Genomic DNA, 57,671 nt, shown 5'->3' with positions numbered 1-57,671 from the left:
GTGGGCAAGACCGTGAACATGATGGAACTGATCAACAACATCGCGAAGGAACACGGCGGCTACTCCGTGTTCGCCGGTGTGGGCGAGCGTACCCGCGAAGGGAACGACTTCTATCATGAAATGAAGGACTCGAACGTTCTCGACAAGGTCGCGCTGGTGTACGGCCAGATGAACGAGCCGCCGGGCAACCGTCTGCGCGTCGCGCTGACCGGCCTGACGATGGCCGAGCACTTCCGTGACGAAGGCCTCGACGTGCTGTTCTTCGTCGACAACATCTACCGTTTCACGCTGGCCGGTACCGAAGTGTCGGCACTGCTCGGCCGTATGCCGTCGGCAGTGGGCTATCAGCCGACGCTGGCTGAAGAAATGGGTAAGTTGCAGGAGCGTATTACGTCGACCAAGACTGGCTCGATCACATCGGTGCAGGCCGTGTACGTCCCTGCAGACGACTTGACCGACCCGTCGCCGGCTACGACCTTCGGCCACCTCGACGCAACCGTCGTGCTGTCGCGTGACATCGCTTCGCTCGGTATCTACCCCGCGGTGGACCCGCTCGATTCGACCTCGCGTCAGATCGACCCGCACGTGATCGGCGAAGAGCACTACTCGATCACGCGCGGCGTGCAGCAAACGCTGCAGCGCTACAAGGAACTGCGCGACATTATCGCGATTCTGGGCATGGACGAACTCGCGCCGGAAGACAAGCTTTCCGTCGCGCGCGCTCGCAAGATTCAGCGTTTCCTGTCGCAGCCGTTCCACGTCGCTGAAGTGTTCACGGGTTCGCCGGGCAAGTACGTGCCGCTGAAGGAAACGATCCGTGGCTTCAAGATGATCGTCGAAGGCGAGTGCGACCACCTGCCGGAGCAAGCGTTCTACATGGTCGGCACGATCGACGAAGCCTTCGAAAAAGCCAAGAAGATCCAGTAAAGGTCGGGTGTAACGAAGCGGGCGCCGACCTCGCGCATCACGGCTGCCAAAACGGTAGTGTTGCGCCAAGCCAGCGTCTCTGATTACGCTCAACCCGCCTTGCATGGGACGGGAGTCAGCACTCAAGCGCTAACTCTCGTCGACAGGAGTCGACACATATGGCAACCATTAAAGTAGACGTCGTCAGCGCGGAAGAGGAAATCTTCTCGGGCCAGGCGAAGTTCGTCGCGCTGCCAGGCGAAGCGGGTGAACTCGGCATTCTGCCGGGCCACACGCCGCTCATCACGCGGATCCGTCCGGGTGCGGTGCGCATCGAAGTTGAAAACGGCGAAGAAGAGTTTGTGTTCGTCGCCGGCGGCATCCTCGAAGTCCAACCGGGTGCAGTGACGGTTCTCGCCGACACCGCGATCCGCGGCAAGGATCTCGACGAAGCCAAGGCCGAAGACGCACGCAAGCGTGCGGAAGAGGCGCTGCAGAACACGGGCTCGAACCTCGAGTACGCGACCGCACAGGCGGAACTCGCGTACGCGACGGCGCAACTCGCGGCAATCCAGCGTTTGCGCAAGCTGCGCGGCCAGCACTAAAGCAGCACGTAGTGGAAGAAAGCAGCCTGCGCGGCTGCTTTTTTTTGATAGCCAGTTGACGTTTACGTAAAGGTCGGCAAAATCCACGAGGTTGGAGAAACGGACGGTCACCGCTCGCCGCGGTCGATGCGACGCGGTGCGGGTAAGACTTGATGCCGGCCGGATACGCGCCGGTGCACAATCGATTTCAAATTCATTTCAATCGAGCGCGCTTGCGCTCACGGAGACAACACCATGGCAACGCATAGCTCGGGAGAAGGTGCGCTCATCGAACCCGCGGATGGACTGTCGTATGTGCGCGGGTCGACTGAAAATCCGTTGAGCGAAGCGACCGTCGGCGAGCTTCTGCGCGACACCGCGGCGCGCTTTCCCGACCGGCCGGCCGTGGTGTTTCGGGAGCAGCGCATCCGCTGGACGTGGAGCGAATTCGCGCAGGAAGTGGATGTGCTTGCGTCCGGGCTGCTTGCACTCGGCATCGCGAAGGGCGATCGCGTCGGCATCTGGTCGCCGAACCGCGTCGAGTGGCTGCTGACGCAGTTCGCGACCGCGCGTATCGGCGCGATCCTCGTCAACATCAATCCTGCCTACCGGCTCGCGGAGCTCGAATACGCGCTGAACAAGGCCGGTTGCAAGACGATCATCACCGCCGAGCGCTTCAAGACGTCGATGTACCTCGAGATGCTGCAGGAACTCGCGCCCGAATTGGCGACGCAGCCGCCGGGTGAACTGCATGCCGCGCGGCTGCCGGAACTGCGCTACGTGATCCGCATGTGCGACACGGAGACGCCAGGCATGCTGAGCTTTTCCGACGTGATCGAGCGTGGCCGTGCGTCGTTCGACGCCACTCGGCTCGATGCGATCGGCGCGACGCTGTCGTGCCGGGAGCCGATCAACATCCAGTTCACGAGCGGCACGACGGGCAATCCGAAGGGCGCGACGCTGACGCATCGCAACGTCGTGAACAACGCGCGCTATATCGCGATGGCGATGCGGCTCAGCGAGCAGGACGGCCTGTGCATTCCAGTGCCGCTGTACCACTGCTTCGGGATGGTGCTGGCGGTGCTAGCGTGCGTGTCGGTCGGGGCGAACATGGTGTTTCCGGGCGAGGGCTTCGATCCGGCCGCGACACTCACCGCGACCGCGGAGGAAAAATGCACCGCGCTGCACGGCGTCCCGACGATGTTCATCGCAGAACTCGACCATCCGAGCTTCCCCTCGTACGACTTCTCGCGGCTGCGCACCGGCATCATGGCGGGCTCGCCGTGCCCGATCGAGACGATGAAGAAGGTCGTCTCGAAGATGCACCTGAGCGAGATCACGATCGCCTACGGCATGACGGAAACCAGCCCAGTCTCGTTCCAGAGCTCGACGACCGATCCGCTCGACAAGCGTACGACGACAGTCGGGCGCATCCAGCCGCATCTCGAAGTGAAAATTGTCGATCCGCTCGGCAATATCATGCCGGTCGGCGAAACGGGCGAGCTATGCACGCGCGGCTACTCGGTGATGCTCGGTTACTGGGGGGACGACGCGAAGACGCACGAGAGTATCGTCGACGGCTGGATGCATACGGGCGACCTGGCGACGCTCGACGCCGAAGGCTATTGCAACATCGTAGGCCGGCTGAAGGACATGCTGATTCGCGGCGGCGAAAACATCTATCCGCGCGAGATCGAGGAGTTTCTGTTCCGTCACCCGAAGATCCAGAGCGTGCAGGTGTTCGGCGTGCCCGATACCAGGTATGGCGAAGAAGTTTGCGCGTGGATCGTGCTGCGGACCGGCGAACAGGCGACGGCAGAAGAAATCCAGCAGTTCTGCCAGGGACAGATTGCGCATTACAAGGTGCCGCGATATATCCGCTTCGTCGATGAACTGCCGATGACCGTGACCGGCAAGGTGCAAAAATTCGTGATGCGCGAACGGATGATCGGCGAGTTGAAACTCAGAGAGGACAAGACGGCATGACGCCGCCGCAGCACGCTGCGCAGCCAAATATGCCAAATAGGTACGGTAGAACAGGAGTTGCGCGGCGAGGATTCGTCGCGCGCAAACGTTTGAGCAGGCGAAAAAAAAGCGGGCCTGGAGCCCGCTAAAAACCACACGCTACGGGGTTAGCGCGAGGAGACCAAAGATGGGACGGTTATCACGACGCCCCTGCGTCGATGACGGCCCCAGCAGGGATGCCCCTTTACAGGGCTTCGGCAAGCGCCGACCGGCAAGTGCATCGTATCCGCTCACACCACGCACACAGCCACATCCGTGTTGAAACCGTTGAGGGCATTGTGGGCGAATTACCCTAGGAACGCGGTAACAAAGTGTTTCAGGTTGTAACGCCCGCCAGATAAGGCGCTGCGGGATTTATTGCCAAAATGAAACCTTTAAAACGTAGTTATTACCGATGACTACGCCGCAATTTAATACGCATGATTGATGCCATTCATGACGCCTGGTGCAGCAGAAATTGGGTCACTCATCAGCGTGAAATGGTTGCGTCTGCAGCTTTCGAGCGACGAATTTCCTGCGGAACCAGCGCTGTGACCCTGCCCCGAAATACATCGCAATTCGATGAAAAACCTGTGATGCAATGCAGCAAAGCGAATCCGCTTGTGCGGCGTATTGGAAAGGGGCGCATCGCTGCACCTTGGACCTGACCCGGACAGTTATACGACCCGACGACGTCGCCCTTCGTTACATCATCGCCGGCACCCAAATCTCCAGGCGCGCGCAGGCCGCCCTCGCAATCAGTCAGCAGCTGACGCCCTCCAACGGACACGGTCGGCTTACTTCAACCACTTGTCCGAGATAGTCTGATACTCGCCGGTCGCTCGAGCGAGATGCAGCCACTGATCGACGTATTGCTGGAACGCGATATCCCCGCGCGGTAGCAACCAGGCCTTCTCGCCGTACTGGAACGGCTTGTCCGGATGCACCGAGCAGAGGCCGGGATTGAGTTTCTGCTGCAGCAGCGTTTCCGACGCATCCGTCACCATCACGTCCGCCTTGCCCGCGAGGATCTGCTTGAAGATCGTCACGTTGTCCGGATAAACGGTCACGTTTGCGTGCGTGAAGTATTGCTTCGCGAACTTCTCGTTGGTGCCCCCCGGATTGACGATCACACGTGTGGACGGTTGATCGATCTGCGCGACCGTCTGATATTTGTTGACGTCGTCGCAACGGACGATCGGCGTTTTGCCGTCGATCATGTAAGCCTGTGTGAAGAACGCATGCTTCTGGCGCTCGAGCGTCGGCGACACACCGCCAATGCCGATGTCGCACTTTGCGACGAAGTCGTTCATCAGGTTCGACCACGACGTCTTGACGAACTCGACCTTCACGCCGAGCGACTTCGCGAGCGATTCAGCCATGTCGATATCGATGCCCTCGAACTGGCCATCGCCCCTGTAGAACGAATACGGCTTGTAGTCGCCGGTAGTGCAAGCGCGCAGCGTGCCGCGGCTGATGATGTCGTCGAGCCTGGACGGCGCGGGCGCGGCGTTTTGCGCGCTGGCTACGCCGACGTGCATCAGGACGCCGGCGAGCGCGCCGAGCATTGCGAGTGCTGCCTTCTTCATCGAGTCTCCTGGTGGTGTGTAGTGTGCAATTCATCGGTAAAGCTGTCGGATAGTAGCTTGGCAGCGCGGGCTTGAACATCGGCCGTTCAGCCAGGGCGACCCGGGCAGCGGAAGACATCGACCCTGACCCGTGCGGGCAGTGGCGCGCGGTAGTTGATCGAGGTGCGTCCGAGCTGCTTTCCGCCCGCTTACCACGACGCGCCGCCGCAACATTCATTACCCCGCGACGCGCGATGTCCGGAGCCGCCTCCGGTAAAATGCTCATTTGCCCTCAGCTCTTCAGTCGCACGCAACGTGGCCCATCAACTCCTGAACGACACTTTTCTGCGCGCGCTGCTGCGCCAGCCCACCGACTACACGCCGATCTGGCTGATGCGGCAGGCTGGCCGCTATCTGCCGGAATACAACGCCACGCGCGGCCGCGCGGGCAGTTTCCTCGGTCTCGCGAAGAACCCGGCTTTCGCGACGGAAGTCACCTTGCAGCCCCTCGATCGCTATCCGCTCGACGCCGCAATCCTGTTCTCCGACATCCTGACCGTGCCCGACGCGATGGGCCTCGGTCTCGAGTTCGTCAACGGCGAAGGGCCGAGATTTGCCCGTCCGGTGCGCACCGAAGACGACGTCGTGCGCCTGGCGGTGCCCGACATCGACGCGACACTGCGCTATGTGACCGACGCCGTGCGTGAAATCCGCTCGGCGCTGAAGGACGCGCAAGGCCGCCAGCGCGTGCCTCTGATCGGCTTCTCAGGCAGCCCGTGGACGCTCGCGTGCTACATGGTGGAAGGCGGTGGCTCGGCGGACTTTCGCACCGTCAAATCAATGCTGTACGCGCGTCCCGATCTGCTGCAGCGGATTCTCGAGGTCAACGCGCGCTCGGTCGCGGCATATCTGAACGCGCAGATCGAAGCTGGCGCGCAAGCGGTGATGATTTTCGACACATGGGGCGGAGCGCTCGCCGATGGCATCTATCAGCGCTTTTCGCTGCGCTACATCGAGCAGGTGGTCAGCCAGCTGAAGCGCGAACACGACGGCGAAAAAGTGCCCGTCATCGCGTTCACGAAGGGGGGCGGCCTGTGGCTCGACGACATCGCCGCGAGCGGCGTCGACGCGGTGGGCCTCGACTGGACAGTGAACCTCGGCAAGGCGCGCGAACGTGTCGGTGGCAAGGTGGCGCTTCAGGGCAACATCGATCCGTCGGTGCTGTTTGCGCCGCCTGCCGCGATCCGCATGGAAGCGCGCGCGGTGCTCGACAGTTTCGGCAACCATCCCGGCCACGTTTTCAATCTGGGTCACGGCATTTCACAGTTCACGCCGCCAGAGCATGTTGCTGAACTGGTCGACGAAGTACATCGTCACAGCCGCGCTATTCGTAGTGGCGCACATACGCCCGCATGAGTGTGTAATCATTACCGTTTCTTGTTGCACCGCAGCGAATTGGGCTCTCGCCCTAAGGACCGCAGCTCCGCGAATAGGCCGCCAGATGGTGGTCTTACGAAAGTCAAGAGCTGACTTATGCACACTTCGCACGCTGCGGCGCGGTAGAGACTTTAATCGTGCCCCGACCCTTGCACATACTCGGCGCATTTGATCTGAGCCTTGTCCGGCAAGGGTTTGCGGGGCGCGTGACGAAATGTGCGGAATCCCACACAAGGCCGTCGCGGCGCCGTTTGCGGCCCATCGAAGCGAAGTTCTCAACAAAGTTATCCACAGGGCCGCGAGCCGAGCGCAATTGTTCAGTCGAATCCAAAACTTAGCGGTGAAATTAAGGTTTTACTTTAACTTCGACGGCTTCGCGTCCCATGCGACCCACCCCGCGCCGCGAGTTGGCCTCGTGCCGGCTCATCCTCAGCGCCACGCCGAGTGAACGAAATGTTCGTCCGCGTCGCGCTCGACCATCCGCTGCCGACCCTGTTCGACTACCGCTGCGACATCTCCGGGGCGGCTGTCGTAGGCACGCTCGTCAGCGTTCCGTTTGGCAAGCGGCACGTGGTGGGGCTCATTTGCGAAGTGACCGCTCACAGCGACGTGCCGGCCGAGCGCCTGCGTGATGTGGATCAGGTCTGCACGGCGTGTCCGCCGGTGTCGACACATTGGCTCGCGCTTGCCGCATTCGCCGCGGACTACTATCAGCGCGGTCTCGGCGAAGTGGCGCTGCCGGGGCTGCCGCAGGCGCTGCGCGACGCGTCGCGCTGGTCGCGGCTGTTCGCCCCGGAAGAGCGCTATCGGTTGACGGCCGAGGGCCGCACGGTATTGCCTGACGCCTTGCCGGCCCGCGCGACCGCGCTCCGAGCGCTCGCGCAAGCGCTCGCTCGAGCCGACTTCCTCCTCGCTGCCGACGCCCGCGCGCTGCATCCGAAGGCGCTGGCGACACTCGACACATGGCAGACGGCAGGCTGGGTCACGCTCGATGTGATCGACGCCGCCACGGTGCCCGCCGCCGCGTCGCTGCCGAACATGCCCGCGCCTGCCCTGCCAACCCTCACCGACGAACAGGCGAGTGCCGTCGAAGCGATCCGCGACGCCCACGGCTTCGCGCCGTTCCTGCTGCACGGGGTGACGGGCAGCGGCAAGACCGAGGTGTATCTGCGCGCGCTCGCCGCGATTCTGGCCGGCAAGCCCGACGCGCAAGCGCTCGTGCTGGTACCGGAAATCAACCTGACGCCGCAGTTCGAGGCGGCGTTCCGCGCCCGCTTCGCCGCGCTCGACGCCAGCGCGATCGTCACGCTGCATAGCGGCCTCGCCGAAGGCGAGCGCGCCCGCAACTGGTTCGCCGCGCACACCGGCCGCGCGCGCATCGTGCTCGGCACGCGGCTCGCGGTGCTCGCGTCGCTGCCGCGGCTGGCGATCATCGTCGTCGACGAGGAGCACGATCCGGCCTACAAGCAGCAGGAAGGCTTGCGCTATTCGGCGCGCGATCTCGCGATCTATCGGGCGAAGCAACTCGGCGTGCCGGTCGTGCTTGGCTCGGCGACGCCGTCGCTCGAGAGCTGGTGGCAGGCAGATCAGGGCCGCTACGAGCGGCTCACGCTGTCGCGCCGCGCCGTCGCCGAGGCCGCACTGCCGAGCGTGCGTCTCATCGATCTCGAAGACGAGCGCCGGCGCGGGCGGGCATCGATCGAAGGTTTGTCGGGCCCGTTGATCGCCGCGATAAAGGCGCGGCTCGAACGCGGCGAGCAGAGCCTCGTGTTCCTCAACCGCCGTGGCTACGCGCCGCAACTCGCCTGCGACGCGTGCGGCTGGGTGGCCGGTTGTCCGCGCTGCAGCGCCTACGTCGTGCTGCACAAGCCCGAGCGCGCGCTGCGCTGCCATCACTGCGGCTGGGAGTCTCGTATCCCGCGTTCGTGCCCGGAGTGTGGCAACGTCGATATCGCACCGCTCGGGCGCGGCACGCAGCGCGTCGAGGAAACGCTTGCGAGCGCGGTGCCGGGCGCCCGTGTGCTGCGTATCGATGCCGACAGCACGCGCCGCAAGGGCAGCGCGCAGGCGTTGTTCTCGGACGTGCACGCGGGCGAGGTCGATATTCTGGTCGGCACGCAGATGATCGCGAAGGGACACGATTTCCAGCGCGTGTCATTGGTTGGCGTGCTGAACGCCGATACCGCGCTGTTTTCGCATGATTTCCGCGCGAGCGAGCGCCTGTTCGCGCAGCTGATGCAGGTGAGCGGCCGCGCGGGCCGCGCCGGTCTGCCGGGCGAAGTGCTGGTGCAGACGCGCTATCCGCGTCACGCGCTGTATCACGCGCTGTGCCGTCATGACTACGTCGGCTTCGCCAATGCGACGCTCGCCGAGCGACGCGACGCGCACCTGCCGCCGTTCGTCTACCAGGCGCTGTTGCGCGCCGAAGGCCGCACGCTCGAAGCGGCGCTCGCGTTTCTGCAGCAGGCCGCCGCCGAACTTGCGCGGATTCCTGCCGCCGGGCGCGTCACCGTCTACGACGCAGTGCCGCTCACGATCGTCAAGGTGATGCACGTGCATCGCGCGCAACTGCTGATCGAAAGCGCATCGCGCGCGGCGCTGCAGGCTACGCTGCGCGCGTGGCAGCCACTGTTGCGCGCGCTCAAGGGCGTGCTGCGCTGGAACCTCGAAGTCGATCCGCTCGACATCTGACGCCACGGGCCAGATGACGCCCGCCATACTTCTTTGAGTCATATCCATAGAGCGAATGATCGTTTCGCTTTGCGATCCCGCTCGCCTATAGTCGCCAAATTGGCGCATTTTGGGGCTAAACGACAATAACTTCGCGCCGATGCCACTCAACTTTCGCGGGGCATGTGCAATGAGCGACACCCATCACACCGTGCCGGAGGGCGCCGCGCCGGGTCAGCGGCAAGGTACACAAGACGCGCAAACCGCACGAGGCAGCGGCTTTTCGCTGACCGAAGACTGGCTCGCCGCGGGCGTCGGCCTGCTCGTGATCGTGATCGCGTGGGCGCTGTTCGCGTCGGGCAGCAGCATCAAGTGGCTCGCGGTCGCGCCGGCCAAATGGTCGAGCGTCGCGCAGGCCGCGCAGGACATCGGCAAGCATCTACCCAACTACTTCGCGCTATTCGCGACATTCGCGGTGCTGTTCGGCGCGAGCGTCGCCCTGCTCCGGCAGCGCGTCGGCGCGTTTCTCGCCGCCTTCATCGTGGTGTTCGTCGCTTCCGCGCTGATTCTGACGCTCGGCGCATGGGTCGACGCGTCCAGGTACAACCTCGAGCCGCCGCTCGTCGCGCTCGCGCTCGGGCTGCTCGTGTCGAACCTGTTCACGCTGCCGGAGTGGCTCGCGGCCGGGCTGCGCGTCGAGTTTTACATCAAGGTCGGTATCGTGCTGCTCGGCGCGACGCTGCCGTTCACGCTGCTCGTGTGGGCCGGTCCGGTCGCGGTCGTCCAGGCGAGTATCGTGTCATTGGTGACGTTCTTCGTGATCTTTCTCGTCGCGCGAGCATTCGGACTCGATCGACGCTTTGCCGCCGTGCTCGGTGTCGGCGGCGCGGTGTGCGGCGTGTCGGCAGCGATCGCGATTGCCGGCGCGGTACGGGCGAAACGCGAGCAGGCGTCGGTCGCGATCACGCTGGTCGTGCTGTGGGCGATCGTGATGATCTTCGTGCTGCCGTTCGCGTCGCGCTCGCTCGGACTGCCGACGGCCGTCGCCGGCGCCTGGATCGGCACCTCCGAATTCGCCGACGCCGCGGGCATCGCCGCTGCCCAGGCCTACGGCGATTTCGCGCGCCACGCGGGCGGCGCGATCGCCGGCGCGCCGGAAGCGTCGTTGCAGGCCTTCACGCTGATGAAGGTGGTCGGCCGCGACATCTGGATCGGCATCTGGGCGTTCGTGCTCGCAATCGTCGCGACGACGCGCTGGGAAGCGCAGGACAGCGGCGTCGCCGCGCGCGCGAATGCCGGTGAGATCTGGGCGCGTTTCCCGAAGTTCGTGATCGGCTTCGTGATCGCGTCGGCGTTGGTCACGTGGATCGCGAGCCATTATTCACTCGCCGATTACCGTAAGGTCGTCACGCCGGAGTTCGTCGCGCCGATCACGGTGCTGCGCACGTGGGCGTTCACCTTCTGCTTCCTGAGCATCGGTCTGACGACGCGCTTCCGCTCGCTTGCCGCGACCGGTCTGAAGCCGTTCCTCGCGTTCACAGCGGGCGTGGTGGTCAATATCGCGATCGGTTACGCGCTGTCCGCACACGTGTTCGCGTCGTACTGGAACAGCCTCGGATAACGCCGTGAAGATTTCGATGGATCGTGGCGCCGGCGCTGCGCCATACATAGGCGCCGTAGAGCGCAGCAGCGCGGCGGACGCGCCCTGCTGCGCCGCATGCCGGCATCGCGTGAGCGAACGGGATGCGCTCGAGCGGCGTATCCCAGGGCTTGCCGTGTTCAGTTCAGGGTTCGGCGCGAGCGTCGCCGATAGCCGACTGTGTGGTCTGCATGACCAGTTGGTATCGCCCGGCGATGTCTGTGCGCGGTTCGAGCCGGTTGCGCCGTCGCTCGGGCCGCGCTGATCCAACAAGCAATCTTCAGGCGCAAATCCCCGCGCCAAGCCAGTCGCGAATCCCCACACTCGCGCGCATCCGGCTTCATGAGCCGTTGCGCGCCCTCTCCTGATCTCAGTCGTTCAGCGCGTTTCGCGTATTGCCCGCCGATCCACGCGAGGCCGCGCTCGCACGCTTGCGCTCCTCTTCGCGCCGATTCGAGCCCCTTGTCGCGCCTCGAATGAAAAACACCGCACAGGTCGCGCACATCGCCCAGATGCCCAGTATTACCAGCCACTTTTCCATTACACCAACCCTCGAGAACCCCGTTTATGTTTTCTGCGTGCCCTGAAACCGACGTTTCGGGCCGTCCGTCTTCGTGCTTCTGTATATCGGCGCGCGAAGTCGTTTGATAAGGCTTATTTCAAAAAGAATCACGCCAGGGAAAGTACCGATCGAAAACACCCCGGTTCGACTGTCGGTCACCGCCCGGAAACCCGTGTTCCATAAGGCTTCCGACGGGGTGCAACCAACCTGCCGATTTGGTTGCACCTTTTTATTTGGAGGCGTACGATTCGCCCAACTTTTAGTCTTTCGCCTGGCTCGCGCCCGGTATCAGAGAAGGAAACATGGCTAGCACCACTCTTGGCGTCAAGGTCGACGACCTCCTGCGTTCCCGGCTCAAAGATGCCGCCACCCGCCTCGAGCGCACCCCGCACTGGTTGATCAAGCAGGCGATTTTCGCCTACCTCGAAAAGATCGAGCACGGCCAGTTGCCGCCCGAACTGTCAGGCGCAACCGGCACGGCCGATCTCGCCGACGGCGCGGCGGTCGAGAACGAGGAAGACGGCGCGTCCCATCCGTTCCTCGATTTTGCGCAGAACGTGCAACCGCAGTCGGTGCTGCGCGCGGCGATCACCGCCGCGTATCGCCGCCCTGAACCCGAGTGCGTGCCGTTCCTGCTCGGCCAGGCGCGTCTGCCGGCCAACCTCGCCGGCGACGTGCAGGCGATGGCCGGCAAGCTCGTCGAAACGCTGCGCTCGAAGAGCAAGGGCGGCGGCGTGGAAGGGCTGATCCACGAATTTTCGCTGTCGAGCCAGGAAGGCGTCGCGCTGATGTGCCTCGCCGAGGCGCTGCTGCGCATTCCCGACCGCGCGACCCGCGACGCGCTGATCCGCGACAAGATCAGCAAGGGCGATTGGAAATCGCACGTCGGCCAGGCGCCGTCGCTGTTCGTCAACGCGGCGACCTGGGGTCTGATGATCACCGGCAAGCTGGTGACGACCAATAGCGAGACGAGCCTGTCGTCGGCGCTCACGCGCCTGATCGGCAAGGGCGGCGAGCCGCTGATCCGCAAGGGCGTCGACATGGCAATGCGCCTGATGGGCGAGCAGTTCGTGACCGGCGAGAACATTTCCGAAGCGCTCGCGAACAGCCGCAAGTACGAGGCGCGCGGTTTCCGCTATTCATACGACATGCTCGGCGAAGCGGCCACCACCGAGGCCGACGCGCAGCGCTACTACGCGTCGTACGAGCAGGCGATCCACGCGATCGGCAAGGCCGCGGGCGGCCGCGGCATCTACGAAGGCCCCGGCATCTCGATCAAGCTGTCGGCGCTGCATCCGCGCTACTCGCGCGCGCAGCAGGAACGCACGATGAGCGAGCTGCTGCCGCGCGTGCGTTCGCTCGCGATCCTTGCGCGCCGCTACGACATCGGCCTCAATATCGACGCCGAAGAAGCCGACCGCCTCGAACTCTCGCTCGACCTGCTCGAAGCGCTGTGCTTCGATCCGGAGCTGCAAGGCTGGAACGGCATCGGCTTCGTCGTGCAGGCGTATCAGAAGCGCTGCCCGTTCGTGATCGACTACCTGATCGATCTGGCGCGCCGCAGCCGTCACCGTGTCATGGTGCGGCTCGTGAAGGGCGCGTACTGGGATACGGAAATCAAGCGCGCGCAGGTTGACGGCCTCGAAGGCTATCCGGTCTACACGCGCAAGGTCTACACCGACGTGTCGTACCTCGCCTGCGCGAAGAAACTGCTCGGCGCGCCCGATGCCGTCTATCCGCAGTTCGCGACGCACAACGCGCACACGCTGTCGGCGATCTATCAGCTCGCAGGCAACAACTACTACCCCGGCCAGTACGAGTTCCAGTGCCTGCACGGCATGGGCGAGCAGCTCTACGAAGAAGTCACCGGCCGCGACAAGCTGAACCGCCCGTGCCGCGTGTACGCACCGGTCGGTACGCATGAGACGCTGCTCGCGTACCTCGTGCGCCGGCTGCTCGAGAACGGCGCGAACACGTCGTTCGTGAACCGCATCGCCGACGAATCCGTCGCGATCAAGGACCTGGTCGCCGATCCGGTCGAGGAAGCGTCGAGGATCGTGCCGCTCGGCGCGCCGCACGCGCGCATTCCGCTGCCGCGCAACCTGTATGGCGCGCAACGGCTCAATTCGATGGGCTTCGATCTGTCGAACGAGCATCGGCTCGCGTCGCTGTCGTCGGCGCTGCTCGCGAGCGCGCATCATCCGTGGCGCGCCGCGCCGATGCTCGAAGACAACCAGATCGCGGTCGGCGCCGGGCGCGACGTGCGCAACCCGGCCGACCAGCGTGATCTCGTCGGCACGGTCGTCGAAGCGACGGCGGAGCACGTGAGCGCCGCGCTCGGCCATGCGGTGGCCGCCGCGCCGATCTGGCAGGCGACGCCGGTCGAGGCGCGCGCGGATTGCCTCGCGCGCGCCGCGGATCTGCTCGAAGCGCAGATGCACACGCTGATGGGCCTCGTGGTGCGCGAAGCGGGCAAATCGCTCGCCAACGCGGTCGCGGAAATCCGCGAAGCGATCGACTTCCTGCGCTACTACTCGACGCAGATCCGCGACGAGTTTTCGAACGACACGCATCGGCCGCTCGGTCCGGTGGTCTGTATCAGCCCGTGGAATTTCCCGCTGGCGATTTTCATGGGCCAGGTGGCCGCCGCGCTCGCGGCCGGCAACACGGTGCTCGCGAAACCGGCCGAGCAGACGCCGCTGATCGCAGCTCAAGCGGTGCGAATCCTGCGCGAAGCGGGCGTGCCGGCGGGCGCGGTGCAACTGCTGCCGGGCAATGGCGAGACGGTCGGAGCCGCGCTGGTCGCCGATCCGCGCACGCGTGCGGTGATGTTTACCGGCTCGACCGAAGTCGCGCGTCTGATCAACAAGACGCTGTCCGGCCGACTCGATCCGGATGGCAAGCCGATTCCGCTGATCGCCGAAACCGGCGGCCAGAACGCGATGATCGTCGACTCGTCGGCGCTCGCCGAGCAGGTCGTCGCCGACGTGCTGCAGTCGTCTTTCGACTCCGCCGGTCAACGGTGTTCGGCGTTGCGCGTTCTTTGTTTGCAGGACGATGTCGCGGACCGCACGCTCGAAATGCTGACGGGCGCGATGCGCGAGCTCGCGCTCGGCAACCCGGATCGGCTGTCGACCGACGTCGGCCCGGTGATCGACCTGGACGCGAAGCGCGGCATCGACGCCCACATCGCGGCGATGCGCGACAAGGGCCGCAAGGTCGAGCAACTGCCGCTGCCGGAGGGCGCGACGCAGGGTACTTTCGTGCCGCCGACGCTGATCGAGCTCGACAGCATCGACGAGCTGAAGCGCGAAGTGTTCGGTCCGGTGCTGCACGTGGTGCGCTATCGCCGCAGCCAGCTCGACAAGCTGCTCGAACAGATTCGCGCGACGGGTTACGGTTTGACGCTCGGCATCCACACGCGCATCGACGAAACGATCGCGCACGTGATCAGCCGCGCACACGTAGGCAACATCTACGTGAACCGCAACGTGATCGGCGCGGTGGTCGGGGTGCAGCCGTTCGGCGGCGAAGGACTGTCGGGTACGGGGCCGAAGGCCGGCGGTGCGTTATATCTGCAGCGTCTGCTCGCAACGCGTCCGGCTGGTTTGCCGAAGTCGCTCGCGCAGGCGCTGGTGGTCGAAGTACCGCAGGCGGCGCAGGCGGCAGAAAAGGGCGACAATCCGGCGGCCGCGCTGAGCGCGTTGCGCGACTGGCTGATCGCCGAGCGCGAGCCGCAGCTTGCCGCGCGTTGCGACGGCTATCTGTCGCATGTGCCGGCGGGCGCGACCGCGGTACTGTCGGGGCCGACCGGCGAGCGCAATACGTACACGCTGGGCCCGCGCGGCACGGTGCTGTGTATCGCGTCGACGGCGAGCGGCGCGCGCGTGCAGTTCGCGGCGGCGCTGGCTACGGGAAATCGTGCGTTGTTCGAGGGCGCGGCCGGTGAACAATTGGTTTCGCAATTGCCGGCGTCGCTGAAGGCCCACGCGAGCGTGAAGAAGAGCGCCGACGCGCCGTTCGACGCCGTGCTGTTCGAAGGCGACAGCGATGAGCTGCTTGCGCTCGTGAAGGAGGTCGCGAAGCGCGCGGGGCCGATCGTGTCGGTGCAGGGCGTCGCGGCCCGTGCGCTCGCGAGCGGCGACGAGGACTACGCGCTCGAGCGTCTGCTCACCGAGCGCTCGGTCAGCGTGAATACCGCGGCGGCAGGCGGCAATGCGAATTTGATGACGATCGGTTGAGCGAACCTCGGCGATTTATTCAATAGAAAGGAAGCGGCACGGCGACCCCGACACCGCTTCATCCACACCTGGTATCAAGGAGAAGCTATGCAATACAAAATGAAACAGCTGGCAGGCGCAGCTCTGGTTGCCGCCATGTCGCTGGCGGGGACGGCCAACGCTCAATCGACGGAAGACGTGAAGATCGGTTTCGCCGGTCCGATGACGGGCGCACAGGCGCACTATGGCAAGGACTTCCAGAACGGCATCACGCTCGCGGTCGAAGAGTTCAACGCGACGAAGCCGGTGATCGGCGGCAAGCCGGTTCGCATCGTGCTCGACTCGGCCGACGACCAGGCCGACCCGCGCACCGGCACGACGGTCGCGCAGAAGCTCGTGGATGACGGCATCAAGGGCATGCTGGGCCACTTCAACTCGGGCACGACGATTCCGGCCTCGCGCATCTACGCGAACGCGGGCATTCCGCAGATCGCGATGGCGACGGCGCCGGAATACACGCAGCAGGGCTTCAAGACCACCTTCCGCATGATGACGTCCGACACGCAGCAAGGCTCGGTCGCTGGCACGTTCGCGGTGAAGAACCTCGGCATGAAGAAAATCGCGATCGTCGACGATCGCACCGCTTACGGCCAGGGTCTTGCGGATCAGTTCGAGAAGGCTGCGAAGGCGGCAGGCGCGACGATCGTCGATCGCGAATACACGAACGACAAGGCCGTCGACTTCAAGTCGATCCTGACCAAGCTGAAGTCGTCGAACCCGGATCTGATCTATTACGGCGGCGCGGATTCGCAAGCCGCACCGATGGTCAAGCAGATGAAGCAGCTCGGCGTGAAGGCGCCGCTGATGGGCGGCGAAATGGTCCACACGCCGACCTTCATCAAGCTCGCCGGCGATGCGGCGAACGGCACGGTGGCTTCGCTCGCCGGTCTGCCGCTCGAAGAAATGCCGGGCGGCAAGGCATACGTCGAGAAGTACAAGGCGCGCTTCAACGAAGATGTGCAAACGTACTCGCCGTACGCGTTCGATGGCGCGATGGCGATGTTCACCGCGATGAAGAACGCGAACTCGACCGATCCTGCCAAGTACCTGCCGGTGCTCGCCAAGACGTCGAAGCCGGCCGTGACGTCGGCCAACCTCGCGTACGACGCGCGCGGCGATCTGAAGAACGGCGGTATCACGCTGTACAAGGTCGTCGATGGCAAGTGGACGACGCTGCAAAGCGTGGGCGGCAAGTAAGTTTTTTGCTGACTACGGTTGATAATAGAAAACCCCGCTCTGGCGGGGTTTTTTATGGGCCGCGCATTCGACACGCTGTCAGGCCACGTGGCGATTTTCACTGCCCGCGCATCTTCCTCCCCTGCTCACGAATCATCTCGAGCGTCGCCGCGGGCGTGCTCGCTTCCTGCGGCATGCGAATTTCGATCACGGCCGGCAGCTGCGATTCGATCGCGCGTTGCAACGCCGGCAGAAAATCCCCGGTACGTTCAACGGTTTCGCCATGCGCGCCGAACGATCGCGCGAATGCCGCGAAGTCCGGATTCGTGAGGCCGGTGCCATGCACGCGATGCGGATAGTGTCGCTCCTGATGCATGCGGATCGTCCCGAATTGGCTGTTGTTGACGACTATGAACAGCACGCGCAGGTCGTACTGCATCGCTGTCGCGAGCTCCTGCGCGGCCATCATGAAGCAGCCGTCGCCGGCGAGCGCGACCACCGCGCGCTGTGGATACAGCGACTTCGCCGCGAGCGCCGCCGGCACGCCGTAGCCCATCGCGCCGCTCGTCGGCGCGAGCTGAGAACGGAAGTGCCGATACGAGAAATGCCGATGCAGCCACGTCGCGTAATTGCCCGCGCCGTTCGTGAGGATCGCGTCGTCGGGCAAGTGGGCGCGTAACTGCTGGATCACTTCGCCCATCTGCACGTCGCCGGGAATTGGGCGCGGCTCGCGCCAATCCAGATACGCGCGATGCGCTTCCTCAGCGGCACCCGCCCAGGCGAGCCTGCCGGACGGCGACGGTTCCAGTTCCGCAAGCATCGCCGCAAGCTCAGGCATGCCCGAGACGATCGGCAGATCGGCCGCATATACGCGGCCCAGTTCTTCCGCGCCCTGATGCACGTGCACGAGCGTCTGCTTCGTCTTCGGGATGTCGAGCAGCGTGTAGCCGTTGGTCGTCGCTTCGCCGAGGCGCGGACCGAGCGCGAGCAGCAAGTCCGCGTCGCGAATGCGCTGAGCGAGCGCCGGATTGATGCCGAGACCGACGTCGCCCGCGTAGTTCGGATGCTCGTTGTCGAAGGTGTCCTGGAAGCGGAACGCGAGGCCAATCGGCAACTGCCAGTTTTCGATGAAACGCCGCAGGTCCGCGCATGCGGCCGCTGTCCAGCCGCTGCCGCCGGCGATCACCATCGGCCGTTGCGCGCCTTCGAGCAACTCGCGCAGCTTCGCGATCTGCGCGGCCGATGGCGACGCCGCCACGCGGTGATAAGCGGGTGCGCCAGGTACCGCGTCGCACGCATCGCTCAGCACGTCTTCGGGCAGCGCCAGCACGACCGGCCCGGGCCTCCCAGAGGTGGCCGTATGAAACGCATGGCTCAGATATTCGGGGATGCGCTTCGGGTCGTCGATCTGCGCGACCCACTTCGCCATCTGACCGAACATGCGCCGGTAGTCGATCTCCTGAAATGCCTCGCGATCGAGATGTTCGCGCGCGCACTGACCGATCAGCAGAATCATCGGCGTGGAGTCCTGAAACGCAGTGTGAACGCCGATCGACGCATGCGTCGCGCCCGGCCCGCGCGTGACGAGTGCGACACCCGGGCGGCCGGTCAACTTGCCGAGCGCTTCGGCCATGTTCGCGGCCGCGGCTTCGTGACGGCAGACGACTGTCTGGATGCGCCCGGTTTCGTCGTGCAGCGAATCGAGCACGGCGAGAAAGCTTTCGCCGGGGACGCAGAACACGCGCTCGACGCCGTGTGTGAGCAACGCCTCGACGACGAGGCGCGCGCCGGTCGTGCGTGCGGTATGGGAAGCGATAACGGAATTGGAAGCGGAATGGGAAGCGGGAGCATTCGGCAGCGACATTGCGAAGAAGCCTCCTGGCAGTGCGTGGGTGCGTTGGGATGGAGCCGCATCGGCGGAACGTGCAACAGCGGCCGATGGGCGCTTCGACAGCTTACGCCGAGCACGTGGGCGCTGTCATGGCGCAGCGCAACTGTTCGATCGGCGTGCGCGCAACGCGATTGCGCAAATGAAAACGCGAGCCGCAAGGCCCGCGCGTTTCCGATGCGATCGCACGCAATTGAATGCCGCGCTCAACGACTCAACACTCGACGATATTTACCGCGAGGCCGCCGCGCGACGTTTCCTTGTACTTGGTCTTCATGTCCGCGCCGGTTTCGCGCATCGTCTTGATCACCGAATCGAGCGACACGTAGTGGCTGCCGTCGCCGCGCAACGCCATGCGTGCGGCATTGACCGCCTTCACCGATGCCATCGCATTGCGCTCGATGCACGGAATCTGCACCATGCCGCCAACCGGATCGCAGGTGAGCCCGAGGTTGTGCTCCATGCCGATTTCCGCGGCGTTCTCGACCTGCTTCGGCGTGCCGCCCATCACGGCGGCCAGCGCGCCCGCGGCCATCGAGCATGCGACGCCGACTTCGCCCTGACAGCCCACCTCCGCACCGGAGATCGACGCATTCAGCTTGTACAGGATGCCGATCGCGGCGGCCGTCATCAGGAAGTCGATCACGCCCTGCTCGTTCGCGCCCGGCATGAAGCGCGTGTAGTAATGCAGCACCGCCGGAATGATGCCGGCCGCGCCATTGGTCGGCGCGGTGACGACGCGCCCGCCCGCCGCGTTCTCTTCGTTGACGGCGATCGCGTACAGGTTGATCCAGTCGACCATGGACAGCGGATCCTGCAACGCGCGCTCAGGGTTGCCCGTCAACGCGCGATACAGCTGCGGCGCGCGCCGCTTCACCTGGAAAGGTCCGGGCAAGTGACCATCGGCATCGGGATTGTTGATGCCGCATCCGCGCGCGACGCATGATTGCATCACGTCCCAGATCTTCAGCAGACCCGCGCGCGTCTCTTCCTCGCTGTGCCAGACGCGCTCGTTTTCCGACATCAACTGCGCGATGCTCTTGCCGCTTGCCGCACACAGCGCGAGCAATTCGTTGCCGGTACGGAACGAATACGGAAGCTGATCGACGGCGCTCAACACCTTCGTGTTCGGCGCGCCGGCCGTCACGACGAAGCCGCCGCCGACCGACAGATAGGTCGACTCGCGCAGCGTTGCCCCTTGCGCATCGAAGGCGAACAGCTTCAGGCCGTTCGGATGCTCGGGCAGCGCCTGACGATAAAACGCGATGTGCTCTTTCTGCACGAAGGGCACCTCGTGCGTGCCGAGCAGCGCGAGTTGGCGCGACGTGCGCACTGCTTCGAGCCGTTGCGCGATCGTCTCGGGATCGACGGTGTCGGGCGCGTCGCCCATCAGGCCCAGCATGACGCCGCGATCGGTGCCGTGTCCCTTGCCGGTCGCGCCGAGCGAGCCGTACAGCTCCGCCTTCACCGATGCGGTGGAAGCGAGCAGCCCGTCGCGCTCGAGTCCCTGGACGAACATCAGCGCCGCGCGCATCGGCCCGACCGTGTGCGAGCTCGACGGACCAATGCCGATTTTGAAGAGATCGAAGACGCTGACTGCCATGTACTGCTCCCTGCCTATAGATAAAGAGTTTAGCGCGCCGGCAGCGGCAAGCACACGGCGAGCCACGCGGGCGGCGTCGGTGCGAGCTGCAGCGCGACTGGCGTAAAGCGTCCATCGAGACGGGCCGCCAGGTGAAACAGTTCCGTCGCGTTCTTCGGATCCCACGGACCCGAATAGCCGGGCAAGCCGGCCTCGCGACGTTTTGCATCGAACGCGACGTTCGAATGCACGAATTCCTCATGCGTCTGACCGCCGGTAGCAAACGGCACGAGCCAATTCAGCGCGGCGAGCAGCGTCGCGCCGTTCGCGCCCTTCTCCTGCAGCCAGTTGCGGTTGTGGCGGCGCGCGGCGAGCGCGGCCGTCACCAGCGGTTGCAGATCGTAGGTCACGTAGTGCAGCGCATCGCGCTCGCCGAAGTCGATCGTCGAGCCGTCCGGGGCGATGTTGTCGCCGATATGCTCGACGAACAGCCGCTGCGCGGCGTTGATCATCTTGCGGTTGTCGAGCGTGAATGCCGCCATCGCGATCAGCTTGATGCGGTGGCTTTGCCAATTGTTGCGGAACGTGCCCGTGAGCGGCCGCGGCTGCGCGTCGATCTGCCCGATGTAGCCGTTCGCGAGCTTCGTCAGAAACGCCATCGCCGCGTTGCGCGTTTTGACGGGCAACGCGCTCGCGGTCATGTCGTACGCGAGGATCAGACCTTCGAAACGCGTTTCGTCGATCGGATTGAAGCTCGGCTGATAGGTCGTGACCCACGCGTACAGCAGACGGTCGACGAGCTTCAGGAAGCGGTCGTCGCTGGTCGCGCGCCACGCGAGCGCGGCGTCGCGCAGCAGGTCGAGATCCTTCTCCGCTTCGACGCTCTGATCGTAGATGCCCTCGTGCGGCAGCGTGCCCTCGGTGTGCAATTTGGCGAGCGCATGCGGCTGCTCGTTCAGATGTGCCTGCACGTTGGCGACGAGCGCCTTGACGCCGGGGTCGGCATTGGTGCGCTCGCTCGTTTGCAGCGCCGGCGCCGCGCAGAAATTCATCGCGGCCTGCGCCGCGCGCAGCGGCAGCAACGCGGCCGCTGCGGCCAACAGTACCGCGTAAGCGGGCCGCCACGGACGGACGCCTGCCGCCTCGGCCCGGCTTTGCATCAATCGCACCTTTCGCGCCATGCGAAACTCCTCGTTAGGCTGATTCGGTGTGTGATGTTAGCCGGTTGCGGCTTTCAACGACAGGACCGCGGGTGGACCGCTCGCGGACGCCGACGGACCTTCACAGCGCCGCGCATGACGTCTCGCCGACTCGCACTGCTTACTCGTAATCGGCGATCGGCACGCACGAGCAGAACAGGTTGCGATCGCCGTACACGTTGTCCGCGCGACCGACCGGCGGCCAATACTTGTTCGCGATCAGCGTCTTCAGCGGGTAGGCGGCGGTCTCGCGCGCATACGCGTGCTTCCAGTCGTCCGAGATCACGACCGCCGCCGTGTGCGGCGCGTGCTTCAGCGGATTGTCCTCGCGGTCCGCGCGGCCTTCCTCGACCGCGCGGATTTCCTCGCGGATCGCGATCATCGCCTCGATGAAGCGGTCGAGCTCTTCCTTCGACTCCGACTCGGTCGGTTCGACCATCAGCGTGCCCGGTACCGGGAAGCTCATCGTCGGCGCGTGGAAGCCATAGTCGGCGAGGCGCTTCGCGACGTCGTCGACGGTGATGCCGCTCGTGTCCTTGAGCGGACGCAGATCGAGAATGCACTCGTGTGCGACGAGGCCGCCGGGGCCCGAGTACAACACCGGATAGTGCGGCGCGAGCTTGTTGGCGACGTAGTTCGCATTGAGGATCGCGGTTTCGGTCGCGGCGGTCAGATTCTTCGCGCCCATCATCGCGATGTACATCCACGAGATCGGCAGGATCGACGCCGAGCCGTACGGCGCGGCCGACACCGCGCCGATGCCATCCTCCGAGCGCTGGTAGCCCGACGAAGTCTGGTTCGGCAGGAACTGCGCGAGATGCGCGCCGACCGCGACCGGACCGACGCCCGGTCCGCCGCCGCCGTGCGGAATGCAGAAGGTCTTGTGCAGGTTCAGATGCGAGACGTCGCCGCCGAACTGACCCGGCGCGCACAGGCCGACCATCGCGTTCATGTTCGCGCCGTCCACGTACACCTGGCCGCCGTGCGCATGCACGATCTCGCAGATTTCGCGGACGTTCTGCTCGAACACGCCGTGCGTCGACGGGTACGTGATCATGATCGCCGCGAGCTTATCGGCGTGCTGCGCGGCCTTCTTCTTCAGGTCTTCGATATCGACGTTGCCCTGCGCGTCGCATGCCACGACCACGACCTGCATGCCGGCCATTTGCGCCGACGCCGGGTTCGTGCCGTGCGCCGAAGCGGGAATCAGACAGACATCGCGATGCGCTTCGCCGCGCGACGCGTGATAGGCGTGGATGATCAAAAGACCCGCGTACTCGCCCTGCGAGCCCGCGTTCGGCTGCAGCGACACGGCCGCATAGCCGGTCGCGGCGACCAGCATCTCTTCGAGCTGATCGATCATCTCGCGGTAGCCGACGGTTTGTTCGGTCGGTGCGAACGGATGGATCTGGCCGAACTCGGGCCACGTGACCGGCAGCATTTCCGACGTCGCATTCAGCTTCATCGTGCAGGAGCCGAGCGGGATCATCGAGCGATCGAGCGCGAGGTCCCTGTCCGACAGGCTGCGCAGATAGCGCAGCATTTCCGTTTCCGAATGATGACGGTTGAACACGTGATGCGTCAGGTACGCGCTCGTGCGTTCGAGCGCGGCCGGCACCGACGCAGAGTTCGATGCGTTGAGCGCGGCGTCGAGCGCGTCGACTTGCGGCACGTCGCTCGTGAAGGCCGCTTGAGCGAACACCGCGAGCAGGTCGGCCAGATCGTGGCGCGTGGTGGTTTCGTCGATCGACAGGCCGACTTGCGTCGCGCTCACGTGGCGCAGGTTGATGCGCCTGGCCGTCGCCGCGTCGTGCAGCGCTTGCGTGCGTGCGCCGGTGTCGAACGTAAGCGTGTCGAAGAAAGTTTCGTTGACGAGCTTATAGCCAAGCTGCTTCGCGCCTTCGGCGAGCAGCGTGGCGATGCGATTGACGCGCAGTGCGATCGTCTTCAGGCCACGCGGGCCGTGATAGACCGCGTACATGCTCGCCATGATCGCGAGCAGCGCCTGCGCGGTGCACACGTTCGAGGTCGCCTTCTCGCGGCGGATGTGTTGCTCGCGCGTTTGCAGCGCGAGACGCAGCGCGGGGTTGCCTTGCGCGTCGACGGTTACGCCGACCAGACGTCCCGGCATTTGCCGCTTGAATTCGTCGCGCACCGCGAGGTACGCGGCATGCGGGCCGCCGAAGCCGACCGGCACGCCGAAACGCTGCGTATTGCCGACCGCGACGTCCGCGCCCCATTCGCCCGGCGGCGTAAGCAGCGTCAGCGCGAGCAGGTCGGCGGCGACGACGACATGGCCGCCCGCCGCGTGGATCGCTTCGGTCAGCGCGCGGTAGTCGCGCACGTCGCCGTTCACGCCCGGGTATTGCAGCAGCACGCCGAATGCGTTGGCGTCGGCGGCTTCAGCGGCCGGGCCGACTTTCACTTCGATGCCGACCGGCGTCGCGCGCGTCTTCACGACTTCGATGGTCTGCGGCAGCACGTCGTCGGCAACGAAGAACACGTTCGACTTCGGCTTGCCGACGCGTTGCAGCAGCGTCATCGCTTCGGCGGCGGCGGTCGCTTCGTCGAGCAGCGATGCGTTCGAGATCGCGAGGCCGGTCAGGTCGGTGACCATCTGCTGGAAGTTCAGGAGCGCTTCCAGACGGCCTTGGGAAATTTCAGGCTGGTACGGCGTGTACGCGGTGTACCAAGCCGGATTTTCGAGCACGTTGCGCAGGATCACCGTCGGCGTATGGGCGTTGTAATAGCCCTGGCCGATGTAGGAGCGGAACACCTGGTTCTTGTCCGCGAGCTCGCGCAAGGCGGCGAGCGCTTCGGCTTCGCTCTTCGGTTGCGCGAAGGGGCCGAGCGGCAGCGTTTCGGTGCGGCGGATCGTCTTCGGGATGACGGCGTCGATCAATGCCACGCGCGACGCGAAGCCGAGTGCTTCGAGCATCGCTTGCTGGTCGGCCGTATCCGGGCCGATATGCCGTTCGGCGAAGGCGTCGTGCACTTCGAGCGCGGCGAGCGAGAGAGGAGTGCGGTTCATCAGACGATCCGGGTGTTCGAGCTTCATGGGTGTTCCTGGCGGCGCGGCGCGCCGTTGTGCGAGCGCCGCGCCTGACGGTTAAAACAGAAGGTGACTCAGGCGCCGATCGACTTCGCGTACGCCTCGGCGTCGAGCAGACGGTCGAGCGACGCATCGGCGGCGGGCTTGATCTTGAACAGCCAGCTGTCGTACGGCGTGCTGTTGACGGTGTCGGGCGAGTCGGCGACGGTCGTGTTCGCCTCGATGACTTCGCCCGACACCGGCGCGTAGATATCGGAGGCGGCCTTCACCGATTCGATCACGGCGACGGTGTCGCCCGCGGTCACGGACTTGCCGAGTTCCTGGACTTCGAAGAAGACGATGTCGCCGAGCGCTTCCTGCGCGTGGTCGGTGATGCCGACAGTCAGCGTGCCGTCCGCTTCGGTGCGGACCCATTCGTGCGATTCGGTGTATTTCAGTTCGGCCGGGATGCTCATTGGATGCTCCTGAACGGTATGTTCGGTAGTGTTTGAATGTAGGGGCGTGCGCCGGCCGCTTAGACCGCCAGCACCTTGCCGTTGCGCACGAACGGCAGTTTTACCACGCTTGCGGGACAGGCTTTGTCGCGAATCTGGACGTGCACGGTGTCGCCCGGCTGCACGCCCTTCGGCACGCGCGCGAAGGCGATCGATTCCTGCATGGTCGGCGAGAACGTGCCGCTGGTGATTTCGCCGTCGCCGTGCGGCGTGACGACTTTCTGATGCGCGCGCAGCACGCCCGCGGCCTTGCCGTTTTCCTTCAGCAGGATCAGGCCGACGAACGCGGCGCGCGAGCCGTCGGCTTCGAGGCGGCTCTTGCCGACGAACTCGCGCGGCGAGGCCAGGTCGACGGTCCATGCGAGGCCGGCGTCGAGCGGCGAGACATTGTCGTCCATGTCCTGGCCATACAGGTTCATGCCGGCTTCGAGGCGCAGCGTATCGCGCGCGCCGAGACCGGCCGGGCGCACGCCGTGGGCCGCGAGCGCATTCCACAGCGCTTCGACGTGGGCAGCCGGCACGATGATCTCGAAGCCGTCTTCACCGGTATAGCCGGTGCGCGCGACGGTCAGCTCGCCGAACGGCGTGCCGTCGACGCGCGCGGCGTTGAACGGCTTCAGCGTTTCAGTCGCGGCGCGCGCGGCCGGCACGGTTTGCCAGGCCTTTTCGCGTGCGTTCGGGCCTTGCACGGCGACGATCGCCAGATCGCGGCGCGGCGTGATGGTGAGACCGAAGCCGCCCGCGTTGAGCTGGCCGAACCAGGCGATGTCTTTGTCGGCGGTGCCGGCGTTGACGACCACGCGGAAGTGGTCTTCGGCGAAGTAATAGACGATCAGATCGTCGATCACGCCGCCGTTCGGATTCAGCATGCAGGAGTAGAGCGCGCGGCCCGGCGTTTGCAGCTTCGCGACGTTGTTCGCGAGCGCGTATTCGAAGAACGCGCGGACGCGCTCGCCGGTGAAGTCGACCACGCACATGTGGGACACGTCGAACATGCCGGCGTCGGTGCGCACCGCGCGATGTTCCTCGATCTGCGAGCCGTAGTTGACGGGCATGTCCCAGCCGCCGAAGTCGACCATGCGAGCATTGAGCGCGCGGTGAGCGGCGTGGAGCGGGGTGTGTTTGAGTTCGGTCATGGGGCCTCGGGCATCTCGCGAAACAAAAAAGGCCATGCGGCGCACTGCCTCGCGGCCGTGTGCCTGCGAGCGTGGTTCTGCATGACCCCTCTGTCCTCGATACCTGAGAGATTGCGCCGCCGCGACTGGCTCAATGAGCTCGATCCGTCACGGTGAAACGCGCGCCCCTTCGGTGGGCAGCCTGCCTGCGGTGCACGAGGTGCGACGCGGATGGCTACTGCCGCTCTCCAGAGTGCGAAAAAGCCGCCGGAAGACGGGTTTTTCGACGCGGTCGGTCCTTTTGCCTGAGAGTTTGCGGGTGTGCCCCTTCGGCGGCGCGGCCTGCGATTTTTCGCCTGCCAGCACGCTCTCCCGACGCGTGCGGCGAATTTACGCGACGGGCCGGGGCTTGTCAAATAAAGGCCCGGGAGCGGTGTGGGGCCGGCTGTGGCTGTTCGGGGGCGTCAAAAAGAAAAGCGCGGACCGTGGTGCCCGCGCTTTTCAGTTGCTTCTCCCGGTGCCATCCGTGACCGCACGATGAGCGGTAGTGGGGGCTCACCTGGTGGCTCGTTTGCCGATTCGGTTTGCCCACTTGCTCGCTGACTCACTCGCCGATCGCATGAGCCGCATTGTCCAGTTCCTGATTCAGCACGCGCTGTTCTTCCGCGGACAAACCGCCGCCATGCTGGGCGGCCATGTCATGCGCTTCCTGGCGGATCGTCTCGAGACGGTGATGCAGCGCGGCGCCTTGCGGCGGCGGGTAATAGCCCTGATTCACGCGGTTATCGATACGGTGCGCGAGATTGTCGATGCGGCCGTCGACCTGATGCAGACGCTGGTCCGCGATCTGCTGCGGAGTCGGGCCCGGATGCGGCGCCGGCGGGGGCGTTACCACGCAGGCGGCGACGGAGCCGAGCAGCGCGCATGCAACAAGGGCACGGATGATTCGAGACATGGATTCTCCCGGAGTCGTTGTCGTGTTGGATTGCTACCTCATTAGCAACGGCTGACGAAGAACGCCCGCTGACCTGGCAGCGGGCGAATTTGTAACGTTATGTTCCTTTCCGGAGCGTCAGGAAAGCCCGCGCCGACAGCCTTCGCGGCGCTAAAGGCGGTCCCGTTTTTGGTACACAGATCGTGGTGGCGCGGTGTCGACGCGCAGCGGGGCGGGGTTCAGCGAATGCGCTCGAACGGCAGTCGCACGCCCTGCTCGGAACTGCGCGCGGCCAGGTCGATGATCGTCATCACGTCGACCGCGTCGCGCGTGCTGATCGGAAATGCGACGCGGTTCTGGATCGCGTCGGCCAACGCAATATAGAAGCCTGCGTACTCGCCGTTGCGGGTTGGCAATTCGCACTCGACTTCCTCGTCGCCTTCGAGCACGCGCAGCACGCCGGGGCTGTTGCCGGCGCCGAAGTCTGCGTCGCCGGGGCGCAGGCCCGCTTTCAGCTGATCTTCCTGGGTGTCGAGGCCGTACTTCACGTAGCTGCCGCGCGTGCCGTGAATAGCAAAGCGCGCTCCCGGCAACGCGGTCAGCGCGCTTGCGTGCAGCACGACCTCGAACTCGTCGTAGCCGAGCTGGATGTGCACGTAGTCGGGTGCACTTGCGTCGTCGCGATGGGTGCGCACCGTCGCCGATACGGTCCGCGGCGCGCCGAAGAGGGCGAGCGCCTGGTCGATCAGATGCGGACCGAGATCGAACAGCAGACCGCCGCCGCGCGTCACGTCTTCGCGCCAGCGCTGACGCGGGCCCGGCCGGAAGCGGTCGAAATGCGATTCGTACTGCGTGACGCGACCCAGTTCCACGCGCGCGAGCAGATCGCGCACGGTCAGAAAATCGCCGTCCCAGCGGCGGTTATGAAAGGGCGCGAACAGCTTGCCGCGCGCGAGCGCGATATTGGCAAGCGTGTGGGCGTCGGCGGCGCTCAGCGTGACAGGCTTGTCGACGACCACGTGCTTGCCGGCTTCGAGGGTACGGCGCGCGAGGTCGAAGTGGGTGTCGTTGGGCGTCGCGATCACGACGCAGTCGATGTCGTCGAGCGCGAGCAGCGCGTCGAGATCGGCGACGATTTTCGCGTGCGGATAGTCGGCGTGCGCGCGCTCGGATTGCCCGGTCGCAATCGCGGCGACCCTCGCGCGTCCGCAGTGATCGATCACCGGTGCGTGAAACGTCGCGCCGGCGAAGCCGTAGCCCATCAATCCAATTTTCAGCGATGCGGACATGCGAGTCTTCCTGGAGGAGCGGCGCGCCGCCTTGCCACCGCGGCGGCGGCGCGCAATCTCATCATTGTGGCATTTGTGGGCTGGACTGGGGGCTGAGCATGACGGCCGGCCTTGCGCGCACCCCGTCGGGGCGTCCGAACCATCGAGGCATCCAACGAGGGCGTCCATCGCGGTGGCCATCGCGGTGGCCATCGCGGTGGCCATCGCGGTGGCCATCGCGGTGGCCATGTTAACATCGCACCTCCCGCGCGCATTGCGCCGCGCAGCATGCCCCGGGCCTTCGGCCGGCGCCACCCGCCGGTCCGACCTCAGCGGCCCTCAACCGTATTACCCATCCACAAACGATGTCCGCAGGCCTGAACCCCGCTCAAAGCGAAGCGGTCCGTTATCTCGACGGTCCCTGTCTCGTGCTCGCCGGCGCCGGCAGCGGCAAGACGCGCGTGATCACGCAGAAAATCGCGCACCTGATCGAAGCGAAGGGCTTCGAGCCACGCCACATCGCCGCCGTCACATTCACGAACAAGGCCGCGGCGGAGATGCGCGAGCGCGTCGGCAAGCTGCTCGAAGGCAAGACGCTGACCGCACCCGGCAAGGAAGGCCGCAAGGTGCCCGTGAACCAGCTGACGGTGTGTACGTTCCACTCGCTCGGCGTGCAGATTTTGCGTCAGGAGGCGGAGCATGTCGGCCTGAAGCCGCAGTTCTCGATCATGGATTCCGACGACTGCTTCGGCATGATCCAGGAGCAGGTCGGCTCGACGGACAAGGGCTTCATCCGCAAGATCCAGTCGATCATCTCGCTGTGGAAGAATGGCCTGATCATGCCCGAGCAGGCGATCGCGATCGCCTCGACCGAGGACGAGCATCAGGCGGCGATCGTCTATCGCAACTACGTGGCGACGCTGCATGCGTACCAGGCGGTCGATTTCGACGATCTGATCCGCCTGCCCGCCGAACTGTTCGCGAGCCACGAGCAGGTGCGCGACCGCTGGCAGAACAAGCTGCGCTATCTGCTGATCGACGAGTATCAGGACACCAACGCGTGCCAGTACGAACTGGTGAAGCTCCTGGCCGGCAAGCGCGCGGCGTTCACGGCGGTCGGCGACGACGATCAGGCGATCTACGGCTGGCGCGGCGCGACCCTCGAAAACCTCGGCCAGCTCGGCAAGGATTTCCCGAACCTGCACCTGATCAAGCTCGAACAGAATTACCGCTCGACGGTGCGCATCCTGAGCGCCGCGAACAACGTGATCGCGAACAACCCGAAGCTGTTCGAGAAAAAGCTGTGGTCCGAGCACGGTATGGGCGACACGATCACGGTGACGGGCTGCAACGACGAGGAGCACGAGGCGGAGTCCGTCGTGTTTCGGCTGTCCGCGCACAAGTTCGAGCGGCGCGCGAATTTCCGCGACTACGCGATCCTCTATCGCGGCAACTTCCAGGCGCGCATCTTCGAGCAGGTGCTGCGCCGCGAACGGATTCCGTACGTGCTGTCGGGCGGCCAGTCGTTCTTCGATAAGGCCGAGATCAAGGACATCTGCGCGTACCTGCGTCTGATCGCCAACGCGAACGACGATCCCGCGTTCATCCGCGCGATCACGACACCGCGTCGCGGCGTCGGCAATACGACGCTGGAGGCGCTCGGCGCGTTCGCGGGTCAGGCGAAGGTGTCGCTGTTCGAGGCGGTCTACATGGGCGGCATCGAGGCGCGTCTGTCGCCGCGTCAGATCGAGCCGATGCGCGCGTTCTGCGACTTCATGCAGCGCCTGACCGACCGCGCGGAGAAGGACGCGGCGGGTACGCTACTCAATGAGCTGATGGAGGCGATCCACTACGAAGCGTATCTGTACGACGCGTTCGACGAACGCCAGGCGCAGGCGAAGTGGCAGAACGTGCTGGAGTTCATCGAGTGGCTCAAGCGCAAGGGCACCAAGGAAGAGCCGGAGCACGGCAGCGGCAGCGAAGCGACCGGCTACGACACCGCCGACGGCTTCGGCGACACCGGCAAGAACCTGCTCGGGCTGATCCAGACGGTCGCGCTGATGTCGATGCTCGAGGGCCGCGAGGAAGATCCGGATGCGGTGCGGCTGTCGACCGTGCATGCGTCGAAGGGGCTCGAGTATCCGCACGTGTTCCTGGTCGGCGTCGAGGAAGGCATCATGCCGCATCGGGGCGGCGCGGACGACGAGCCGATCGACGACGCGCGCATCGAGGAGGAACGCCGGCTGATGTACGTCGCGATCACGCGCGCGCAGCGCAGCCTGCATCTGAACTGGTGCAAGAAGCGCAAGCGGGCGCGGGAGACGGTCGTCTGCGAGGCGTCGCGCTTCATCAACGAAATGCTGCTCGACGATGCGCCGCCGCCGACACCGGAAGAAGCGCCGATGTCGCCGAAGGACCGGCTCGCGAGCCTGAAGGCGTTGTTGCAGAAGTCGTGAGCGGGCGGGACTGCAAGTGCCCGCCAGGTACGTTTGCTTGCGATTGCAGATAAAAAATCCCTGCATCGCGTTAGCGCATGCGGGGATTTTTCATTTCAGCGACGACCGATGCCGCGTGCTTTACTTCACCGCGCTGACCATATAGTCGACCGCGGCCTTCACGTCCGCATCCGATGCGTTCGAGCCGCCCTTCGGCGGCATCGCGCCCTTGCCGTGCAGCGCGTAGTTATAGACAGTGTCCATCGGGTCCTTCAGGCGCGGCGCCCATGCTTCCTTGTCGCCGAACTTCGGCGCGTTCAGCACGCCGGTCGCGTGACAGGCCTGGCATACCGACTGATACAGCGCCTTGCCGGCCTGCGAGGCGTCCGCGCTTTGCGCGCCACCTGCTGCCGGGGCGGGAGTCTGCGGCACGTTGGCCATTGCGGCCAGCGCCGCGGCGGCCTGGGCCGCGCCCGCATCCGATGCACCTGCTGCACCGGATGCCGCGGCCGCACCGGATGCCGCAGCCGCGCCCGCCGCCGGCTGCGCCGGCTCGGGGAAGCTCGCGCCCGAATTGTTCGCCATATAGACGACCGCGCGCGCGATCTCGAAGTCACTGTAGTCGTCGGGGCTCGTGCCGCCGCGCGGCGGCATGGCGCCCTTGCCGGACAGCGCGGTGTGCCACAGCGTGTCGAAGCCCTGCGCGATGCGCGGCGCCCAGTCGGCGGTGTTGGTGAATTTCGGCGCGCCTGCGGCACCCGACGCGTGACACGCCGAGCAGACCGCCTTGTAGACTTCCTCGCCGCTCTTGTAGACGCGCGGTGCGTTGGCGTCGCGGATCTCGACTTGGGCGATCGGATGGATGCGGGCGGTGACTTCGGCTTCGGAGAGAGAGTCGGTGCCGGCGCCGGTGCGCGTCGAATTATCGACGTAGACGGCGAGCAGAACGATGATGACGATCGGCACAGCAAACCCGGCGATGACCGCGGCGATAAGCTGTGCTGGGGTTTTGATCGGGGCTCCGTGTGGTGCTTCGCTCATGCTTGTCTCGTCTCCGTGGGTGTGTGAGCGGTACAGCGCGACGGCAACTTCTTGTTCTTTATCAGCCACGGACGATTATAGACGCAAGCTTTCGGCGGCGGCGAGGGGGCCAGGACGGTGTTCAGCAGGCGTTTACCCGGATCGGCATGGATGATGGCAGGGGGCGGGGAAGACGCTGGGATGGGCGTCGGAGGCCGTCCTGTGGACGGTTCGGCCGAAACCGGGTATCCTTGCGGTCTCTCGCGTTGGCGTCGCGTCCGTTCTGGTTGGCGCGCTTTCGCGTAGATTCCCCGCAGTTTTGTGGTGAAGCGCCCGTAGCTCAATGGATAGAGTACTGCCCTCCGAAGGCAGGGGTTGCTGGTTCGATCCCAGCCGGGCGCACCAAGTCTGACAAGGGTTCCAACGAATTCACCCGTTCCCACTCCCCACGAATTGCAGCTAAATTGCAGCTAACTGCGGTGCGGCTTGCATCGTCATCGGCTGCACCCACTGCGCCAAGTGATCGGCCGACAGGTGCGCGTACCGCTGCACCATTTCCAGCGTTTCCCATCCTCCCAGCTCCTTGAGCACCTGTAACGGCGTGCCGCGCTGCACGTGCCAGCTTGCCCATGTGTGGCGCAGATCGTGCCAGCGGCAGTCACGGATACCGGCCCGCTTCAGCGCTTTGGTCCACGCCGCAGTCACGGTCTGGTAGACCGGTTTGCCGTGGTATACGAACCGAACACGCTTTCGACGACGATCACGCGCCTTGCCTTGTCGAGCCGCTGCACGTCGGCTGTCCAGCCGTAGCCTGACTTGTCGCCTTGGGTCTGCGTCTTGACGCCGCCGCTGATTGTCGGGTCGATATAGCGCATGTCGACGGCGACGACGTGGCCTGGATTCAGTGTGCGGACGATGAACGCGGCGGCCGGCCCGCCGTGGCCGACTTCGCCGGGCTGCGCCTTCGAGCCGGTCCAGTCGTTAAAGCCGAGCGTCCTGGCCGTGATCGCCGCGTCGACCGCAGCATCGGAGATCCCGCGCCCGGTCAGGAACCGCCTTGGTCGGCGCTATGGTCGCGCCAACCGGTGCCGTGCCAGCCGCGTTGGAGAATAAAAAGTAATGCAACAGAAATTCAACGGGAACATCGGGCAAGTTGCAGGCCGCGATGTCAAGACGAATAGCGCGCAATCCAACGTAAGCGTGCATATCCACAACGAACCGAAACCGAGTTACATCAGCGATCGTCAGCGTAGTGCGATCGCACGCAAGGCGTATCAGATCCAAGCCAAGACGCAGACCGACAAGCTGATGGTCTATCGGCGCTTGATGACCGTGTTCAAGTTTCCGAACATGGACGAGATGCCGCGCGACGTGTACCAGCGTGCAATGTCATATCTCGAAGTGTGGTTGCGAAATGGCACAACAGAGCCGGCATCGGCCAGGGCAACATCACGAAACCCAGTTCATGCGGCCGATACGTCGCGGCACGATGCCATTGAAGGCGCGAGCAATGCAGTCGCTCCCGTGAAGCCGGTTGTAGTAGATCCGCCGATCCTTGCTCAGACGGCGGCGACCATCGCGCAAGCGCCCGGGAAACAGACGCCGTGGCGCGCGGTTGCTGTAGCGTGTGGAGTGATCGCTGCGCTCGCAGCAGTGACACACGTCGTCGTGGAGCGATCGGCAGCATCCGCGCAGCTGCCTGCTGCGCCGCAATGCGAGTACGGCGGTCATCACTACTCGATCGGCAGTGTCGTGTTGCAAGCTGGCTTGCGCCAGCAATGCGTTACCACGGGCGAAAACGGAGCCACCTGGGAAAAACTCAGCGCAGGCCGTCGCGTCGCCGGTAAATAACGAAAATCGCAGCGTCTGGCCGATTCCGGGGAGTTTGTCTGGCATTGACGCTATGGAAATTCGAATCGACAAAAAGGGCACTGTGCGCCCCCTTGTCAGGTTGTACTGAAAACGATCGTTTGCGGAACGCCTATGCGTGGTGTGTTTTCAGCCAGTCACGCAAAGCGTTGTTCATGCGGGTTTGCCAGCCTTCGCCGCTTTCCTTGAACCGGTCGACGATATCGGCGTCGTACCGCACCGTTACCGCGACTTTCGGATTCGCGAGTTTCGGCCGGCCGCCGCGTCGCTTCATCTGCGCGAACTGTTCATCGGTCGGCTCGAACGTGTCAGGGTCGGCCGCGATGCCGCGCGCAATCGCGGCTTCTTCTTCTGGCGTGTTACGGATCAATTTGGGTTGCTTCTTCATAGCGGTCAATCTCCCGGTTGTTGGCTTTGCGCAGACTGATAACCCGGAAGGTTTCGCCGCGCTGCGTGAAAACGATGCAATAGAGACGGGCATCGATCACGGCATAGCCTATTTCGCGCAGTTCTCCGTAGTCCTTGCGGTCGTCGGGCGCGCACCATACCGACGACCAATCGATAGCATCAGCGAGCGCCAGGGAAACGCCGTGCTTCCCTTCGTTGGCTTCGCTTTTAGCTGGGTCGTGTGTCGTTGTCATATGGTTATTGTAGTTACGTAAACTGGCGCGCGCAACAGGTTTTTGTAACTACGATTACTTGCCTGGTTTGCGAAAGTTCGAGCGGTGCCGGTCGCTCGTCGGATCGTCGCGCATCTCCAGGTCGAGCTGCGTCGTGTATCCGCCATCGGCAATCGTGTGCAATATGCGCGATCGCGATTTTCGCGAGGGCGTCGGCGATCGCCGGCTTGAGGCTGTGCCGGCCGGCGATCTTGCGCACGATCGAGCCGAGCGTTTCGCCGTGCCAGCTCGCCTCCTTTCGTTCGTCCATGTCCTTGGTCATCGAGGCCGAGCGCGCCCGAATGGTGAGGATATCCGGGGCGCCGCTGTGCTCTACCTCGTCGACGGTAAGTGTTGCTGGTAAACGCGTTTGAATTTTGTTAACTTCGGCAAACCCATTGCGCCGGAGTCCAGATGAAGTGTGTTGTAGAGCTGAGCGAAGCCGAGGAAAAGACCTTGCAACAGATGTCGTTGAACCACCAGCATCGCGACATGCGCACCCGGGCCGCGGGCGTGATGATGCTCGGCCGCAAGATCAAACTGACTGAAGTGGCTGCGCAGCTCAGCGTGAGCGGGCAGTCGGTCTACAACTGGGCGCACGCGTGGCGGGAATCCGGCATATGTGGGCTGCTGGTCGGTCATAAAGGCGGACGTCCCCGTTCGTTGTCTGAAGCCATGATCGCCACCGCCATCGAGGCGGCCAGCGCCGAATTGATGACTCTCAGACAGATTGCGCAGCGCGTTGAAGAAGCTCATGGTGTGCCGTTTCCCTGCCGCCTGGATACCTTGTCGACTGCGCTCAAACGAGCGGGGTTTTCCTACAAGCGTGGTCGCTATTCGCTCAAAAAAAGCGTAACCCCGAGGAGTTCGCCGCGAAGGCCTCCACCCTCGCGAAGCTACAGCAGGCCGCACTCGACGGTGCGTGCCAGCTGTTCTACTTCGATCAATCCGGGTTCAGTGCTTCGCCCCCGGTGCAGCGCGGCTGGTCGCCCATCGGCGAACCGCATCGTGTGTTCCCGCAACCGCACTGCGAACGCTCCGTCCCTGGTGCACTGGATTTCGGCGCCAACCTGCTGACGTATCACACCAGCAAGACCACGATCAGACGCCCCGATGTCGTGCAATTCCTTGAGCAGATCGCGCGGGAAAGCACGCCCGGTCTGACGACGGTAGTGGTGCTCGACAACGCCTCGATCCATCACAACATCGATCAGGAAACAATCGATCGATGGTTTCTCGAACATCGCATGGTGCTGTTCTATCTGCCGCCCTACAGCCCTGAACTGAATCTCATCGAAATCCTCTGGAAGCACGCCAAGTATCACTGGCGCCGCTTCGTCACCTGGACCAAGGAAACCATCGATGCCGAGGTCAAAAAACTGCTCGACGGATTCGGCTCAGATTTTCAAATCAGATTTTCGTGAACACTTAACCATGGACGCCCCTTTTGCAAACGTTGAGTTCGCATTGCGCCGGCAGCGATCCCTCAATACGTTCACGAGAGTGGCATGTTGGCCCAAGAAGTCGTTGGTCGTTATGCGGAAGTTTCTGCCGTTTCCTAACGATCATCGAGCGCGGAATCTTGAGATTCAACGCGTGCCAATATAAAGCCGAGCAACTAATTACTTCGATGACTGTTTGATTTTCGTCCTGGTCAATTGAGAGACTGGGTAATCTGGTTTTTTGTTTAAATAAAGATCAGACCCTTCCAATCTCAGACTCGACTTCTTGGCTTCCGGCAGGCTAGCGAGTAGGCGCTGTGCTTGTGCTATCTGCTGAGCAAGGCTGCTTGGTTTCTTCATGTTAATCTCCGATTTTCAGTGCATCATTTTACACTAATTCCTAATTTCTTTAGAAGTAAGGGTATTTCCTCGCCGACAATTGCTAATTCAATCTCTTTATATGAATTTGTGAATCGCATAAATCTCGGCCTATTGTATTTGGCTCTCCAGTCGACAATTTTTCCGGTGGAATCTTTTCTTGGCTCTCTGGAATTGAATATGTCTTGATACTTTCTCGGCGATATTCCGACAAATGGCTCGAAATTTACATGATCACTCGGAGGCGCCGCGGAGTCGACGTTAATTGAATCTTGATGCAATTGTTTTGCTTTGCTTTTTGGATATGGTTCGATATATACAACCCGCCTAATACCACTGGCCACTATGTGCCGAGCGCACATATGACAAGGAAATGTGGTGCTAAACAGCGTGGCGTCTCGGACGGATATGCCAAGTCTTGCTGCCGACATCAACGCCGCCATTTCTGCATGCACGCTGCGACCAAACTCAAGCAGACTCATTACCCTGGTGCCTTTCAGAATTTTATTTTTTTCACCTGATATTAAATCGCGAACGATTTCATTTAGATTTTCCTTTTTAATGCTATTTGAGAGTAACTTGTTCTGGCCAAGGCGACCCAGAAGCTCCCCAATAACTTGTATTCGCTCCTCAGCAGTGGCATCTATGCCGCGCTGAAAATCACGAGCGTCCCCTTTGTCGCCGGGCCAATATAGGTCACCACCGCATTTGGGTACGTCATTGCAACCTACAGCGATTAAGTCACCTTCAGGTCTGAGAATCGCGGCGCCGACTTGCCGGCTCAAATCGGACGATCTTAGTGCCGCAGATCTCGCATAGTACATTCCGTGTTCGTCGCGCGATGGTGTGAGAAAAATATTTCCGAAAAGAAGCTGAAGAAAACGACTGATTTGGGTGTCGCGCGTCGCTATATTCGTGCTATCGACAAAAAGATCTGCGAGTGGAAACGCATCCTCGACATCCTGCCCGAGGTCGGTGTCTTCCTCTAACTCATCGCGCTCTACGATACGCTCGGCTTTGGCACGAGCATCCCCTTTTTTTTGAAATGCTGATTTACTGATGCGTTCAGCCAATGCATTGACACGCACTTCTCTTGGTGAGTATGCCGATATAAGAAAAAAGCCTTCGCCGTATACATTTCGAAGCGTTTGAACTTCATGAGGATGCTTCAGGGATCGCAGAATATATGCGTGTTTTTCGCTCGCCCCCGCATACTGCTCTTCCCGAAGCCGTTTGATCTCTGCGATGGCCAGTAATGCAACTGCATCGCCTCTCCCGCTCACGGTTCTTAAGCGAGTGCCCTCATCCATTAGGCTTACAATTCTTCTGTCTTCACGATCCTTGCTGTGATCGGTGCCGAAGAAATTTTCAATTTGCTTGCTAAGACGTACGAGTATCGACTCGTAGTTAAGATTCTTCAACTCGCTAATCAAGACCGATATAACAGGGTCGAGATCAACCCCTACGGGACCCACTAAACCTACGACCAATTCAGGATAGGGGTGGGGGTTTAACGACGTGTCGCTCTCGGACGGCTGAGGTGCAGCTAGCGACTTCGCAGTCTCGCGACGAGCGTGCTGCTTTTGGCCCTTCGCCCTGCTGCCAGCGCTTTTTCTCGCCGCCATTTGTCACCCCTAGAATCCAGACAATGTGTCAAAAATCTTTCGGATGCAACCTGATGTTCATGTTTAACATGAAGTATCTGCGTGGCGAGTTGGGCCGTCAAACGGAAAAGGCATCGCTAGTATGTAACAGACCCCGAATCGTTGCTTTGGGCCTACATCTGCCGTGTAGCTCAACTGACTCGCCGTCGGTCTGCGTCGCTCGGGAATGTGCCAGTGCTTTATCCGGCAGGGGAAGGGTATCGATCGTGTGCAGCTAAATTGCAGCTTGGACGAGCCGGATTGCCCTTGATTGACCTTGTGTAGCCTTGGTTCTGCAGTTCGCGAGTTTCGTAAGTCTTTGATTTAAAATAATATATTGCGTATCGACAAAGCTCCGAAGGCAGGGGTTGCTGGTTCGATCCCAGCCGGGCGCACCAGGATTAGTCATGAAGCCGGGTTCGCAGAAAACCCGATAAAACAAGGCCCTTTGGCGAAAGCCTGGGGCCTTTAGTTTTTTGTCGTGGCGTCAGAACCAACGTCTTGCGCTCCAACATGGCGTGCTTCCATCATCAGTTGCCGGTCTCATCACGCCCCAGCAACGCCGACGACCGGAAAACTTTCTGCGCGAACCCGGAAGCCGCTTCAAGCCACCCTGAAATCCGAGGCCTGCTGAACCAGTTGACCGGCATGGTCGTGCAACGAACTGGCCGCCGCCGCGTTCCGCTGCGTCATCTGGCCCATCTGCGACACCGCCTGGTTCGCCTGCTCGATGCCTTGGTGCTGCTCGTGCTCTGCGCGCCTATGATCGCTGCCGTGGTGTTTCGCAGCATGTGTGACTAGCCTCACTTCAGCGCAAGCGCGGCGTTGATGTCACGCGCCGAACCACGCAGCGCAGGCCTGTCGCACGCGCTCCGCGACTGCGGGCCACGGTTCATCCAGCCCTCGCCTGAACAGGCGAACCGTATTGGGATACCACGGCGAGTCGTCACGGCCGTGCATCCACCGCCAGTCCACGTCGCGTGCCGGCAAGAGCACCCAGCATGGTTTGCCGAGCGAGGCTGCCAGATGTGCTGTCGAAGTGTCCACACAGATCAGCAGATCGAGTTGCGAGATGACCGCAGCCGTGTCGGTGAAGTCTTCGAGATCTGCGCCGAGAGCCAGGATCGGGAGGCTCGCAGGAAACGACAGCGCTTCGTCTTCGCCCGCGCCCTTTTGCAGGCTCACGAACTTCACGCCCGGCAGGCTCCAGAGCGGCGCCAGTGTGTTGAGCAACGGTAGCGAACGGTGCACGTCGTTGTGGTGTTTCGGGTTGCCCTTCCAGACGAGACCCACCCGGTGTCCCGCGCCCAGCACGGCAAGGCGCGCGCGCCAATGCTCGACGCGCGACGGGGCCAGGGTGATGCACAGGGGAGGCGGAATCGTGTCGAGCGTCGTGCCCAGATACAGCGGTGCGCTGAGCGCGCTGATCCAGCAATCGAAATCGCCGGCGCGCGCCGAGGCTTCGTCATGACTGAGCACCGCGTCGACTCCATCGACATCGGCGAACAGGCGTTGTAGCGGTGCCATACAGGCAAACGCGACGTGCGCGGCGCCCTGAGCCTTCAACAGGCGCAGATAACGCCCGAACTGCAGCATGTCGCCGAGTCCATCCTCCTGCCAAACGAGGAGTGATTTGCCGGCGAGCGGCTCGCCTCGCCAGCGCGGACACCTCAGCATCGACTGCGTGGCGTGATGCGCGAACCCAGCCATCTCGTAGCGGCATTCGTAGAGGAGAAAGCCTTCATCGAAGCGGCCCATGCTGATGAGCAGCGTGGCGAGACGGAACTTCGCGTCGCCGTAGTCGGGGCGCAGCGCGAGCGCGCGGCGGTAGGCGGCTTCGGCTTGCTCCGGGTCGCCGAGCTCTTTCACGATGCTGCCGATGTTGAAGTGTGTTTCGGCGATGTCGGCGCGCAATGTGAGCGCGTGGCGAAACGCCGCGAGAGCCTCGGGCAGGCGCGCTTGCGCAAGCAGCGTGCAACCCAGGTTATTGGCCGCTTCGACTCGGTTCGGCGCGAGCCGAAGCGCCTCGCGATACGCGCATTCGGCATCGACCAGTTGGTCCAGTGCGTGCAGGACGCAGCCGAGGTTGTAGTGCGCCTCGGCGAAGGAGGGGCGCAACGCGAGCGTCTGCCGGTAGGCGCTCTCCGCCTCGGGCAGGCGCTTGAGTTCGGTGAGCACACAGCCGAGATTGTTGAGCGCGTCCGCGTAGGCGGGGCGGATCTGAAGCGCGAGGCGGCAAGCCAGCTCGGCTTCCCGGAGCCGGCCGAGCGCCCTGTAAAGCGCCCCGAGGTTGTTCAGTGCCTCGGGATATTGCGGGTGCGCGAGCAGCGCCTGCCGATACGCTTCTTCAGCCTCTTCGATCCGGTCGCGATCGCGCAACAGATTGCCGAGGTTGTTGTTCGCCTTGGCAAATTGCGGATTCACGGCGAGCGCTGTGCGATAGGCCGCCTCCGCTTCGTCGAGGCGGCGCTGTTCATGAAGCACGATGCCGAGGTTGTAGTTCGCGTCGACGTGGTCCGGGCGAAGTGCGAGCGCCACCTGGTACGCGGCCTCGGCCGCGTCATGCCGTCCGAGACGGTGCAGCACGATCCCGCGATTGCTGTGGACATCGGCGTCATCGGGGCGTATCGCGGCAAGCCGCCCGTAAACCGCTTCCGCTTCGGCAAGCTGATTGAGGGTCGCGAGCATCGCTCCGAGCCCCAGATACGCGTCGGCGAAATCCGGCTTCGCTTGAATGCAGCGCAACCATAGAGCTTGCGCCTGCGCGGGCTGGCCCACACCCGTGGCGCACATGGCCGCGAGGTTGAGCGCATCGGCGTGCTCCGCGTCCTCGGGCGTGGCCTTCGCGCCGACGAGCGGTGCAAGCAGCGCCAGTGCGTCGGCGAACTGCCCGGTGGCGCTGAGGGCAGTGGCTTCGCTCAGAATGTGCTGGCGCGTGGGGGCAAGTGGGCTCGTAGCGGTCACGGTCGTCGTAGAGGGGCGGTGGATTCGCAGCTTAAGGCATGCGCACGCGCGGTGGCGGTCCGAATTGAGCGGGCAGCTCGGTTCAATTCGACCGATGACGTGCTGCGCGGGCTTTGTCTTTCGAAGCCGTAAGGCCGGGTGCAGATCAAGGGCGATCGGATGCTCAATCAGCATTGCGACGCGAAGTGGCTTCGACGCCTGCGAGCCTTAAGCCGCCGAAGGACGAAGCCTGGCGTCCCCCATCTTGAAAAGCGCCTCCCCACTGCACGCGGGCGAGGCAAGGGCGTCAGCCCAGAGGGTCGCATCAACAAGGCAGCTAAAGTTTTTCCAGGTGGGGTCGTAATCACAAGCAAGGCGGCAGGCCAACGAACCCGCTGCCGTTACTGGGCCGATAGCCCCATCAGGAGAATCTCAATGCTCGGAATCAACACCAACACCAACTCGCTCGTCGCGCAACAAAACCTGACCGGCTCGGGTAGCGCACTGTCGCAGGCGATCACGCGTCTGTCGTCGGGCAAGCGCATCAACAGCGCAGCAGACGACGCAGCAGGTCTTGCGATCTCGAACATCATGCAGACCCAGATCAACGGTCTGAACCAGGGTGTGTCGAACTCGAACGATGGTACGTCGATGGTGCAAACGGCATCGTCGGGTCTGTCGTCGCTGACTTCGTCGCTCCAGCGTATCCGCCAGCTTGCTACGCAAGCAGCTAACGGTTCGATGACCGACAACGACCGTGCTGCACTTCAACAGGAAGTGAACCAGCAAGTCTCGGAAATCAACCGTATCGCGTCGCAAACGACGTACAACGGCATGAACGTCCTCGACGGCTCGTTGGGCAACGTGTCGTTCCAGGTCGGCGCAAACGTCGGTCAGTCGATCTCGCTGAATCTCTCGCAGTCGATGTCCGCTGCTTCGATTGGCGGCGGCGTTCCGGCAGCGGGCAACACGCTCGGCTCGTTCTCGGTCTCGCTGGATAGCACGGGCGCTGTTGCGGCGGCTCCGGGCATCACGTCGATCACGGCTTCGTGGGATACCACCAAGAACGCGGTTTCGTACACGGACCAAAACGGCAACGCTATCACCGACGCATCCACGATTTCCTACTACACGGCAACTACGGCGGGCACGATCCCGGCTGCAGCGGGCGATGCTTCGGATACGCTCGCGGTTGCTGCCAACGCCAACGCTACTATCACGCAGATCAACGTGATTGCCGACGGTAAGGGCGGCTTCACGCTGACGGACCAGAACGGTCAGGCCTTGAATGTCGCTGCTGCTACCACCATCTTCCAGAGCGCAGCTACTGCTCCTGCTACGGACGCCAACGGCAATACCACGCTGACTGGCGAAACCGGTGCGCAGATGGTGACCGACATCGAAGCGATCACGGACGCTGGCGTCACGGCTGACGCGAATGTCGTGGCTGCGGACAAGGTTACAGCCGCAGTGGGCACGACCATCGACAAGCTGAGCCAGTCGAACACGGTTTCGCAGATCGACATCTCGACCAAGGACGGCGCTTCGGCAGCAATGCTGACCATCGACAACGCGCTGAACGCTGTCAACAACCTGCAAGCAACGCTCGGCGCGGCACAAAACCGCTTCAGCGCAATCGGCACGACGCAGCAAGCTCAGTCGACCGACCTGTCGACCGCACAATCGTCGATCCAGGACGCCGACTTCGCACAAGAAACGGCTAACCTGAGCAAGGCACAGGTTCTGCAACAAGCCGGTATCTCGGTGCTGGCACAAGCGAACTCGCAGCCGCAGCAGATCCTGAAGCTCCTCCAGTAAGGCGCTTCCCGCTGCAGGCAGCCGGCGCGCGGCTCGATGCGCGCCGGACGCAAACCCGTCGGGAGGCTTGCCTCCCGATTGTCTTTTCCCGCGTTACCCCGCTTGTTAAATCGCTTTAACCGGCATTGCCGACGCACGGAGCCTCCTCATGTCCACCGTAACCGGATCTACCTCCACCGTAACCGGATCCACCACCAGCGCGATCGCGAGTGCAGTCGCCACCACGACAGCCGACGCCAACGCCACGGTGCAGGCAGCCGCCCAGTCGATCATTAGCGGCTCGACCAATTCGTCGATGGACACAAGTTCGCTCGTCACCGCGCTCGTCAACTCGAAGACCGCCGGCCAGTCCGCGACCATCGCTGCCGAGCAGACTGCGGACAACACGCTGATCTCGGCCTACGGCACGCTCTCCGCGGCACTGTCCGCGTTGCAGGCCGCCGCCGAGCCGCTCAGCGACGGTGCGACGCTCAACTCGTTCTCGTCCACCTTGAGCGGCAGCGGCGTTACGGCCACGGCCAGCACGGGCGCGGTGGCAGGTTCGTACTCGCTCAATGTGGCGCAGGTCGCCACGTCGCAAGTGCTCACCTCGGCGGGCTACAGCTCGACCAAAAACCTGGCTTCCGGCGCGGCCACGATGGCCCTGACGGTCAACGGCAAGACCAGCACGATTTCCCTGAATAGCTCGAACAGCACGATTGCCGGCATTGCATCGGCGATCAATTCGGCCAACGACAATCCCGGCGTGGTCGCGACCGTGGTGACCGGCGCGGACGGCGCGCATCTCGTGCTGCAATCGACCTCGACCGGCGCGTCGAGCGGCATCAGCATCGCGATCAACGATTCGAGCTCGACCGACGGCCTGAACAAGCTCGCGGTGACGACCACCAACGGCAAGGCGATCTCCAGCGCGAGCGACCTCACCGCTCAAGTTCTGGATAGCAGTGGCAACCCGGTTCTCGATAGCAACGGCAACCCGCAGACCTACAACCCCAGCCAGTCGACCATTGCCGGCACAGGCTGGACCCAGACGCAGGCCGCCCAGGATGCGTACTTCACGCTCGGCGGCGTGGGCGTAACCAGCTCCTCGAACTCCGTGACGACGGCCGTGTCCGGCGTGACGCTGAACCTCACGGCAGCGGCGGTCGGCACCACGCAGACGCTCACGATCGCGCAGAACACCAGCGCGGAGTCCTCGGCGATCAACAATTTCGTCAGCCTCTACAACACGCTCGTCACGACGATGGGGGCGCTGACGGCGTACAACGCGAACTCGACGTCGCAGGGCGTGCTAATCGGCGATTCCACGTTGAGCACGATCCAGAACCAGCTCGCCAAGATCGTGAGCGGCGGCGTGGGCAGCGGCACCTCGCAGACGACGCTTGCCGCGATCGGCATTACGCTCCAGGCGGACGGCACGCTGTCGGTGGACAATACGACGCTCAGCAATGCGTTGCAGAACAACCAGTCGGTTGTAGCCTCGCTGTTCAATTCGACCAACGGCATCGCCGCGCAACTGGACGACAGCATCACAAACTACACCTCGTCCGGCGGCATCATTCAAAACCGTACGGACGCGATCAACGCCGACCTGACTAGCCTCTCGAACCAGCAGACGACGCTTACAGCGTGGCAGGCTCAGCTCACCAGTATGTATACCGCGCAGTTCACAGCACTCAACTCACTGATGGCAACGATGAACAACAACTCGCAATACCTCACGCAACTGTTCGGTGGCGCCAACAGCGCAGGCGCGCTCGCCACGAACAAGAGCTGAGCGCGACGAGGAGCGAGCCATGCAGAACGTCGCCCCGATCGAGCGCATCTGGCAGATAACGAAAGACCTCGAACTGGCGGTCGCTGTTGGCGAGTGGGAGCGGGCCGCGCAGCTCGCGGACGAGCGCTCGCCCCTCCTGACGGCGCTCGGCGCGCCCCAGCCGCAGGAGGTCATCGTGCGGCTCAAGGAGATCCACGAGATCGACAGCCGCATCGTCGAGGCCGCGCAGGCCGCGCAGCAGGTGCTGGGCGCCGAGTATCAGGCGAGCATGCAAGCGAGCCGCAACGCCGGGCGGTATTTGAGCATGGCGCGGTACTGAAGCAGGAGCAACGGTTCATTGCGTCCTTCGCGTCGCAATGGCGTACTCTGGGCCGCCTTGTGCGGGCTTTTTCTTTTCCGTTTGTTTGCCCTGAGAGTTCATCGAAGGCAAATTGGCGGCCGTTTTGGCGCTAGCTCGGACGATCGGCGCAATCGGCCGCCGCCCATAATTCGAACGTTCCGAGTTCTTGACGCGTACGCGCGCCTTCGTCATGACCGCCTTCCTCTCTCCGGGCTGCACCGCCACACCTGCTGCCAAATTGCAGCAGAATCACGACATCGCGCTCACCATGCAGAGCGCGATCGAACATCATCGCCAGCAGGAATATGACGAGGCGGCGGCGCGCTATGCCTCCGTCCTGGAGGCCGCGAGCGATCACCCCGACGCGCACTACCACCTCGGCGTGCTGCTCATGCAAACGGGGCGGCCTTCCGAAGCAGTGCCGCATTTCGAGGCGGCGCTTGGGCAGATGCCGAAAAATGGGCAGATCTGGGTCTACTACATCAACGCCCTCGTCGCCAGCCAGCAGACCGAGGCGGCGCGCGTCGTGCTCGACCTCGCGCGGCATCAAGGCCTGCCCGAGGCGGCCATCCAGATGCTGCACGCGCGCATCAATGGGGAAGAAGCGCCGCTCCCGGCCACGCCGGAGCCCGAGGCTGCGACCGCTCCCGCTCCCAAGGCTGATGCGAGCGGGAGCGACTCGCGCCTCGCTGCGGCATCCGATACGGACGAGCGCGTGAAGCTCGATACGCGCCGCGCAAGCCTCAAGGAGATGCGCCAGCTCCAGCATCTCTTCAACAGCGGGAAATTCGAAGCGGCGCTGAATGTGTCCCGCCGCCTGACGCATCAATATCCGTCGCATGGCGAATGCTGGTACGAACTTGGGCGTGTCCTGCAACGCACGGGCCGCTACAACGAGTCCGTCGAGGCAGCCGAGCACGCCGCCCGCCTGCTGCCCAACTTCATTGCCGCCCGGACGATGCTGACTGACGGGCTGATTACCACCCGCCAGTATCAGCAAGCCGAAGCGCATTGCCGGCAGGCGCTGGAAAAATATCCCGAAAGCGCCGCGCTACATCGCAACCTGGGTACCGCCTTAGAGGAGATGGGCCGGTACGCCGAGGGGATCGTCCATCTCCGCCGTGCCGTGGAACTGGCGCCGAACGACGCCCTCGAGTGCGACGCGTTTGCCCTCTCGCTGCTCAAGCATGGTCTGTACGACGAAGCCGAAACCGCTTTCCGCCGTGCGCTAAAACTGGCACCGATGCAGGCGATAACCCACAGCAACCTGCTGTTCAACCTGATGCACAAGCCGGACCTCGATGCGCTCAGCGCATTCGCGGAGTTCCGCGAGTTTGCAGCGCGCCACGAAGCGCCGCTGCGTGGGCGTCGGCCCCGGCACACCAATGACCGAGATCCGTCGCGGCGCCTGCGAGTCGGTTTTGTTTCCGGCGATCTGCTCGGTCACCCGGTTGCGTATTTCTTCCTGTCGGTGCTAGAGCATCTGGCGCTCGATTCGAGTCTGTCACTGCACATCTATTCGAACTACGCGGTGACCGACGGCTTCACCGAGCAGATTCGTGCGCATGCGCAGACGTGGAGCGAAATCTTCGGCATGAGCGACGACGCAGTCGTGCAGAAGATCCGCGACGACGGCATCGATATCCTCATCGACCTGTCCGGCCATACCGGCCGCAACCGGCTCGTGGCCTTCGCGCACAAGCCGGCGCCGGTCCAGGCGAGCTGGATCGGCAATCCGGCCACGACGGGCCTGGATGCCGTCGACTATTACCTGTCGGACCGTTTTGTCACGCCGCTCGAACAATTCGAGCGCCAGTTCTCGGAAAAGCTCGTGTTCCTGCCGGCGCTCGCGCCGTTCAAGCCGCACCCGCAAGCGCCGGACGTCAATGAGTTACCTGCCCTGAAAAACGGCTTCATCACGTTCGGCAGCTTCAGCCGCATCGTCAAGATCGGGCCTGAAGTCGTGGCGCTCTGGGCACGCGTGCTGCGCGAGGTACCGGATTCGCGCATGGTCATCGGCGCGATTACGGCACGGGAGCAGATGGACAAGCTGACCGGGCTGTTCGCGAGCGAAGGGATCGACTTGAGCCGTATCAGTTTTCTGCAGCGCGGGAATGTCTCGACTTACCTGCAGCAGCACAATCTGATCGACGTCTGTCTCGACACGTTGCCCTTCGGCAATTCGACCACGACCATGCAAGCGTTGTGGATGGGCGTGCCCACCATGACCCTGCCCGGCGTTTCGATGGCGAGCCGCGGCAGCACGGGGTGGCTCTCGCACCTCGGGCTCGACTCAGCCTTCGTTGCGCAGGACAAGGACGACTTCGTGCGCAAGTGCGCCGCGCTGGCCGCCGACCCCGAAGCGCTCGCGGTAGTGCGCGGCGAGCTGCGCGAGTACTGCAGACAGTCGGTCCTGATCGACGCCGGCGCGATCTCCAACGCCGCCTCGCGCGCGTTTCGCACCATGTGGCAGCGGTGGTGCGACGGACTGGAGCCTGAGCATTTCGAGGTTCTGGCGCATGTCAGCAATGCGCACACCGCCGGGGACAGCCCAGCAGGCCTGTCGCCCGAGCAGCGCGCCGCGCTGGCCGGTGAATTCGTCGATACGCTCACGCTCCTGCTCGACAAGCAGCAGTTTGCCGAGGCCGAAGCTGTAGCCCGCCAGTTCACCACGCTCTTGCCAGAAATCGGCAAGGCATGGCACATGCTGGCGACGTCGCTACGGCAGCAAGGGAAACCCTTTGAGGCGCTGGAGCCTTTGCGCAAGGCCAATACCCTGCTGCCGAACGACAGGAACATCCGCCAGGAACTAAGCCGAGTCTCACAATACGTGAGCGATCTTGAGCGCGTCGCGCCGGTCAACCAGGCTGAGCCAGCGAGCGAGCTGGCAGCGCTCAGGGCGGATAGCCGGCAATACCGGCATCCAGCCGGCGCCCTGATCGCCAACGTGCCGGTTCTGATCCCGACCTTTAACAACGTCACATATCTGCGCCGGATGGTGTCGCAGCTCCAAGGCAGAGGATTGCGCAATCTCATCGTCGTGGACAACGCATCGAGCGCCCCCGGTATGCTCGACTACCTCGCCAGCATCCAGGATACGGTGAGCGTCGCACGGCTCGACCACAATGTCGGGCCGCGCGCGTTCACGCTTTCAGACGTCATCTATCACCGGCTGCCGGACATTTTCTGCATTACCGATCCCGATCTCGAACTGAATCCCGAGTTGCCCGATACTTTCCTGTTCGACCTGATAGACGCCACGGAAGCTTTGAAAATCGGCAAGGCCGGCTTTGCTCTCGACATCTCGCAACCCGCGCTGATGGACGAGAAAGCACTCTCCATCATGCAGTCGGACGGCGTGAAGAACTATGGGCTGATCGACTGGGAAGCACGCTTCTGGCAACAGCAGATCGCGGCGAGCGCCAACGGTGACCCGATCTTTCGCGCGCCGATCGATACGACCTTTGCGGTCTACAACAAGCGGTACTTCCGCCGCGAAACTCATCTGGCTGCGGTGCGTTTCGGTGGACGGTACACGTGCAGGCATCTGCCCTGGTACAAGGACAACGGACTGGATGCTGCGGAGGATCAGTACTACCGCAAACACCAGGCATGGTCGACGTTCCTGAAATGACCATTGCGCCTGGTCGGTCAACTAAAGCTTTGTTGCGGGCGCGTGGGGTAGAGCGATAGTTCAGGCGACAGACTATCGGCGGTGCTAATGCCTGGTATCCCGTAGCCCTGGGCGTGCACTCAATGAGGGCCGACTAGCCAACCTCTCCCGCACCCGCTCGACCACCTCTTCCGCCAGAGCGGCGCGAGCAACGCGACCGCCGGCAACGACCGGTTTGCGTCGTTGTGATGTTGCGGCTTGCCCCGCCAAACGAGACCGACGCGCAATTCCGGTGGCAGCGCATCGAGCAGCGCGAGCATGTGTCGAGGAGCTGGGGTGCGTGGCAGCGGCGCTACGACCAGGGGCTGAGCGGGCGCTTTGGGAGCGCGCTTGAAAAATATGCGCTGTGCGGCTGCGCTTGCGGGGAGGCTGGTGTGCCTGGCGGCGTGTGCCAGCCTCTCGCCCACACCAGGGATTGATGTATTGGAAGAGCGACAGGTTCTGCGCGGACGAGAAGGTTTTCTGCGACGCCTCCGCCTACCGAAGCCAGGATCGTGACCACGTTCGAGTACGAGTTGGAGAGCCGCGCCTCGCCCGTCGTGAGCGCGTTATCGAGCGCCGCCGTACCCGCAGGCGTGTTGCCTGTTGGCGCTCGCATTGCCGGGCGTCACGCTGAACGCGTCGTCGTCCTTCGGGCGTACTCGAGATCGGGACGCTCAAGACGGAGCCGGCCACAATTACCGAGACGTCTGTGTACGTGCCGGTCGTTTGCGTCGTCGTATTGGCCGAGTTGTCCTGACCCTATAGATCATCGCGCCGGTGGTAGTGTCCGTCGCGAACTGGATTGAGTGGTTGTCGTTGACGTCAGACGCCGCCGGTTGGTCGCGTGCCCGTGCCCTGATTGGACGAGCCGGCCGCGGCGACGTAGGCGGAGCCGTCTGCCTGCACGCTCTGGAACACCGTCTGACCGTTGTCGATGATCGTGATCTGCCGCGGGACCGACACCTGCACGTAGCGCGTGCCCGCGTCGCGGTTGTTCGTGACGCTGCCGCCGGCGGCATTCGTGAACACCAGCGGTGTTCTGAATAAACTTGAGACGCGCGCAAACTATTGCGCCATCTTTTGCGCCACGCATCGACCGCGTTCAAGCGCGAGGCGTGCGGCGTAGCCTTCGTGCCCGGGGCTGCAACGTAGTGCAAGGCGGCGTATGCTCAACGGTCCCGGGTTTGCCCGGCCATTTTCCCGCATTGCGTTCGCCCACTCATACCTGGAGCCATCATGGAACTACGCAGGATCGGCACTTCCTCGTTGCAGGTCGCCCCGCTCATGTTCGGCGGCAACGTATTCGGCTGGACGGCCGATAAAGCCACCTCTTTCTCGATCCTCGACGCGTTCGTTGAAGCCGGACTCAATTTCATCGACACCGCCGATGTCTACTCGGCCTGGGTGCCCGGCAACCAGGGCGGCGAGTCGGAGACGATCCTCGGCAAGTGGTTCCATCAGAGCGGCAAGCGCGAGCGGATCGTGCTTGCGACCAAGGTGTCGAAGCATCCGCAGCGCAAGGGGCTATCGGCCGCAAATATCCAGGCGGCGGTCGAAGACTCGCTGCGCCGCCTGCAAACCGATTACATCGACGTCTATTTCTCCCACGACGACGACACCGCGACGCCGCTCACCGAAACGCTCGGTGCGTATCAGAAGTTGATCGAGGCGGGCAAGGTGCGCGTGATCGGCGCGTCTAACTATAGTGGCGCGCGCGTCGAGGAAGCGCTCGCGGTGTCGCGCGAGCACGGGCTGCCCGGGTATCAGTTGCTGCAGCCCGAATACAATCTGTACGACCGCGCGCAATACGAGAGCGACAGCGAGCCGGTGGCGCTCGCGAATCATCTCGGCGTGGTCGTCTATTACAGCCTCGCGAGCGGGTTCCTGTCAGGCAAATACCGCAGCGAGGCCGATCTGGCCGGCAAGGCGCGCGGGAGCCGGGTCGAAAAATACCTGAACGGGCGCGGCTTGCGGATTCTCGGCGCGCTCGACCGCGTCGCGCAACGGCACGGCAGCACGCCGGCCGCGATCGCGCTTGCATGGCTGATGGCGCGCCCGAGCGTTACGGCCCCTATTGCGAGCGCAACCTCGGTCCAGCAGTTGAAGAGCCTGGTCGCGGCCGTCCAGCTGTCCCTCGCCGCCGACGATATTCGTGAGCTGGACGAAGCGAGCGCCTGATAAGGCGAACACCTCGGCCGCCAACGCGGGGGCGATCCGCGCCAGGGAAAAGCCTGGCGCAATCGGTAAACCCCTGGTAGGATGGGGAGTTTCCTGATATGATCGGGAGTGAATTGAGATCTTTGCCTGTTTCGTCAGTGTTCTTCGTTGATGAAAGGTTGGCGAAACGGCAACAGACGCGGCTTTTGCATTACGTCTGTCCGCGTTCCGCGGTGAACTCCCCACCTCTCTTTTCCGGCCTCCGTGGCCGCTTTGCCTCTCGCTTCATTCGTGGTTTGGCCGGGGTTGTTTATCAGCCTCGCGTTTGCCTGTTACTGGCCATGAATCGAAGCGACCGGAGGGCCGGCGCGTGAGTGGTGACCTGAGCGGTTACCGCCATGCAATTAAACCCGTATCTAGTGATTGAGTTAGGAATTACATGACGACGATTCTTCTGAAGGAAAACGAGCCGTTCGAAGTGGCAATTCGCCGCTTTCGTCGCGCAATCGAAAAGAATGGCCTGATCGCTGAACTGCGTGAACGCCAGTCGTACGAAAAGCCGACCACGGCTCGCAAGCGCAAGAAGGCAGCAGCTGTTAAGCGCCTGCACAAGCGTCTGCGCAGCCAGATGCTGCCGAAAAAGCTGCACTAAACACGCTTTTTAGATACGCCGAACGGCGGTGTGAGCTTCGAATGAAGCCACATCGCCGTTTTGCTTTTACGGCGTCCGATTTTGCCCCTGCGTACAGCCGTTACGCCGCGCTCCTCAGCCGCTCGGCCGACAGCCCGAACTCGCGCGCGATCGAGCCCAGCCGGTCGTGCCACTCCCATGTGCCGAACACGTCGTGCACGTTTTGCAGGCAACTGAGCAAAGCGATGGTCACCGGATCGCATACGTTGATGCGGGCGCGAAGCAGCGCTTTTTTCAGCGCGGCCAAGCCGACATCCATGTAAGCGGGCACTTCGGCCAGTGGCTTGCCGATGAAGCGCACCGGAACGCCTTCCATTGCGGTCATGTAATCGCGCGGCTTGATCAGGTTGCCGACCGGGCAGCCGCCGCAATAGCCACGGTAGGCGCCGCCGCCCCTTGGTAGCAATGCAGCGCGTTTCTGTTCGAACAGATGCGTGACGGACTGATCGTAAATGTCCTGGTGGGTCAGGAAGCTAAGTGTTTTCATGGTTGGTCTCCCGCGTCCGAGGCGGTAGTTATTTGTTGTTGAGCGCGCATCGCGTGAGCGCATGGCGACGAGTATCCGCCGTGCGTCGTCCGACGAAGGGCCGACTACGGGCATGAAAGGGCGCCAATTCACGCGTTTGCGCCTCCCGCGGACGCCGTGGCCTCACCTCGCCTTCCGACCACGCCCCTTCTTGCCCAGCGACACGCATCGCTCACGACACATGCAGGTCGTCTCATGATCGTTGACCATGCCGACCGCCTGCATGAATGCGTAGCAGATCGTCGAACCGACAAATTTGCAACCGTAGCGCTTGAGCGCCTTGCTTAGCGCGTCCGATACTTCCGTCGACGCAGGTGCATGCTTATACGAAGCCCATTCGTTCTGAATCGGCGTGTCGTCGACGAATGACCACACGAAGTTCGCGAGCGAGCCATGTTCGGCCTGAATCTGCTGCACAGCGCGCGCGTTCAGGATGGCCGCCTCGATTTTGCCGCGATGTCGAACGATGCTTTCATCGGCGACGAGCGCATCCACGCGCTTCGGCGTGAAGGCCGCGACCTTGTCGATGTCGAAGTCGGCGAATGCACGGCGGTAGCCGATGCGCTTGTTGAGGATCGTCGACCATGACAAACCGGCCTGCGCGCCTTCGAGCACGAGCATCTCGAACAGGTGCTGGTCGTCGCGCGAGGGCACACCCCATTCGGTGTCGTGGTACTGTGCGAGCGCTTCGCTCGATACCCAGTTGCATCGTTGTGTCACTGTCGTGCCCCCGCGTGGTCATGTCGTTCGCCAGCATAGCGGAAGCGGTGTACGCCGCAAGCTGGCCAATCGGCTAATTGCGCGATTCAAACTGACCTGCCACGCTAAGCGTTATTCACCCACGGAACTGATTCGATTCGATGAACCACGACTTCTTTCTGATCGGCGTCGACGGCGGCGGCACCGGCACGCGCGTCGTGCTCGGCGACGCGCAGGGCCGCGAACTGGCGCAAGCGGCAAGCGGCCCATCGGGCCTTGGGCTCGGCATCCCGCGCGCATGGCAGTCCATTCAGGCCGCCTGCGGCGAAGCGTTCCAGCAAGCCGGAGTCGCGCTGGACTGGTCGCGCTGCGTGCTCGGTTGCGGACTGGCGGGCGTCAACAATCGCGACTGGCTCGCCGAGTTTCACCGGCAGGCGCCGCGGCTCGCCGGACTGGCCGTCGAAACCGACGCCTACACGACCCTGCTCGGCGCTCACGACGGCGCGCCCGGCGTGATCGTCGCACTCGGCACCGGCAGCGTCGCGGCTTCGCTCGCGAGCGACGGCGAATTCCGCATGGCCAGCGGCTACGGCTTTCCATCGGGCGACGAAGCGAGCGGCGCGTGGCTCGGCCTCCGGCTGATCGTGCACGCGCAACAGGCGCTGGACGGCCGCGCTGCCGTCGACGATCTCACGCAAGCGCTGCTCGCGCATACCGGCGCGCGGGATCGCGACAGTCTCGTCGTGTGGCTGTGCACGGCCAACCAGACTGCCTACGCGCGGCTCGCGCCGATCGCGATCGAACACCGCGCACATCCGTTCGCGGCGCGGCTGCTCGGCGAGGCCGGCGTCGAAGTCGGCAAGATGATCGCTGCGCTGGACGCGACGGGCGCGCTGCCGGTCGCGTTATGCGGAGGCCTCGGTACGCCGTTGCGCGAGTACGTGCCGCAGGCGTATCAGGCGCGCCTGCGCGAGCCGCAGGCGGATTCGGTGCATGGCGGCTTGCAACTGGCGCGGCGCGAGGCGCAGCGGCTGGCTCGAGGAGACCTGTAAAATACCCGCTTTGACGCTGCCTCGACGGTTCAGCCGCCGTACTCACCATGTATAAAGTCATCGCCACGGATCTCGACGGCACACTGCTCAACGCCGATCACCAGGTAGACCCGTTCACGGTCGCCACGGTGCGCAAGCTCGAAAGCGACGGGCTGCAGTTCGTGATCGCCACCGGGCGGCATTACTGCGACGTCGCGGGCATCCGCGATCTGCTCGGCATCAATCCGTATCTGATCACGTCGAACGGCGCGCGCATTCACGCGCCTGACAACACGGTGATCCACGCCGACGATTTGCCGCCGGCGATCGTCCAGCGTCTCGTGCAGCCCGAAATTGTCGGCGCGCATGGTCGAGTGATCGTCAGTCTGTTTGCAGACGAGGCGTGGCTGATCGACCGAGACGCGCCCCATCTGCTGGAATTTCACCAGGATTCCGGCTTCACGTACGAAGTGACCGACCTGCCGAAGCACGATGGCGTCGACATTGCCAAGGCGCTGTATATCGGCGACCCCGCCGATCTCGCGCAGGTGGCCGCCAATCTGGAGCGCGACTTCGGCGAACGACTGTACGTGACGTATTCATTGCCGGATTGTCTCGAAGTGATGACCGCGAATGTGTCGAAGGGGCGCGCCCTGCAGATCGTGCTCGAGCGTCTCGGTGTCGACGCGTCGCACTGCGTCGCGTTCGGCGACAACATGAACGATATCGATCTGCTCGAGACGGCCGGCCATCCATTCATGATGAACAACGCCAATCCCGATCTGATCACCCGCCTGCCGCATGTGCCGCGCATCGGCAACAATTTCGAGGCGGGCGTTGCGCATCATCTGCGCAAACTGTTTGCGCTCAACGACGAACTGGCATCTTGAACCGTAGTCACTGCGATTGAAAGCGGCCCGCATCCACTCGCGTGGATGCGGGCCGCAAAAGTTGCTCGCGAAGCGCGCAGCGTGCGCTCCGCTTGCGCTCGTCAATCCCGCCAGCCGCGGTGCTCGCCTCGATTGTCATGACCCCAGCGACGGTTGTCGTGACCCCAGCCGCGATCATCGCGGTGATAGTCGCGGTAGTAGTCACCACGCGCATAGCGATGATCCCAGCCGCCGTAATACACCGGCTCCGGCGCGGCGTAGACGCTCACGGGCGCGGCATAAACCGGGGCGCCGAGCGATAGGCCGACGCTCAGATCCGTATGTGCCTGCGCGACACCGCATGCGCCCGCCGCGAGTCCGGCAGCAACCAGCAAGTGAGTGACGATGCGTTTCATATTGGTCTCTCCTGTGAGGCGACGTAGGTTTGTCGCACAGGACCAATGTACGCACTCGAGGCGGGCTGGACTGCGACCAGATGTTACGGACTGCAAGCATCGTCGAAGTCATCGAAGCCAGGAAAAACGCTCGCGCGGACGTTGCGCGCAAATACCTTACTTCGCTTGCAGCCGCGCCCCACGGGGCTTTGCGGCCGGTCAATTCAAGCCGGCAGACGGCTCTTCGCGCACGCTCGCGGCTTGCCGCGCCGGCGCACGTAAACACGGCTTACATCTGTATTGCTCAATTAATCCGCCGCGGGCGCCGAAGCGGCCGAAGTTGCGGAAGAGGCCGCCCCTGCCGAAGATGCCGACACTCCCGGCAAGGCCGCGCAAGGGCAATCGGTTGCCCGCCCGTCGAGCCCTTCGCGATCGTGTTTGAAGCTCGCGCGCGGCGTGCCGTTCTGCCAGTCGAGTCGGACGATGTAAATGCTGTCGAAGTCGTCGCTTTGCCATTTCGGCACGTCGGCCGCGCGACCGCCATGCGTGCTCAACATCTGCCGCAACAGCTTCTCGATCAGCTTGTGCTCCCAGGCAACGACGATCAGCTTGCCGCGATTGGCCGGGTCGACGAGCGCGTTGCCGAGCTGGTCGATCTGCGCAAAACCGTACGGTGTTTGGACCGGCATCTGGAATTGAATCGCGGTCGGTTCGATCGTCGCGAGCGGGCGCACGTAATAGTACGGATGACCGCCGTCGTCTTTTTGCTGGCCGGGGTCGGGCGCGTAGATCGCATCGGGTTTGCCGAATTTGGCGGCGATCACGGCCGGCAACGCGAGCGCACGGTTGAGCCCCTGGCAGTCTAGCTGGCCATACCCCTGCGCGGGTTTCTCGCCGTGTCGAACGAATACGAGGGTTTCGATATTGCCGCCCGCCGCGGCAACGACGGTCGCCGTGTTCATCGCCGCGGACGCGGCCGGCAACGTCATCGTGCTCGCGCACAGGCCGCCGAGCGACAGTGCGACGCCATGCAGGAATCCGCGGAAACGGTTCATCGAAAGCACCTGTGCGAGGCTGGGAAGTCGCCCGATTCTAGCAGCGGTGCCCTCCGGCACGCGGCCGGCGCGGCATTCATATCGCATTGGCGAGCGCAATGAATAATGGGCGCCGAGGCGCCCATTCATGCCGACTACGCGACGATCGCGAGACCGGCGCGTCGAACTGGCCGTCAGTCGAGCGCCAGCCTGCGCGCATCGCTGCTGCGATCGTCAGCGATCAGCGGATAGACGACACCCGCGATCACCGCACCGATGATCGGCGCAACCCAGAACAGCCACAGCTGATCGATCGCCGCGCCGCCGACGAATAGCGCCGGGCCCGTCGAGCGCGCCGGATTGACCGCCGTGTTGGTGACAGGAATCGAGACCAGATGGATCAGCGTCAGGCACAGGCCGATCGCGATGGGCGCGAAGCCGGCCGGCGCGCGGCGGTCGGTCGCGCCGAGAATCACGAACAGGAAGAAGCCAGTCATGACCACTTCGCAAATGAAAGCAGCGGCGAGCGAGTAGTGACCCGGCGATTGCTCGCCGTAACCGTTCGTCGCGAAGCCGCTCGCGACGAGGTCGAAGCCAGGCTTGCCCGACGCGATCAGCGACAGTACGAATGCGCCGAGCACCGCGCCGACCACCTGCGCGACGACATAGGGCAGAAGATCGCGCACCGGAAATCGGCCGGCGACGGCCAGTCCGACGCTCACCGCCGGATTCAGGTGGCAGCCCGAAATGTGGCCAATCGCAAAAGCCATCGTCAGCACGGTCAGGCCGAAGGCCAGCGACACGCCGACGAAGCCGATGCCCAATCCGTGAAACGGCCCGGCGAAGTTGGCGGCGAGGACCGCGCTGCCGCAGCCTCCGAGCACGAGCCAGAAGGTGCCGAACAATTCGGCAACGAGGCGCTTTGACAACTGCATGTTTGGCGATCCTAAAAAGAATGGGTACTTCAGAAGCACGCATCGAAAAGGGCGAGTACGTACCTTGAGCGCGCAATTCTAGGCAGACAGCGCCAAATCGGGTGTCAAAGATTGTCAAACCGCACAGAATTTATAAACTATTGCGAGATAAAGCGCAGGTTTTACAATTCACACTCTTTAATAATTATCAGAGGAAAATTCGCTAAACCGGTATTAGTCGCCATTGCGAATTTTTATAATTGCAGCTAGTCTGCGGTCGAATGAGTTCTAGAAAAGGGGAGAACCGAATGTCTCAATATGCAGACCTCAAGGCGCAGATTGCCAAATTGCAGGCACAGGCAGAAGAAGCGCGACGCACGGAAATCGACAATGTCGTCGCCGACATCCGCCAAAAGATCGCCGAATACGGTCTGACCGCGCAGGATCTCGGTTTCGCGGTCGCCGCCAAGCGCGGCCGGCCGCCCAAGAAGACGCCGCTGCCGGCGAAATATCAGGACCCGAAGTCGGGCAATACATGGAGCGGGCGCGGCAAGCCGCCCAAATGGATCGTCGGCAAGAATCGCGAGCGATTTCTGATTGGCTCGGCGTGACGCCCGCCCGACCTGATGTGAGACGGGGTGAAGGCGGTCTGAAGGTTTCTTTGCTGTTTGACTTATTCGCCGCTCGCAAATCCACCGTGGAAGCGCAACCATCCCTGTATTAAAAAAGCCGCATACAGGGCGGCTTTTTCGCGTCCGGCAGCCAAAAGACTTCGTTTTTCGCTCGCGCAAACGATTCCGATGCCGGACTCGCCGCTATTGCGGCGTTATAAGCGAAGGTTCACAGCGCCGCTTCAATGCGGGCCGAAAACGGCCAGCCGTAAAAGCGCCGGCCGTTTTCAGGCGCGCCTAGCCGACCGCGACCTGGCGCAATACCGGGCGTCGCGACGTTTCAATCAAGGCGGAATAGCCGTCGATATAGTTCTGCGCCATCGTTTTCGAACTGAAGCGGCGTTCGA

44 protein-coding genes, 1 tRNA gene, 4 pseudogenes and 2 riboswitches (2 of these 51 running past the window's edge) are annotated in these 57,671 nt (G+C 63.4%); of the genes and pseudogenes, 23 read left to right on the top strand and 26 right to left on the bottom strand.

All coding sequences use genetic code 11. The features are described from left to right. From atpD to F6X40_RS08600, 3 genes are all read left to right on the top strand, one after another. Positions 1 to 927, top strand: partial view of a F0F1 ATP synthase subunit beta gene (gene atpD / locus F6X40_RS08610; RefSeq protein ID WP_184036913.1) — the 3' portion only. 468 nt of this gene lie to the left of the window's left edge; 927 of the gene's 1,395 nt are visible here — the last part of the coding sequence; the start codon falls outside the window, past its left edge; its stop codon occupies positions 925 to 927. Positions 928 to 1,085: 158 nt separating this feature from the next. Continuing rightward, entirely contained in the window at positions 1,086 to 1,511 is a 426-nt protein-coding gene (locus F6X40_RS08605; RefSeq protein WP_008917918.1) for a F0F1 ATP synthase subunit epsilon, read from the top strand. 234 nt (positions 1,512 to 1,745) lie between these two features. Then, positions 1,746 to 3,476 carry an AMP-binding protein gene (locus F6X40_RS08600; RefSeq protein WP_187627440.1) on the top strand — a complete coding sequence of 577 codons (1,731 nt, stop codon included), beginning with the start codon at positions 1,746 to 1,748 and terminating at the stop codon, positions 3,474 to 3,476. 815 nt (positions 3,477 to 4,291) lie between these two features. Here F6X40_RS08600 and F6X40_RS08595 read toward each other — a convergent pair. Beyond that, positions 4,292 to 5,083, bottom strand: a complete 792-nt coding sequence (locus F6X40_RS08595) for a transporter substrate-binding domain-containing protein (protein ID WP_187627439.1) — start codon at positions 5,081 to 5,083, stop codon at positions 4,292 to 4,294. A gap of 294 nt (positions 5,084 to 5,377) precedes the next feature. Here F6X40_RS08595 and hemE point away from each other — a divergent pair, with 294 nt between their 5' ends. The 5 genes from hemE (at position 5,378) to F6X40_RS08570 (ending at position 16,847) form a co-directional block, all read left to right on the top strand. Continuing rightward, positions 5,378 to 6,478 carry a uroporphyrinogen decarboxylase gene (gene hemE / locus F6X40_RS08590; RefSeq protein ID WP_187627438.1) on the top strand — a complete coding sequence of 367 codons (1,101 nt, stop codon included), beginning with the start codon at positions 5,378 to 5,380 and terminating at the stop codon, positions 6,476 to 6,478. Between the two features lie 474 nt (positions 6,479 to 6,952). After that, complete coding sequence (locus tag F6X40_RS08585; protein WP_187627437.1) at positions 6,953 to 9,190, top strand: primosomal protein N'; 2,238 nt, start codon at positions 6,953 to 6,955, stop codon at positions 9,188 to 9,190. Positions 9,191 to 9,359: 169 nt separating this feature from the next. After that, the gene (locus F6X40_RS08580; protein ID WP_187627436.1) at positions 9,360 to 10,790 is read left to right on the top strand and encodes a YeiH family protein; all 1,431 of its coding nucleotides are present in this window, start codon (positions 9,360 to 9,362) and stop codon (positions 10,788 to 10,790) included. 882 nt (positions 10,791 to 11,672) lie between these two features. Next, positions 11,673 to 15,611, top strand: a complete 3,939-nt coding sequence (putA, locus tag F6X40_RS08575; RefSeq protein ID WP_187627435.1) for a trifunctional transcriptional regulator/proline dehydrogenase/L-glutamate gamma-semialdehyde dehydrogenase — start codon at positions 11,673 to 11,675, stop codon at positions 15,609 to 15,611. A gap of 87 nt (positions 15,612 to 15,698) precedes the next feature. Further along, positions 15,699 to 16,847: a branched-chain amino acid ABC transporter substrate-binding protein gene (locus tag F6X40_RS08570; RefSeq protein ID WP_184069837.1), complete on the top strand. Its 1,149-nt coding sequence runs from the start codon at positions 15,699 to 15,701 to the stop codon at positions 16,845 to 16,847. Positions 16,848 to 16,944: 97 nt separating this feature from the next. Here F6X40_RS08570 and F6X40_RS08565 read toward each other — a convergent pair whose 3' ends face one another. The 8 genes from F6X40_RS08565 to F6X40_RS08530 form a co-directional block, all read right to left on the bottom strand. Beyond that, on the bottom strand, positions 16,945 to 18,690 hold the full coding sequence (locus F6X40_RS08565; protein ID WP_184069835.1) for a thiamine pyrophosphate-binding protein: 1,746 nt from the start codon (positions 18,688 to 18,690) through the stop codon (positions 16,945 to 16,947). A 238-nt stretch (positions 18,691 to 18,928) separates the two neighbouring features. Next, positions 18,929 to 20,317, bottom strand: a complete 1,389-nt coding sequence (locus F6X40_RS08560; RefSeq protein ID WP_187627434.1) for an L-serine ammonia-lyase — start codon at positions 20,315 to 20,317, stop codon at positions 18,929 to 18,931. A 29-nt stretch (positions 20,318 to 20,346) separates the two neighbouring features. After that, positions 20,347 to 21,477 carry an alginate lyase family protein gene (locus F6X40_RS08555; protein ID WP_187627433.1) on the bottom strand — a complete coding sequence of 377 codons (1,131 nt, stop codon included), beginning with the start codon at positions 21,475 to 21,477 and terminating at the stop codon, positions 20,347 to 20,349. A 139-nt stretch (positions 21,478 to 21,616) separates the two neighbouring features. After that, on the bottom strand, positions 21,617 to 24,553 hold the full coding sequence (gene gcvP, locus F6X40_RS08550; RefSeq protein ID WP_187627432.1) for an aminomethyl-transferring glycine dehydrogenase: 2,937 nt from the start codon (positions 24,551 to 24,553) through the stop codon (positions 21,617 to 21,619). Between the two features lie 68 nt (positions 24,554 to 24,621). Continuing rightward, positions 24,622 to 25,002: a glycine cleavage system protein GcvH gene (gene gcvH, locus F6X40_RS08545; RefSeq protein ID WP_090802422.1), complete on the bottom strand. Its 381-nt coding sequence runs from the start codon at positions 25,000 to 25,002 to the stop codon at positions 24,622 to 24,624. A gap of 59 nt (positions 25,003 to 25,061) precedes the next feature. Continuing rightward, the gene (gcvT, locus tag F6X40_RS08540; protein ID WP_187627431.1) at positions 25,062 to 26,177 is read right to left on the bottom strand and encodes a glycine cleavage system aminomethyltransferase GcvT; all 1,116 of its coding nucleotides are present in this window, start codon (positions 26,175 to 26,177) and stop codon (positions 25,062 to 25,064) included. An 80-nt stretch (positions 26,178 to 26,257) separates the two neighbouring features. Continuing rightward, positions 26,258 to 26,418: riboswitch (glycine riboswitch) on the bottom strand. A 20-nt stretch (positions 26,419 to 26,438) separates the two neighbouring features. After that, a riboswitch (glycine riboswitch) is annotated at positions 26,439 to 26,541 on the bottom strand. A 219-nt stretch (positions 26,542 to 26,760) separates the two neighbouring features. Then, entirely contained in the window at positions 26,761 to 27,111 is a 351-nt protein-coding gene (locus F6X40_RS08535; protein ID WP_018418835.1) for a hypothetical protein, read from the bottom strand. Positions 27,112 to 27,329: 218 nt separating this feature from the next. After that, positions 27,330 to 28,379 (bottom strand): oxidoreductase, encoded by a 1,050-nt coding sequence (locus F6X40_RS08530; protein ID WP_187627430.1) that lies wholly within the window; start codon positions 28,377 to 28,379, stop codon positions 27,330 to 27,332. 344 nt (positions 28,380 to 28,723) lie between these two features. On the opposite strand from F6X40_RS08530, the gene F6X40_RS08525 reads away from it, so the two are divergent. Next, positions 28,724 to 30,814: a UvrD-helicase domain-containing protein gene (locus F6X40_RS08525; protein ID WP_187627429.1), complete on the top strand. Its 2,091-nt coding sequence runs from the start codon at positions 28,724 to 28,726 to the stop codon at positions 30,812 to 30,814. 120 nt (positions 30,815 to 30,934) lie between these two features. Here F6X40_RS08525 and F6X40_RS08520 read toward each other — a convergent pair whose 3' ends face one another. Continuing rightward, positions 30,935 to 31,834 carry a c-type cytochrome gene (locus F6X40_RS08520; RefSeq protein ID WP_184069823.1) on the bottom strand — a complete coding sequence of 300 codons (900 nt, stop codon included), beginning with the start codon at positions 31,832 to 31,834 and terminating at the stop codon, positions 30,935 to 30,937. A gap of 308 nt (positions 31,835 to 32,142) precedes the next feature. On the opposite strand from F6X40_RS08520, the gene F6X40_RS08515 reads away from it, so the two are divergent. After that, positions 32,143 to 32,218 (top strand) — tRNA-Arg (locus F6X40_RS08515). A 54-nt stretch (positions 32,219 to 32,272) separates the two neighbouring features. Here F6X40_RS08515 and F6X40_RS08510 read toward each other — a convergent pair. Next, a pseudogene (locus tag F6X40_RS08510) lies at positions 32,273 to 32,551 on the bottom strand (tyrosine-type recombinase/integrase); the annotation flags it as partial. Further along, positions 32,548 to 32,871, bottom strand: a pseudogene (locus F6X40_RS08505) (hypothetical protein); the annotation flags it as partial. The pseudogenes F6X40_RS08510 and F6X40_RS08505, both read right to left, overlap by 4 nt. Before the next feature lie 61 nt (positions 32,872 to 32,932). Here F6X40_RS08505 and F6X40_RS08500 point away from each other — a divergent pair. After that, positions 32,933 to 33,664 (top strand): alpha/beta hydrolase, encoded by a 732-nt coding sequence (locus F6X40_RS08500; RefSeq protein ID WP_187627428.1) that lies wholly within the window; start codon positions 32,933 to 32,935, stop codon positions 33,662 to 33,664. Positions 33,665 to 33,794: 130 nt separating this feature from the next. Here the strand turns inward: F6X40_RS08500 and F6X40_RS08495 are convergent, their stop codons facing one another. From F6X40_RS08495 to F6X40_RS42220, 3 genes and pseudogenes are all read right to left on the bottom strand, one after another. Next, positions 33,795 to 34,070 carry a BrnA antitoxin family protein gene (locus F6X40_RS08495; protein WP_090802433.1) on the bottom strand — a complete coding sequence of 92 codons (276 nt, stop codon included), beginning with the start codon at positions 34,068 to 34,070 and terminating at the stop codon, positions 33,795 to 33,797. Then, positions 34,042 to 34,323, bottom strand: a complete 282-nt coding sequence (locus F6X40_RS08490) for a BrnT family toxin (protein ID WP_187612211.1) — start codon at positions 34,321 to 34,323, stop codon at positions 34,042 to 34,044. Before F6X40_RS08490 ends, F6X40_RS08495 begins: the two co-directional genes overlap by 29 nt. 160 nt (positions 34,324 to 34,483) lie before the next feature. Continuing rightward, positions 34,484 to 34,696 (bottom strand): annotated as a pseudogene (locus F6X40_RS42220) (phage late control D family protein); the annotation flags it as partial. A 59-nt stretch (positions 34,697 to 34,755) separates the two neighbouring features. Between F6X40_RS42220 and F6X40_RS43185 the strand changes: the two are divergent. Both F6X40_RS43185 and F6X40_RS41830 read left to right on the top strand, forming a co-directional pair. Beyond that, positions 34,756 to 35,046: pseudogene (locus F6X40_RS43185) on the top strand (helix-turn-helix domain-containing protein); the annotation flags it as partial. Between the two features lie 65 nt (positions 35,047 to 35,111). Next, a complete protein-coding gene (locus F6X40_RS41830) occupies positions 35,112 to 35,765 on the top strand; it encodes an IS630 family transposase (protein WP_222946030.1) in 654 nt (217 codons plus the stop codon). A gap of 198 nt (positions 35,766 to 35,963) precedes the next feature. Here the strand turns inward: F6X40_RS41830 and F6X40_RS08475 are convergent, their stop codons facing one another. Together F6X40_RS08475 and F6X40_RS08470 are read right to left on the bottom strand one after the other, a co-directional pair. Then, positions 35,964 to 36,143 (bottom strand): hypothetical protein, encoded by a 180-nt coding sequence (locus F6X40_RS08475; RefSeq protein WP_187627427.1) that lies wholly within the window; start codon positions 36,141 to 36,143, stop codon positions 35,964 to 35,966. A 23-nt stretch (positions 36,144 to 36,166) separates the two neighbouring features. Then, complete coding sequence (locus tag F6X40_RS08470; protein ID WP_187627426.1) at positions 36,167 to 37,786, bottom strand: anti-phage dCTP deaminase; 1,620 nt, start codon at positions 37,784 to 37,786, stop codon at positions 36,167 to 36,169. Positions 37,787 to 38,305: 519 nt separating this feature from the next. Between F6X40_RS08470 and F6X40_RS08465 the strand changes: the two genes are divergently transcribed. Next, complete coding sequence (locus tag F6X40_RS08465) at positions 38,306 to 38,605, top strand: hypothetical protein (RefSeq protein ID WP_187627425.1); 300 nt, start codon at positions 38,306 to 38,308, stop codon at positions 38,603 to 38,605. Between the two features lie 30 nt (positions 38,606 to 38,635). Here F6X40_RS08465 and F6X40_RS08460 read toward each other — a convergent pair whose 3' ends face one another. Next, positions 38,636 to 40,768, bottom strand: coding sequence for a tetratricopeptide repeat protein (locus F6X40_RS08460; RefSeq protein ID WP_316251798.1), 2,133 nt, complete (start codon positions 40,766 to 40,768; stop codon positions 38,636 to 38,638). Positions 40,769 to 41,182: 414 nt separating this feature from the next. Here F6X40_RS08460 and F6X40_RS08455 point away from each other — a divergent pair, with 414 nt between their 5' ends. The 3 genes from F6X40_RS08455 (at position 41,183) to F6X40_RS08445 (ending at position 44,661) form a co-directional block, all read left to right on the top strand. Further along, complete coding sequence (locus F6X40_RS08455) at positions 41,183 to 42,565, top strand: flagellin (RefSeq protein WP_187627423.1); 1,383 nt, start codon at positions 41,183 to 41,185, stop codon at positions 42,563 to 42,565. A 148-nt stretch (positions 42,566 to 42,713) separates the two neighbouring features. Then, the gene (gene fliD, locus F6X40_RS08450) at positions 42,714 to 44,342 is read left to right on the top strand and encodes a flagellar filament capping protein FliD (RefSeq protein WP_187627422.1); all 1,629 of its coding nucleotides are present in this window, start codon (positions 42,714 to 42,716) and stop codon (positions 44,340 to 44,342) included. Between the two features lie 19 nt (positions 44,343 to 44,361). Then, positions 44,362 to 44,661, top strand: a complete 300-nt coding sequence (locus tag F6X40_RS08445; RefSeq protein ID WP_184069809.1) for a flagellar protein FliT — start codon at positions 44,362 to 44,364, stop codon at positions 44,659 to 44,661. A gap of 15 nt (positions 44,662 to 44,676) precedes the next feature. On the opposite strand, the gene F6X40_RS08440 is transcribed toward F6X40_RS08445, so the two are convergent. Continuing rightward, positions 44,677 to 44,874 (bottom strand): hypothetical protein, encoded by a 198-nt coding sequence (locus tag F6X40_RS08440; protein ID WP_184069807.1) that lies wholly within the window; start codon positions 44,872 to 44,874, stop codon positions 44,677 to 44,679. Between F6X40_RS08440 and F6X40_RS08435 the strand changes: the two genes are divergently transcribed. Further along, on the top strand, positions 44,873 to 48,316 hold the full coding sequence (locus tag F6X40_RS08435) for a tetratricopeptide repeat protein (RefSeq protein ID WP_187627421.1): 3,444 nt from the start codon (positions 44,873 to 44,875) through the stop codon (positions 48,314 to 48,316). The genes F6X40_RS08440 and F6X40_RS08435 overlap by 2 nt on opposite strands. Positions 48,317 to 49,159: 843 nt before the next feature. Here F6X40_RS08435 and F6X40_RS08430 read toward each other — a convergent pair. Then, positions 49,160 to 49,366 carry a hypothetical protein gene (locus F6X40_RS08430; RefSeq protein ID WP_184069803.1) on the bottom strand — a complete coding sequence of 69 codons (207 nt, stop codon included), beginning with the start codon at positions 49,364 to 49,366 and terminating at the stop codon, positions 49,160 to 49,162. Positions 49,367 to 49,573: 207 nt separating this feature from the next. On the opposite strand from F6X40_RS08430, the gene F6X40_RS08425 reads away from it, so the two are divergent. Continuing rightward, the gene (locus F6X40_RS08425; protein WP_187627420.1) at positions 49,574 to 50,515 is read left to right on the top strand and encodes an aldo/keto reductase; all 942 of its coding nucleotides are present in this window, start codon (positions 49,574 to 49,576) and stop codon (positions 50,513 to 50,515) included. Positions 50,516 to 50,933: 418 nt separating this feature from the next. Beyond that, a complete protein-coding gene (gene rpsU, locus F6X40_RS08420) occupies positions 50,934 to 51,146 on the top strand; it encodes a 30S ribosomal protein S21 (protein WP_006050883.1) in 213 nt (70 codons plus the stop codon). A gap of 100 nt (positions 51,147 to 51,246) precedes the next feature. Here the strand turns inward: rpsU and F6X40_RS08415 are convergent, their stop codons facing one another. Next, entirely contained in the window at positions 51,247 to 51,672 is a 426-nt protein-coding gene (locus F6X40_RS08415) for a hypothetical protein (RefSeq protein ID WP_187627419.1), read from the bottom strand. Between the two features lie 162 nt (positions 51,673 to 51,834). Next, positions 51,835 to 52,431, bottom strand: a complete 597-nt coding sequence (locus tag F6X40_RS08410) for a DNA-3-methyladenine glycosylase I (protein ID WP_187613887.1) — start codon at positions 52,429 to 52,431, stop codon at positions 51,835 to 51,837. Between the two features lie 140 nt (positions 52,432 to 52,571). Here F6X40_RS08410 and F6X40_RS08405 point away from each other — a divergent pair, with 140 nt between their 5' ends. Further along, positions 52,572 to 53,462, top strand: a complete 891-nt coding sequence (locus tag F6X40_RS08405) for a BadF/BadG/BcrA/BcrD ATPase family protein (protein WP_187627418.1) — start codon at positions 52,572 to 52,574, stop codon at positions 53,460 to 53,462. A gap of 47 nt (positions 53,463 to 53,509) precedes the next feature. After that, a complete protein-coding gene (locus F6X40_RS08400) occupies positions 53,510 to 54,331 on the top strand; it encodes a Cof-type HAD-IIB family hydrolase (protein WP_187627417.1) in 822 nt (273 codons plus the stop codon). Between the two features lie 101 nt (positions 54,332 to 54,432). On the opposite strand, the gene F6X40_RS08395 is transcribed toward F6X40_RS08400, so the two are convergent. The 3 genes from F6X40_RS08395 to aqpZ all read right to left on the bottom strand — a co-directional run bounded on the left by F6X40_RS08395 (position 54,433) and on the right by aqpZ (position 56,674). After that, positions 54,433 to 54,726 (bottom strand): PXPV repeat protein, encoded by a 294-nt coding sequence (locus F6X40_RS08395; RefSeq protein ID WP_187627416.1) that lies wholly within the window; start codon positions 54,724 to 54,726, stop codon positions 54,433 to 54,435. A 287-nt stretch (positions 54,727 to 55,013) separates the two neighbouring features. Continuing rightward, positions 55,014 to 55,760 carry a histidine phosphatase family protein gene (locus F6X40_RS08390; RefSeq protein ID WP_187627415.1) on the bottom strand — a complete coding sequence of 249 codons (747 nt, stop codon included), beginning with the start codon at positions 55,758 to 55,760 and terminating at the stop codon, positions 55,014 to 55,016. 173 nt (positions 55,761 to 55,933) lie between these two features. Further along, positions 55,934 to 56,674 (bottom strand): aquaporin Z, encoded by a 741-nt coding sequence (gene aqpZ / locus F6X40_RS08385; protein ID WP_187627414.1) that lies wholly within the window; start codon positions 56,672 to 56,674, stop codon positions 55,934 to 55,936. A 287-nt stretch (positions 56,675 to 56,961) separates the two neighbouring features. On the opposite strand from aqpZ, the gene F6X40_RS08380 reads away from it, so the two are divergent. After that, the gene (locus F6X40_RS08380) at positions 56,962 to 57,264 is read left to right on the top strand and encodes an H-NS family nucleoid-associated regulatory protein (RefSeq protein ID WP_013090908.1); all 303 of its coding nucleotides are present in this window, start codon (positions 56,962 to 56,964) and stop codon (positions 57,262 to 57,264) included. A 297-nt stretch (positions 57,265 to 57,561) separates the two neighbouring features. Here F6X40_RS08380 and F6X40_RS08375 read toward each other — a convergent pair whose 3' ends face one another. Then, on the bottom strand, positions 57,562 to 57,671 hold the final stretch of the coding sequence (locus tag F6X40_RS08375) for a glycosyltransferase family 4 protein (RefSeq protein WP_090802471.1). The gene runs 955 nt beyond the window's last position; 110 of the gene's 1,065 nt are visible here — the last part of the coding sequence; its start codon lies off the right edge, out of view; its stop codon occupies positions 57,562 to 57,564.

This window comes from Paraburkholderia sp. UCT31, from assembly GCF_014397655.1.
Classification (GTDB): domain Bacteria; phylum Pseudomonadota; class Gammaproteobacteria; order Burkholderiales; family Burkholderiaceae; genus Paraburkholderia; species Paraburkholderia tuberum.
Note: the sequence above shows the minus strand (reverse complement) of the source record. Positions and strands in the feature narration are given on the sequence as shown.

Coding starts and splice junctions, on each gene's coding strand:
- putA (WP_187627435.1), top strand. CDS start 11,673: ATGGCTAGCACCACTCTTGGCGTCAAGGTCGACGACCTCCTGCGTTCC.
- F6X40_RS08395 (WP_187627416.1), bottom strand. CDS start 54,726: ATGAAACGCATCGTCACTCACTTGCTGGTTGCTGCCGGACTCGCGGCG.
- fliD (WP_187627422.1), top strand. CDS start 42,714: ATGTCCACCGTAACCGGATCTACCTCCACCGTAACCGGATCCACCACC.
- F6X40_RS08435 (WP_187627421.1), top strand. CDS start 44,873: ATGACCGCCTTCCTCTCTCCGGGCTGCACCGCCACACCTGCTGCCAAA.
- gcvP (WP_187627432.1), bottom strand. CDS start 24,553: ATGAAGCTCGAACACCCGGATCGTCTGATGAACCGCACTCCTCTCTCG.
- F6X40_RS08380 (WP_013090908.1), top strand. CDS start 56,962: ATGTCTCAATATGCAGACCTCAAGGCGCAGATTGCCAAATTGCAGGCA.
- gcvT (WP_187627431.1), bottom strand. CDS start 26,177: ATGACCGAACTCAAACACACCCCGCTCCACGCCGCTCACCGCGCGCTC.
- rpsU (WP_006050883.1), top strand. CDS start 50,934: ATGACGACGATTCTTCTGAAGGAAAACGAGCCGTTCGAAGTGGCAATT.
- F6X40_RS08535 (WP_018418835.1), bottom strand. CDS start 27,111: ATGTCTCGAATCATCCGTGCCCTTGTTGCATGCGCGCTGCTCGGCTCC.
- F6X40_RS08475 (WP_187627427.1), bottom strand. CDS start 36,143: ATGAAGAAACCAAGCAGCCTTGCTCAGCAGATAGCACAAGCACAGCGC.
- F6X40_RS08425 (WP_187627420.1), top strand. CDS start 49,574: ATGGAACTACGCAGGATCGGCACTTCCTCGTTGCAGGTCGCCCCGCTC.
- aqpZ (WP_187627414.1), bottom strand. CDS start 56,674: ATGCAGTTGTCAAAGCGCCTCGTTGCCGAATTGTTCGGCACCTTCTGG.
- gcvH (WP_090802422.1), bottom strand. CDS start 25,002: ATGAGCATCCCGGCCGAACTGAAATACACCGAATCGCACGAATGGGTC.
- F6X40_RS08495 (WP_090802433.1), bottom strand. CDS start 34,070: ATGAAGAAGCAACCCAAATTGATCCGTAACACGCCAGAAGAAGAAGCC.
- F6X40_RS08490 (WP_187612211.1), bottom strand. CDS start 34,323: ATGACAACGACACACGACCCAGCTAAAAGCGAAGCCAACGAAGGGAAG.
- F6X40_RS08570 (WP_184069837.1), top strand. CDS start 15,699: ATGCAATACAAAATGAAACAGCTGGCAGGCGCAGCTCTGGTTGCCGCC.
- F6X40_RS08600 (WP_187627440.1), top strand. CDS start 1,746: ATGGCAACGCATAGCTCGGGAGAAGGTGCGCTCATCGAACCCGCGGAT.
- F6X40_RS08585 (WP_187627437.1), top strand. CDS start 6,953: ATGTTCGTCCGCGTCGCGCTCGACCATCCGCTGCCGACCCTGTTCGAC.
- F6X40_RS08440 (WP_184069807.1), bottom strand. CDS start 44,874: ATGACGAAGGCGCGCGTACGCGTCAAGAACTCGGAACGTTCGAATTAT.
- F6X40_RS08500 (WP_187627428.1), top strand. CDS start 32,933: ATGCAACAGAAATTCAACGGGAACATCGGGCAAGTTGCAGGCCGCGAT.
- F6X40_RS08580 (WP_187627436.1), top strand. CDS start 9,360: ATGAGCGACACCCATCACACCGTGCCGGAGGGCGCCGCGCCGGGTCAG.
- F6X40_RS08595 (WP_187627439.1), bottom strand. CDS start 5,083: ATGAAGAAGGCAGCACTCGCAATGCTCGGCGCGCTCGCCGGCGTCCTG.
- F6X40_RS08530 (WP_187627430.1), bottom strand. CDS start 28,379: ATGTCCGCATCGCTGAAAATTGGATTGATGGGCTACGGCTTCGCCGGC.
- F6X40_RS08560 (WP_187627434.1), bottom strand. CDS start 20,317: ATGGCAGTCAGCGTCTTCGATCTCTTCAAAATCGGCATTGGTCCGTCG.
- F6X40_RS08400 (WP_187627417.1), top strand. CDS start 53,510: ATGTATAAAGTCATCGCCACGGATCTCGACGGCACACTGCTCAACGCC.
- F6X40_RS08565 (WP_184069835.1), bottom strand. CDS start 18,690: ATGTCGCTGCCGAATGCTCCCGCTTCCCATTCCGCTTCCAATTCCGTT.
- F6X40_RS08555 (WP_187627433.1), bottom strand. CDS start 21,477: ATGGCGCGAAAGGTGCGATTGATGCAAAGCCGGGCCGAGGCGGCAGGC.
- F6X40_RS08520 (WP_184069823.1), bottom strand. CDS start 31,834: ATGAGCGAAGCACCACACGGAGCCCCGATCAAAACCCCAGCACAGCTT.
- F6X40_RS08455 (WP_187627423.1), top strand. CDS start 41,183: ATGCTCGGAATCAACACCAACACCAACTCGCTCGTCGCGCAACAAAAC.
- F6X40_RS08470 (WP_187627426.1), bottom strand. CDS start 37,786: ATGGCGGCGAGAAAAAGCGCTGGCAGCAGGGCGAAGGGCCAAAAGCAG.
- F6X40_RS08605 (WP_008917918.1), top strand. CDS start 1,086: ATGGCAACCATTAAAGTAGACGTCGTCAGCGCGGAAGAGGAAATCTTC.
- F6X40_RS08415 (WP_187627419.1), bottom strand. CDS start 51,672: ATGAAAACACTTAGCTTCCTGACCCACCAGGACATTTACGATCAGTCC.
- F6X40_RS08390 (WP_187627415.1), bottom strand. CDS start 55,760: ATGAACCGTTTCCGCGGATTCCTGCATGGCGTCGCACTGTCGCTCGGC.
- F6X40_RS08405 (WP_187627418.1), top strand. CDS start 52,572: ATGAACCACGACTTCTTTCTGATCGGCGTCGACGGCGGCGGCACCGGC.
- F6X40_RS08445 (WP_184069809.1), top strand. CDS start 44,362: ATGCAGAACGTCGCCCCGATCGAGCGCATCTGGCAGATAACGAAAGAC.
- F6X40_RS08525 (WP_187627429.1), top strand. CDS start 28,724: ATGTCCGCAGGCCTGAACCCCGCTCAAAGCGAAGCGGTCCGTTATCTC.